The 57,671-nt window shown below is 53.6% G+C and carries 53 protein-coding genes, 1 riboswitch and 1 other annotated feature (2 of these 55 running past the window's edge); of the genes, 10 read left to right on the plus strand and 43 right to left on the minus strand.

From position 1 onward, the window contains the following. The 18 genes from D3P09_RS06220 to D3P09_RS06305 all read right to left on the minus strand — a co-directional run. A protein-coding gene (locus tag D3P09_RS06220) for a MerR family transcriptional regulator (RefSeq protein WP_120108067.1) crosses the window boundary here: on the minus strand, positions 1–630 show its 5' portion. It extends 162 nt beyond the left edge of the window; 630 of the gene's 792 nt are visible here — the first part of the coding sequence; it begins with the start codon at positions 628–630; its stop codon lies off the left edge, out of view. 183 nt (positions 631–813) lie between these two features. Continuing rightward, positions 814–1,674 (minus strand): 5'-3' exonuclease, encoded by an 861-nt coding sequence (locus D3P09_RS06225; protein ID WP_207892446.1) that lies wholly within the window; start codon positions 1,672–1,674, stop codon positions 814–816. A 108-nt stretch (positions 1,675–1,782) separates the two neighbouring features. Further along, positions 1,783–3,012 (minus strand): aminotransferase class I/II-fold pyridoxal phosphate-dependent enzyme, encoded by a 1,230-nt coding sequence (locus D3P09_RS06230; protein WP_243643919.1) that lies wholly within the window; start codon positions 3,010–3,012, stop codon positions 1,783–1,785. Next, positions 3,009–3,380 (minus strand): arsenate reductase family protein, encoded by a 372-nt coding sequence (locus tag D3P09_RS06235; protein ID WP_120108070.1) that lies wholly within the window; start codon positions 3,378–3,380, stop codon positions 3,009–3,011. The genes D3P09_RS06230 and D3P09_RS06235 overlap by 4 nt, the downstream gene beginning before the upstream one ends. A gap of 44 nt (positions 3,381–3,424) precedes the next feature. Further along, on the minus strand, positions 3,425–4,384 hold the full coding sequence (locus D3P09_RS06240) for an RluA family pseudouridine synthase (RefSeq protein ID WP_120108072.1): 960 nt from the start codon (positions 4,382–4,384) through the stop codon (positions 3,425–3,427). 7 nt (positions 4,385–4,391) lie between these two features. Further along, positions 4,392–4,994 (minus strand): cob(I)yrinic acid a,c-diamide adenosyltransferase, encoded by a 603-nt coding sequence (locus D3P09_RS06245; RefSeq protein ID WP_120108074.1) that lies wholly within the window; start codon positions 4,992–4,994, stop codon positions 4,392–4,394. Positions 4,995–5,095: 101 nt separating this feature from the next. Then, entirely contained in the window at positions 5,096–6,313 is a 1,218-nt protein-coding gene (locus tag D3P09_RS06250) for an aminotransferase class I/II-fold pyridoxal phosphate-dependent enzyme (protein WP_120108075.1), read from the minus strand. A 17-nt stretch (positions 6,314–6,330) separates the two neighbouring features. Continuing rightward, positions 6,331–6,822, minus strand: coding sequence for an Lrp/AsnC family transcriptional regulator (locus D3P09_RS06255; protein WP_120108077.1), 492 nt, complete (start codon positions 6,820–6,822; stop codon positions 6,331–6,333). A gap of 102 nt (positions 6,823–6,924) precedes the next feature. Next, the gene (locus D3P09_RS06260) at positions 6,925–7,308 is read right to left on the minus strand and encodes a spore coat protein (protein WP_120108078.1); all 384 of its coding nucleotides are present in this window, start codon (positions 7,306–7,308) and stop codon (positions 6,925–6,927) included. Between the two features lie 35 nt (positions 7,309–7,343). Then, positions 7,344–7,565 (minus strand): hypothetical protein, encoded by a 222-nt coding sequence (locus D3P09_RS06265; RefSeq protein WP_120108080.1) that lies wholly within the window; start codon positions 7,563–7,565, stop codon positions 7,344–7,346. Between the two features lie 60 nt (positions 7,566–7,625). Next, positions 7,626–8,801, minus strand: a complete 1,176-nt coding sequence (locus D3P09_RS06270) for a Ger(x)C family spore germination protein (protein ID WP_165867325.1) — start codon at positions 8,799–8,801, stop codon at positions 7,626–7,628. Then, entirely contained in the window at positions 8,798–10,270 is a 1,473-nt protein-coding gene (locus tag D3P09_RS06275; protein ID WP_165867326.1) for a spore germination protein, read from the minus strand. Before D3P09_RS06275 ends, D3P09_RS06270 begins: the two co-directional genes overlap by 4 nt. Continuing rightward, positions 10,267–11,352 (minus strand): GerAB/ArcD/ProY family transporter, encoded by a 1,086-nt coding sequence (locus D3P09_RS06280; RefSeq protein ID WP_120108084.1) that lies wholly within the window; start codon positions 11,350–11,352, stop codon positions 10,267–10,269. The genes D3P09_RS06275 and D3P09_RS06280 overlap by 4 nt, the downstream gene beginning before the upstream one ends. 99 nt (positions 11,353–11,451) lie before the next feature. Then, a complete protein-coding gene (cysK, locus tag D3P09_RS06285) occupies positions 11,452–12,369 on the minus strand; it encodes a cysteine synthase A (RefSeq protein WP_120108086.1) in 918 nt (305 codons plus the stop codon). Positions 12,370–12,395: 26 nt separating this feature from the next. Beyond that, on the minus strand, positions 12,396–13,619 hold the full coding sequence (locus tag D3P09_RS06290; protein WP_243643920.1) for an MFS transporter: 1,224 nt from the start codon (positions 13,617–13,619) through the stop codon (positions 12,396–12,398). Between the two features lie 101 nt (positions 13,620–13,720). Further along, positions 13,721–14,257 (minus strand): hypothetical protein, encoded by a 537-nt coding sequence (locus D3P09_RS06295; protein ID WP_120108088.1) that lies wholly within the window; start codon positions 14,255–14,257, stop codon positions 13,721–13,723. 112 nt (positions 14,258–14,369) lie between these two features. Continuing rightward, positions 14,370–14,792: a DUF350 domain-containing protein gene (locus D3P09_RS06300; RefSeq protein WP_116042230.1), complete on the minus strand. Its 423-nt coding sequence runs from the start codon at positions 14,790–14,792 to the stop codon at positions 14,370–14,372. Between the two features lie 12 nt (positions 14,793–14,804). Then, positions 14,805–17,168: an endonuclease MutS2 gene (locus tag D3P09_RS06305; RefSeq protein WP_120108090.1), complete on the minus strand. Its 2,364-nt coding sequence runs from the start codon at positions 17,166–17,168 to the stop codon at positions 14,805–14,807. Positions 17,169–17,356: 188 nt separating this feature from the next. Here D3P09_RS06305 and D3P09_RS06310 point away from each other — a divergent pair, with 188 nt between their 5' ends. The 3 genes from D3P09_RS06310 to D3P09_RS06320 all read left to right on the plus strand — a co-directional run bounded on the left by D3P09_RS06310 (position 17,357) and on the right by D3P09_RS06320 (position 19,193). Next, entirely contained in the window at positions 17,357–17,716 is a 360-nt protein-coding gene (locus D3P09_RS06310) for a phage holin family protein (RefSeq protein ID WP_120108092.1), read from the plus strand. Positions 17,717–17,932: 216 nt separating this feature from the next. Continuing rightward, positions 17,933–18,328, plus strand: a complete 396-nt coding sequence (locus D3P09_RS06315) for a cupredoxin domain-containing protein (RefSeq protein ID WP_120108093.1) — start codon at positions 17,933–17,935, stop codon at positions 18,326–18,328. A 184-nt stretch (positions 18,329–18,512) separates the two neighbouring features. After that, positions 18,513–19,193 (plus strand): SDR family NAD(P)-dependent oxidoreductase, encoded by a 681-nt coding sequence (locus D3P09_RS06320; protein ID WP_120108095.1) that lies wholly within the window; start codon positions 18,513–18,515, stop codon positions 19,191–19,193. An 863-nt stretch (positions 19,194–20,056) separates the two neighbouring features. Here D3P09_RS06320 and D3P09_RS06325 read toward each other — a convergent pair. From D3P09_RS06325 to D3P09_RS06350, 7 genes are all read right to left on the minus strand, one after another. Continuing rightward, the gene (locus D3P09_RS06325; protein ID WP_120108096.1) at positions 20,057–23,323 is read right to left on the minus strand and encodes a cell division protein ZapA; all 3,267 of its coding nucleotides are present in this window, start codon (positions 23,321–23,323) and stop codon (positions 20,057–20,059) included. Positions 23,324–23,467: 144 nt separating this feature from the next. Then, positions 23,468–25,909, minus strand: a complete 2,442-nt coding sequence (gene pheT, locus D3P09_RS06330) for a phenylalanine--tRNA ligase subunit beta (RefSeq protein WP_120108098.1) — start codon at positions 25,907–25,909, stop codon at positions 23,468–23,470. A gap of 26 nt (positions 25,910–25,935) precedes the next feature. After that, a complete protein-coding gene (gene pheS, locus D3P09_RS06335; protein ID WP_120108578.1) occupies positions 25,936–26,970 on the minus strand; it encodes a phenylalanine--tRNA ligase subunit alpha in 1,035 nt (344 codons plus the stop codon). A 70-nt stretch (positions 26,971–27,040) separates the two neighbouring features. Continuing rightward, positions 27,041–27,288: a binding site (T-box leader), on the minus strand. A gap of 101 nt (positions 27,289–27,389) precedes the next feature. Continuing rightward, positions 27,390–27,548, minus strand: a complete 159-nt coding sequence (locus D3P09_RS27585) for a hypothetical protein (RefSeq protein WP_165867327.1) — start codon at positions 27,546–27,548, stop codon at positions 27,390–27,392. 90 nt (positions 27,549–27,638) lie between these two features. Beyond that, positions 27,639–28,337 carry a response regulator gene (locus D3P09_RS06340; RefSeq protein ID WP_120108100.1) on the minus strand — a complete coding sequence of 233 codons (699 nt, stop codon included), beginning with the start codon at positions 28,335–28,337 and terminating at the stop codon, positions 27,639–27,641. Beyond that, positions 28,334–29,191, minus strand: a complete 858-nt coding sequence (locus D3P09_RS06345) for a sensor histidine kinase (protein WP_120108102.1) — start codon at positions 29,189–29,191, stop codon at positions 28,334–28,336. The genes D3P09_RS06340 and D3P09_RS06345 overlap by 4 nt, the downstream gene beginning before the upstream one ends. A 20-nt stretch (positions 29,192–29,211) precedes the next feature. After that, positions 29,212–30,525 (minus strand): copper resistance D family protein, encoded by a 1,314-nt coding sequence (locus tag D3P09_RS06350; protein ID WP_165867328.1) that lies wholly within the window; start codon positions 30,523–30,525, stop codon positions 29,212–29,214. A gap of 236 nt (positions 30,526–30,761) precedes the next feature. On the opposite strand from D3P09_RS06350, the gene D3P09_RS27590 reads away from it, so the two are divergent. Next, positions 30,762–30,917, plus strand: a complete 156-nt coding sequence (locus D3P09_RS27590; RefSeq protein ID WP_165867329.1) for a hypothetical protein — start codon at positions 30,762–30,764, stop codon at positions 30,915–30,917. A gap of 99 nt (positions 30,918–31,016) precedes the next feature. Here the strand turns inward: D3P09_RS27590 and D3P09_RS06355 are convergent, their stop codons facing one another. Next, positions 31,017–31,418 (minus strand): gamma-glutamylcyclotransferase family protein, encoded by a 402-nt coding sequence (locus D3P09_RS06355; protein ID WP_120108105.1) that lies wholly within the window; start codon positions 31,416–31,418, stop codon positions 31,017–31,019. Between the two features lie 145 nt (positions 31,419–31,563). Here D3P09_RS06355 and D3P09_RS06360 point away from each other — a divergent pair, with 145 nt between their 5' ends. Beyond that, the gene (locus D3P09_RS06360) at positions 31,564–32,943 is read left to right on the plus strand and encodes a Glu/Leu/Phe/Val family dehydrogenase (protein ID WP_120108107.1); all 1,380 of its coding nucleotides are present in this window, start codon (positions 31,564–31,566) and stop codon (positions 32,941–32,943) included. Between the two features lie 184 nt (positions 32,944–33,127). Next, on the plus strand, positions 33,128–33,439 hold the full coding sequence (locus D3P09_RS06365; protein ID WP_120108109.1) for a hypothetical protein: 312 nt from the start codon (positions 33,128–33,130) through the stop codon (positions 33,437–33,439). A gap of 116 nt (positions 33,440–33,555) precedes the next feature. Here the strand turns inward: D3P09_RS06365 and D3P09_RS06370 are convergent, their stop codons facing one another. Next, positions 33,556–34,512, minus strand: a complete 957-nt coding sequence (locus D3P09_RS06370) for an aldolase catalytic domain-containing protein (RefSeq protein WP_120108111.1) — start codon at positions 34,510–34,512, stop codon at positions 33,556–33,558. A 167-nt stretch (positions 34,513–34,679) separates the two neighbouring features. Then, positions 34,680–34,860: riboswitch (cyclic di-AMP (ydaO/yuaA leader) on the plus strand. Positions 34,861–34,864: 4 nt separating this feature from the next. Here D3P09_RS06370 and D3P09_RS06375 point away from each other — a divergent pair. Next, the gene (locus D3P09_RS06375; RefSeq protein ID WP_120108112.1) at positions 34,865–35,305 is read left to right on the plus strand and encodes a 5-formyltetrahydrofolate cyclo-ligase; all 441 of its coding nucleotides are present in this window, start codon (positions 34,865–34,867) and stop codon (positions 35,303–35,305) included. 1,124 nt (positions 35,306–36,429) lie between these two features. On the opposite strand, the gene D3P09_RS06380 is transcribed toward D3P09_RS06375, so the two are convergent. From D3P09_RS06380 to D3P09_RS06390, 3 genes are read right to left on the minus strand one after another with little or no spacing between them, the layout of a single operon-like run. Next, complete coding sequence (locus tag D3P09_RS06380; RefSeq protein WP_120108114.1) at positions 36,430–37,212, minus strand: ABC transporter permease; 783 nt, start codon at positions 37,210–37,212, stop codon at positions 36,430–36,432. 6 nt (positions 37,213–37,218) lie between these two features. Beyond that, a complete protein-coding gene (locus tag D3P09_RS06385; protein ID WP_120108115.1) occupies positions 37,219–38,022 on the minus strand; it encodes an ABC transporter permease in 804 nt (267 codons plus the stop codon). After that, positions 38,019–39,014, minus strand: coding sequence for an ABC transporter ATP-binding protein (locus D3P09_RS06390; protein WP_120108117.1), 996 nt, complete (start codon positions 39,012–39,014; stop codon positions 38,019–38,021). The genes D3P09_RS06385 and D3P09_RS06390 overlap by 4 nt, the downstream gene beginning before the upstream one ends. A 247-nt stretch (positions 39,015–39,261) precedes the next feature. On the opposite strand from D3P09_RS06390, the gene D3P09_RS06395 reads away from it, so the two are divergent. Continuing rightward, positions 39,262–40,488 carry an aspartate aminotransferase family protein gene (locus D3P09_RS06395; protein ID WP_243643921.1) on the plus strand — a complete coding sequence of 409 codons (1,227 nt, stop codon included), beginning with the start codon at positions 39,262–39,264 and terminating at the stop codon, positions 40,486–40,488. A gap of 81 nt (positions 40,489–40,569) precedes the next feature. Further along, positions 40,570–40,791 (plus strand): hypothetical protein, encoded by a 222-nt coding sequence (locus D3P09_RS06400; protein WP_120108119.1) that lies wholly within the window; start codon positions 40,570–40,572, stop codon positions 40,789–40,791. Positions 40,792–40,970: 179 nt separating this feature from the next. On the opposite strand, the gene D3P09_RS06405 is transcribed toward D3P09_RS06400, so the two are convergent. From D3P09_RS06405 to leuB, 13 genes are all read right to left on the minus strand, one after another. Continuing rightward, entirely contained in the window at positions 40,971–41,435 is a 465-nt protein-coding gene (locus D3P09_RS06405) for a VOC family protein (protein WP_120108120.1), read from the minus strand. Positions 41,436–41,498: 63 nt separating this feature from the next. Next, positions 41,499–43,322, minus strand: coding sequence for a PAS domain S-box protein (locus D3P09_RS06410; RefSeq protein WP_165867330.1), 1,824 nt, complete (start codon positions 43,320–43,322; stop codon positions 41,499–41,501). Between the two features lie 162 nt (positions 43,323–43,484). Continuing rightward, positions 43,485–44,732 carry a 2-oxoglutarate dehydrogenase complex dihydrolipoyllysine-residue succinyltransferase gene (gene odhB / locus D3P09_RS06415; protein ID WP_120108123.1) on the minus strand — a complete coding sequence of 416 codons (1,248 nt, stop codon included), beginning with the start codon at positions 44,730–44,732 and terminating at the stop codon, positions 43,485–43,487. A gap of 6 nt (positions 44,733–44,738) precedes the next feature. Further along, positions 44,739–47,651, minus strand: a complete 2,913-nt coding sequence (locus D3P09_RS06420) for a 2-oxoglutarate dehydrogenase E1 component (protein WP_120108125.1) — start codon at positions 47,649–47,651, stop codon at positions 44,739–44,741. Positions 47,652–47,899: 248 nt separating this feature from the next. Further along, on the minus strand, positions 47,900–48,607 hold the full coding sequence (locus tag D3P09_RS06425; RefSeq protein ID WP_120108126.1) for a DNA alkylation repair protein: 708 nt from the start codon (positions 48,605–48,607) through the stop codon (positions 47,900–47,902). Between the two features lie 24 nt (positions 48,608–48,631). After that, positions 48,632–50,152, minus strand: coding sequence for a leucyl aminopeptidase (locus tag D3P09_RS06430; RefSeq protein ID WP_120108128.1), 1,521 nt, complete (start codon positions 50,150–50,152; stop codon positions 48,632–48,634). A 70-nt stretch (positions 50,153–50,222) separates the two neighbouring features. Continuing rightward, a complete protein-coding gene (locus tag D3P09_RS06435; protein WP_120108130.1) occupies positions 50,223–51,617 on the minus strand; it encodes an ATP-binding protein in 1,395 nt (464 codons plus the stop codon). Between the two features lie 221 nt (positions 51,618–51,838). Further along, a complete protein-coding gene (locus D3P09_RS06440) occupies positions 51,839–53,416 on the minus strand; it encodes an anti-sigma factor domain-containing protein (RefSeq protein WP_120108131.1) in 1,578 nt (525 codons plus the stop codon). Beyond that, on the minus strand, positions 53,413–54,225 hold the full coding sequence (gene sigI / locus D3P09_RS06445) for an RNA polymerase sigma factor SigI (protein WP_243643922.1): 813 nt from the start codon (positions 54,223–54,225) through the stop codon (positions 53,413–53,415). The genes D3P09_RS06440 and sigI overlap by 4 nt, the downstream gene beginning before the upstream one ends. 141 nt (positions 54,226–54,366) lie before the next feature. Continuing rightward, the gene (locus tag D3P09_RS06450) at positions 54,367–54,783 is read right to left on the minus strand and encodes a hypothetical protein (protein WP_120108135.1); all 417 of its coding nucleotides are present in this window, start codon (positions 54,781–54,783) and stop codon (positions 54,367–54,369) included. Between the two features lie 350 nt (positions 54,784–55,133). Further along, positions 55,134–55,268 (minus strand): hypothetical protein, encoded by a 135-nt coding sequence (locus D3P09_RS28280; protein ID WP_279387117.1) that lies wholly within the window; start codon positions 55,266–55,268, stop codon positions 55,134–55,136. A 141-nt stretch (positions 55,269–55,409) separates the two neighbouring features. Continuing rightward, positions 55,410–55,544 carry a hypothetical protein gene (locus D3P09_RS28285; RefSeq protein ID WP_279387117.1) on the minus strand — a complete coding sequence of 45 codons (135 nt, stop codon included), beginning with the start codon at positions 55,542–55,544 and terminating at the stop codon, positions 55,410–55,412. 414 nt (positions 55,545–55,958) lie between these two features. After that, positions 55,959–57,038, minus strand: a complete 1,080-nt coding sequence (gene leuB, locus D3P09_RS06465) for a 3-isopropylmalate dehydrogenase (RefSeq protein ID WP_120108139.1) — start codon at positions 57,036–57,038, stop codon at positions 55,959–55,961. A 237-nt stretch (positions 57,039–57,275) separates the two neighbouring features. Between leuB and D3P09_RS06470 the strand changes: the two genes are divergently transcribed. Further along, positions 57,276–57,671 carry the 5' portion of a DUF1361 domain-containing protein gene (locus tag D3P09_RS06470; protein WP_243643923.1) on the plus strand. The gene runs 249 nt beyond the window's last position, so only the first 396 of its 645 coding nucleotides appear in the window; it begins with the start codon at positions 57,276–57,278; the stop codon falls past the right edge of the window.

Here is a 57,671-nt window from a genome sequence, read left to right on the forward strand (position 1 = left end):
TTGTCCCAGCATTCTCTCGAACATTGCCTTCAGAGCATGCGTGCGCTCCCGAACAAGTGAATGTTCCGGGGCGAGCCCTTGCTTGGACATAACCAGCAGATCATTAAGTCCTAGCGTCACCTCGCGTTCTGCCTCAAGCCGTTCTTCCACGCTTGCTCCATTCATAAACATCGTTTGCATGATTTCTTCCGGCAGACGCTCAGAGAACCACTGCATCTGCTCTCCCTCATGTTGAATGGAATGGATCATCATCATAATGAACCCGGGATCAATCGTATCGTTATCCTTCACGATCGCCCTTACCCGTTCAATGGTAGCCACAATACGCTGGATATGCCGCTGCTTCTGCAGCAGAAGCTCATATTGCATCTTCAGAGAAGCATGAAAATCTTTGCTGTCCTGCTCCAAATACTTGCCGATGTCATCCAAGGAATAGTCCAAATATTTTAAGGTCAAAATTTTATGGAACCGCAGCAAGTCCTCATCGTCATAAATCCGGTGTCCCTGTTCATTGTGGCGGCTTGGCCTCAGCAGCCCTTTGCGGTCATAATAGCGCAGCGTGCGTTCCGTCGTTGAAGTCAATTTCACGAGCGAACCAACGGTATAATAAGACTTGTTTATCCTTCTCAACCCCTTTCTAGTGCCAGTATATCGCCTGACGCTGCGTCAGGCGCAAGCTGTTTCTTTGCTCTAAAAAACGCAATAAAAAATGATTTCCCGCCGCCCAGAAATCATTTTTTATAGTTCAATATAGCTCTTTCATCTATGAGCATAAAAAAAGGCAACCTTCTCATAAGGTTGCCTTCGTCATATTTAACCGATCATTTTCAGCAAGGTCGACAGACGGTATTTCTCAAATACAACAGAAACCTCATCCATCGGAACCGACCAGGCGCAGTCATCGAACTGGCATTCAATCGGCACCTCAATATTAATTCTGGCGAGCGTTCTGGACAAATGCAGCATATCCAAATCGGCTTCAATCTTCGCCTTCACGCTCTTCGGCAAAATGTCGAGATTGCTGAGAATGCCGTCTATAGATTCATATTCAGCAAGCAGCTTTAAGGCCGTCTTCTCACCAATGCCCTTCACGCCAGGGTAGTTGTCGCTCGTATCCCCTGTCAGCCCCTTCATCTCAATGACTTGGAACGGCTGAATGCCCTTGTCCTCTCTGAGGAAGTCCAAATCATACACGGCATAATTGGACCTGCCTTTTTTCATGATGATGACATGAACATCCTCGTTCACGAGCTGCAGCATATCCTGATCGCCTGTAAGAATATAGACTTGTCCGACCGTGCGGAACATTCGAGCAACCGTACCGATGCAATCATCCGCCTCGTATCCCTCAAGTCCGATGTTCGGGATTTGAAGAGAAGCAACAAGCTCTTTCACCAGCGAAAATTGCGGAATCAAATCCTCAGGAGCTTCAGGACGATTGGCTTTGTAGTTGGAATACAAATCCGTTCTGAAGGTCTTGCTCCCCATGTCCCAGCAGCAAATCACATGAGATGGCTTGAATTCATTCACCGCATCAAACAAGTACTGAAAAAAACCATAAATCGCATTGGTAGGCGTTCCGTCCTCAATTCTTCTAGCGCTGTACGACTGCGCAAAGTAAGCTCTGAACAGCAGCGCCATTCCATCCACGACAAGTATTTTGTTGCGTTCCATTGCTATTATCATCCCCTGTCCCAACATCTTTCCTAATTGTAGTATGAGCTGAGGGTGCGGAGCAATGTTAATTTATGTTGTGAGCCATGCACACCGTACTCTGCCAAGCTAGGAATTAACCTCTCCCCGGATAAAGCGTCCGATTCGCGCCGCCGCTTCCAGCAGTCTGCTTTCGTCTTCCACTAGCGCAATCCGGACATAACCTTCGCCCTCTGAGCCAAAAGCCTCGCCTGGCACGACAACAACGCCTGTCGCCTTGAGCATTTCCTGGGAAATGGTTCTCGAGGTCCATGCCGCCCCCATGTCCCAAGCCATCTCCGGCAGCTGCGCCCATACGAACATTGTCGCTTTTGGCGGCTTAATGTCCCATCCTTCCGAACGCAGCGCATCCAGGAACAGATCGCGCCTGCGCTCGTACAGCTTGCCGACCTTCGGCTTGCCAGGCGCAGCTATGGCTTCTTGAAGCGCTGCGACAGCCGCTTGCTGAATCGGATAGAAGGCCCCATAATCGATATTCGCCTTCAGCTCGCGCAGCGCGCCAACCGCTTCCCGGTTGCCCGCCAAGAAACCGATTCGGCAGCCCGCCATATTAAAGCTCTTGGACATCGAATGAAATTCCACCGCTTGCTCAGCAGCGCCTGGCAGCTCAAGAATGCTCGGCGGCTCGTTGCCGTCGAAGCCCATCTCGGAATAAGCAAGATCATGAACGACCAATACATGGTGTTCCTTCGCTTTCGTAAGCACCTTCTCGAAGAACGCAAGATCGGCTACAGCGGACACCGGATTATTGGGATAATTAATGAGGATGAATTTGGCACGATCCCATTGTTCCTCAGTGATAGCGCCCAGATCGGGAAGGTAATCATTCTCCTCCCGCAGCGGCATCAAGATCGCTTCGACGCCAGCAAGCGCCAGTGAGCCTGCATAGATCGGATAACCCGGATTCGGCAGCAAGGCCGCATCCCCCGGATCGCAGATCGACATCGCCAGATGGGCAAGTCCGTCCTGCGAGCCCAGCAGCGTGACCATCTCGCTGGCGGGATCTACGGTGACGCCGAAGCGGTGTTTCATCCAGGCAGCAGCTGCTTGCTTGAAGGGCATCCCGTCCTTGGTTGCCGGATAAGCATAATTATCGATCTGGAGCGAGGCTTCCGCCAGGGCGCGCCTGACCGTCTCCGAAGGCGGCTGATCCGGGCTGCCGATGCCAAGGTCAATGATATCTGCCCCTCCTCTCGCCGCTTCCGCTTTCCATGCCGCCACCTCCGAGAAAATCGAAGAGCCGAGCGCCGAGAGCCGCTCCGAACGCCATGCCTTTACGCCGTGTTGGGCACTCATCATGAACGTCCCCATACCTGCTCGTACTGGTCTTCCTTATAGCCTACCGTGACCTGCTTGCCGTCCGTTACGATCGGACGCTTGATCAGCATCCCGTGCGAGGCGAGAAGCTCCAGCTTCTCTTCCTCAGACATGCCTGCCAGCTTGTCCTTTAGCCCTAGCTCGCGATACACTTCGCCAGACGTGTTGAACAGCTTCTTAATGTCCATGCCGCTGATCTGAAGCAGCTGCTTCAGCTCCTTGGCTGTCGGCGTATCCTCCACGATATGGCGGGTTGTGACCTCGTTTCCTTTGGCCTTCAGCGATTTGATCGCCGCTTTGCATGTGCTGCATTTCGGATATTCAATAATGGTTACTTTACGATCTGACATAACTATTCTCCATTCTCCTTCCGGTATTCATCACTTAAAGCTGCTCATTGTCCCGCTCCAAGCAGCTGCTCCAGCATCGCAAGCTCAGCTGGCAATGGCGCATGCCACTCCATCGGCACTTTTGTGATCGGATGAACGAATCCCAGAATTTCCGCATGCAGGGCGTGGCGACCGGCAGCAAGCTCCCATTCCTCCACACGACCATGCTCCGAACCATAGAATTTGTCTCCGATCAGCGGACATCCGATATGGCGCATATGTACACGTATTTGATGGGTTCGTCCCGTCTCCAGCTTCAGCCAGACTGAAGCAGCCCCCGATTCGCCTGATCCCGAATAGGAAGCAATCACCTCATAATGCGTGACGGACGGATAGCCGTCCGGCCTCACTACGCGCAGATGCGGCTGCTCATCGTCCCGGTCAATCGGCTCATCGATTGTGCCGGCAGCCGGCTCGGGCACGCCATACACGTATGCGCGGTACAGCTTTGTGACAGCCCCAGCTTGCAGCTGCTCCGACAGCTGCTGGTGCACATAGCCTGTTTTTGCAATGGCGACCAGTCCCGAGGTCTCCTCATCCAGCCGGTGAATAGGACGGAAGCGGACCCGCTCCCCTTTCTCCTTCCAATGATGCACGACTCCGTTGGCGAGCGTGTTCAAGTAGTGGCCGTGGGTCGGATGGACAATCATGCCCGCCGGCTTGTTCACGATCAGCAGATCATCGTCTTCATATACCACTTCTATCGGAATGGGCTGAGGCAGGATGTCCTCGGATTCCTCCTGCTCCATTCGCAATCGGATCATATCTCCAGCCTTAGCTATAGCCGTCGTATAGACCCGCTGCTCATTCACCGTTAGTCCGTGCTCAGTCAGCTTTACTTGCGAGAGCAGCTTGCGGGATACGCCCAGTCTGCGCTCTAATATCGTCCGAACCTGCTTGCCGTCATCCGCATCCGTAACCTCGACGACAAGCGGGGCGTAGTAGCGCCCGTTCCATTGTTCCATTGCCGCTTCAGCCTTTCTCCTCGGTTGCGCTTTTGCTCTTGGCCTTTCCCTTGCGGAATACTTCCTTGCTTCTCACATATTCCGTGTCCGGTTCGCCAAGCTTGTAGTTGGCGACGCGGGCTGCTGCGAAGAAATAGTCAGACAGACGGTTCAAGTAGATCAGCACATCCTGATTGATCGGATGCTCGCCCGATAACGTAACCACTCGCCGCTCCGCCCTGCGGCATACCGTCCTGCACACATGAAGCATGGAGGACAATGCGCTGCCCCCAGGCAATATAAACCGTGTCAGCTCCGGAGCTTCCACTATATAGCGGTCAATCCACTCCTCCATTCGGACGGACGGCTCCCCATTCATTTTGAAAGGCGCTCCTTCCTTGGCATACGCCAAATCCGAGCCGCAGTCGAACAGCTCATGCTGGATGTCAAGCAAGTAGTCTGCCATATCCTTAAGCGATTCATATCGGGCCGCTTCGGCTTGCGCCAGACCCACGAAGCTGTTGAGCTCGTCGATCGTGCCATAAGCCTCTACGCGGATATCATCCTTGCCGACTCTGCCGCCAATAAGCGACGTCTGGCCTTTGTCGCCTGTCTTCGTATATAATCTCATCCGTTCCCTCCTCAATCGTCACACAGGCGCATTGCCCGCTCGCAATCTATGATCCAAATATAGCAACAGCAGGCCGGATGGACTCCTGACCTGCTGATCGGCTAGCCTTGCTTTAATTGATGTACGAAATTGCCGATGCGATCAAGCGCTTCGGTCAATTGCGTCACGGATGTCGCATACGAGCATCTTAAGTGGCCTTCGCCGCCGAGACCGAACACATCGCCCGGCACCGCCGCGACGCCCGCTTCTTCCAGCAATCGCTGGGCGAACGTCTCACTCGACATCCCCGTGGATGCGATCGAAGGGAATGCATAGAACGCGCCTTGCGGCTCATGGCAATCCAGTCCGATCTCCCGGAAGCCCTTCACGACCAGCCTGCGGCGCTGGTTATAAGACTCGACCATCCGGTCCTTCTCCTCCAGACCGTGCTGGAGCGCCTCAAGCGCAGCATATTGCGCCATAATCGGAGCGCACATCACTGTATATTGATGAATCTTGAGCATCGCAGCGATAATCTCTTTATGCCCGCAAGCATAACCCATCCGCCAGCCCGTCATCGCGAACGCCTTGGAGAAGCCGCTGACCAGAATGGTGCGGTCCTTCATTCCCGGCATCGATGCGAAGCTGACATGCTTCTCCCCATAAGTCAGCTCGGCATAGATTTCATCCGAAATGACGATGAGGTCGTTCTCTTCCACGAGCTTTGCGATCGGCAGCCAATCCTCATAGGTCATGATGCCGCCCGTCGGATTGCTCGGATAACATAAGATAAGTACTTTGGAGCGAGGCGTAATGACCGCTTGCAGCTGCTCTGCGCGCAGCTTGAAGTTATCCGCCGCGAACGTCTCAATGCCAACCGGCACGCCGCCGCTAAGCGCCGTTATCGGTGAATAAGAAATATAGCAAGGTTCAGGTATCAGAATCTCGTCGCCCGGCGTAATGAGCGCGCGGAGCGCCAGATCGATCGCTTCGCTGCCTCCTACCGTCACGAGAATCTCGCTTGCCGGATCATATTCGACCGAAAACGAGTCATCCAGATATTGCCCGATCGCTTCCCGAAGCGCAGGCATTCCCGCATTCGACGTATACTGGGTCTTGCCGGACTCCAGCGCGTATACCGCCGCCTCCCGCACATGCCAAGGCGTAACGAAATCAGGCTCGCCGACGCCAAGCGTTATAATATCCTTGCGCGTGCTGACCAAATCAAAAAACCGGCGGATTCCCGACGGTTTGATGTCTCGAACCAGAGGAGACAAATAGTCAGCCATCGATTGACGTTGCACAGGGATGGAGGTTCCTTGCGATTTCCCCTTAATCATCACCATCACCCTTTATGTTACGGCGATACCATCAACCGATGGTCACCTTCGTTTTCCTCGAAGATGATGCCGTCCTGTTTATATTTTTTCAATATGAAAAAGGTCTTGGTCGAAAGCACCGCATCAATCGGCGACAGCTTGTTGGACACGAAAGAAGCGACTTCCTTCAGTGTCTTCCCTTCAACCTCCACCAGCAAATCATAGGCACCTGACATCAGGTAAACCGATTTCACTTCAGGGTACAGATAGATTCGCTCGGCGATGCCTTCGAATCCGCGGCCGCGCTCAGGCGTAATCTGCACTTCGATCAAGGCCGTCACTTTCTCATCGTCCACTTTGCTCCAGTTCACGACCGTCGCGTATTTGACGATAATATGCTCTTGCTCCATCGCGGCGATGGCTTCCTTCACTTCCTCTACCGGATGATCCAGCATGGTCGCGATCAGCTCCGCGTCCCTGCGGGCGTCTTCCTTCAGCAGTTCCAATACTTTCAACTGTAATTCGTTCATGCCAAAGCTCCTTCCAGCTCGCCTGCGGTTATAAAAAATATATTACACCTAATCCCCTTTTCCTGCAAAGAAAAAGTAAATAAAAAAAGACCCCGAAGGGTCTTAGCTGTAATACGGCTGCTGCTGGCCGGATTGCTGCTGCTGGGCTGGATTAAAGAACGCCCCTTGCTGCGATCCGCTCAGCGACTGCTGAAGCTGCTGCTTTGTTTTCTGGGCAGTCTGCTTGTATTGCTGAGCTTGCTTGTCCAGCTCTTGTCTAAGAGCCGGGGACGCTGTATTGTACATGTTGCTTTGCTGCATCGCCTGGAACAGTTGTCCTTGCGCCTTCAGCGTATTGTCGAGCAGCTTGGTGAACAACTGGCGGATATCCGGACAAGTAGACTCTGTCGCCGCTGTTGCGTACTCGCGCACGACACGCTTCAGATCCGACAGCACGGTCGAAGCCAGATCTTCCTCCGTCAGTATGGATTGCGATTGCTGATTCATCTTATTCCCTCCAAAACAATATAGGATCACATGCGTTATTGAGGCTGGGTTGGCGCCATCTGCTGATGGTGCTGAATCGCATGCATGAGCGAATCGTAATGCTGTTGGTGCATCTGGATCATCTGGGAGCAGCAGTTCTTGATCGCCGGTGTTGTAGCCACCGAGACGACCGCCGCGCATTGCTTCATAAGCAAGTCCTCATTGGACATCGAATCCGCGATATATTCCAGTTCCTTCGCTGTCATAGCCTGCAGCATCGTAATCCCTCCTTTTCCCTAGAATTGCTGACTTCCGTATTATGAGCTAATTCCCTTATTTTATGTGCCGCTTTCCAAGTCGAATTTCCCCGTATCTGTAAGGTCCAAATGAACTTCTACTTCTGCCAGCAAATCCTTATCGGGCTTCCACTCCTTGCCCTTGACATGCTGCTTCCAGTAGCCATGATGATAACGGTACAGATAATGCTGGAGCTGAAAAACATCCATGCCTTTGCCGACTCCGTAACGGTACGTCGATTCAATCTCTTCCTTGACTCTGGTCTGGATAGAGCTTACGATCTCGCTCTCCGTCATTTGGCCGTCCAATTCGATCACATGTCCCGTCAGACTTATCGTCAATCGAAGAGATGCCTGATCCGGCGAAGCGGACTTCATCTGGATGCGGAACTTCGATTTCGTAATGGATACCGTCGCTTCATTCGGCCCTCCACCCGCTTTTATGAACACCTTCTGGAAGGCTTCGTCCAGCCAGCGGACGCCGAGCAAATCCTTTTCCGACGCAAAACCCTGATATTGAAAATTTTTGAAGACAAACACTCCGTCTATCAACTGGGTATTCATCTTCTTTTTGCCGTGCTGCCAGTACTTCTTCGTCGTATTCAGGGCGGGCATCAGTGTCGTCATTCCAGGCTCTCTCAGCAATTGAACCGCATTTTGCATTTTGAGCGGCTTCAAAAACGTGTACTGCTTAATATGGGGATCAGGCAAATAAAGAATGCTGTTCAGCGGCGACTGGTCGAAGAAGTTTTCCGTCGTTAATACCTTCTCCAGCTCCTCGTCCGTACCGTAAAGCAGCGACGTATATCTGGACGCCCGCTGCCGGTTCAAGCCGTCTAGCACATCCGCTATTTTGCCAAGCGCGCGTTCATGGACAACAATCGCCTTCAAGTGTTCCAAATTCAGCGTCGTATAGGCGCTTCGGCTCAAATTGTAAAACGCCAGCAGCACCGAATCCCCTTTACCCTTCCCGACCCAAGTTTTTTGGTTGTGCGTCTGCGGCGACTCTGTTTTGGCTACCGCTGCAAAATTAATCATTTGGGTATAGAGGTGGTACTCGCCATTCACATAATCAACGCCTATTGCAGAAATATAGCTGACGTCCTGCAAGTTCACTTCATCCCAACAGCCGGCCAGCAGCAGGCAGGCAGCCGCCAAAGTGCCTGCTGAAACCAGCTTAAGCTTCTGCATCAATCCCTGCCGGTTGCTCTCATTCATGGCCGCTTCCTCCGGTTCGTACGCAAATCCCATGGCTTCTGAATCAGCGAAGCTACAATATCCTTGATCCGCAGCGGCGCAATCGGCTGCAAGTAAGGCTGACCGAACGACTCAAGCGAACACATATACAGCAAGAGCGCGAACATACCGGCGAAAAAACCGAACATGCCAAGAACCGATGACAGCATCAGAATAAATATTCTAAACAAGGTGACCGATCCCGCCAGCGACTGATTGACCAGCGTGAACGTAGAGACTGCGGACACAGCTGCCACGACAAGCATCGTGGGTGAAGTCATGCCGGCCCGGATGGCCGCATCGCCAATAATAAGCCCCCCTACTACGGAGACCGTTTGTCCCACGGGCCTCGGCAATCGGACGCCGGCCTCCCGGAACACTTCAAATAATGTCAGCATTAGAAACATTTCCATCGTAGCCGAGAGCGGCAGCCCGATTCGGGAGATCGTCACGGTTGCCAGAAGAGTGAAGGGCACCTGGTCCGTATTAAAGGACGACAGGGCAACCCAAAACCCGGGCAGAAACAGAGACAGCAAGAGGCCCAGAATGCGAAGCAGTCTCTCAAGCGTCACATAATAAAACGGCAGATGGGAATCCTCCGGCGATTTGATCAGGAGAAGGAGATTGCCCGGACCAATCAATGCAGCCGGAGAGCCGTCGACCAGAATTGAGAACCTCCCCTTCATCAGGGATTGCACCACGTAATCCGGCCTGCCCACGTAGTCCATCAACGGGAATAAGGCCAGCGGCTGATCGGCCAATCTCTCCTCCAACTCCCCTGCTCCATTCAATGAAGGGAGATCAAGGGAGCGAATCCGTCTCCTTACCTCGTCAATCAGTCCGGGCGGCGCCTGCCCCTCCATATGCATCAACGCGATTTCAGTCTGGGTTTCCGAGCCAATCTTGTGGTATTCAATATGCAGATTAGGGGTGCGCAGCCGCTTGCGGACTAGCGCTATATTAATGGACAGCTGCTCTACGAATCCGTCCCGCGGTCCCTTGAGAGACACTTCCATCGAGGATTCTTCAGGCGTACGGGCAGGCTGGTTCGCAATATTACATTCGTAGAAGCCTTCTTCTTCCGAGAACGCAATAATGACGCTCCCGGCGAATAGACGGGCATAGATGTGATCATGGTCACGGGCATCCAGGGAGACAAAGATCCGGCTTGGATGCTCAGCCTGCGAGATCTCCGGAGACAGAGGCGACTCCGGCGTCTCCTTCCACTTCTCCAATGTCGGAAGCAGGCCGAGGTGATACATCTGGCTGTCGATTAACCCGTCGCAGTAGAATATATAAGCCTCCCGCTTGCGGCTTCCTCCGATATGGACCGTTTGCTCCATTACATCGCTGCAAGGACGGACTCTCTCCCGGAACTGCTCAAGCGTCAGCGGGTCGCAATGATCCCGGCTATTTCCAGTCGGCTCTTCCTTTTGCAAATTGCCGCTCATTGTCTCACCTGCCGTTTCTTCACAAAGCTTATCGCATAGACCGCTATGATCAAGCTCATCGTGACTATCCCGAAATAGTGAAAGCCGAAGCCGATTACTAGCCGATATTGAATCATATGGTTCGTCCAATAGATCGCCATCCCGCATAGCAAAATGCCAATAATAGCCGGGGCCAGCCATTTATGCTTGGATTTGCTTAACGGATTAAATTCCAATATAAGAAACATGGACAACGATATGCGGATTAAAGCCCCCGAGAGCCACTGGAATATGGCGAAAAAATCGACATGCTCAAAATAACGCCCGATCGATACAAGCCGCCATTGAGAGAACGCCGGATACCTCATCTTTTCGGCTTCTCCCGGCCCGAATTCGGATATAGCGCCTGTCAAGGGACCTACAGCTAGCAAGCCAAGAAATAAAACCAGAACAATCATATGCCAGCGCTTATAGCTTTTTTTTAAGTGGTGCTGCATGAACAGAAGCATGAACAGCTCGCTAAATGCGGTCAGGCAATCGATAGACGCCCTGACAACAGGCGAGAATCCGTATTCGAGCATAGGCAGCAAATACCGGTAATCCTTGTGCGGCATATTCGTCGACATCACAAAATCGCCGAGCACGATGACCATTGGCAAGAGCAGGCAGCTCATGTAGGCTATCGTTCTTAGTCCCTTGCAAGCTGCGTACAAGCATAAAGCCAAAAATACAACTACCACTACATATGTAGGAGTGTTAGGCAAATAAGTGGTACCTGTCCAGGATGAAGTGACAATCAAGGTTTCAGAGGCAATTAGAAACATGAGGATAAGAAAATAGCCGAGTATGATCCATGCAATAACAGGATGCACGCGATCCTTCAGCCATTTATCGAATCTCTGATGACTCATCTTCTTAAGCAGATTGAAAAAAGGTATAGCCGTCCATGGCAAAATAACAAGAAAAGCAAGGATGACTGCCATCCAGGCATCCCGCTTCGCGATCGTCAGAAGGATGGGAACAATCAGCACATGGTTGACCAGGCCAACCGATAATATCAATATGGCAACAGCCGGAATTAATCCAAAGGGTTTCACATTCATGGCATTCACTTCCTCACAACCAAAAGGTTGCCCAGAAGCGAATGCCAAAATGCATATGGAGAGGTAAAATATGATAGCTAAGGGGTTGTAAAAGAGGGTTTAGAATACATCCATGCTCAAGTAGCGCTCGCCTGTATCAGGGGCAATGCACACGACGCGCTTGCCTTCACCCAGGCGCTTCGCCACCTGCATCGCCGCCCATACGGAAGCGCCGGAGGACGGGCCTACCAGAATGCCTTCCTTGCGGGCAAGATCGCGCATCGTGCTCAAAGCATCCTCATCGGAGGCTTGGATAATTTCGTCGTACACCGATGTGTTCAGAATGGCTGGCACAAATCCCGGGCTGGTGCCTACCAGCTTGTGCGGACCAGGCTGGCCGCCTGACAGAACAGGCGAGCCCATCGGCTCGACGACAGCTACATGAATGCCGGGAACGAGCGCCTTCAGCGTCTCGCCGGTTCCGGTAATCGTACCGCCAGTGCCTGCCGTTGCCACGAACGCATCCAGCCGTCCATCGCATTGATCCATAATTTCCAGAGCTGTCGTGGAACGGTGAACATCGGGATTGGCTCTGTTCTCGAATTGATTCGGAATGAAGCTGCCGGGTATGCCCGCACGAAGCTCTTCCGCCTTGCGGATCGCGCCCGGCATCCGCTCCGCTGCCGGCGTCAGCGCCACTTCCGCGCCGTAAGCCTTCAGCAGCTTGATTCGCTCCGCCGACATATTGTCCGGCATGACCAGAATCATCTTGTAGCCTCTTGCAGCGGCTGCCATGGCAAGTCCAATGCCCGTATTGCCGCTGGTAGGCTCGATTACCGTATCGCCCGGCTTGATCAGGCCCTCCCGCTCCGCTGCCTGAATCAGCGAGAATGCGGCGCGGTCCTTTACGCTGCCGCTCGGATTGAAGCGCTCCAGCTTCACGCACACATCGGCGCTTCCCGCCTGCGCCATCCGGTTCAATTGCACAATCGGCGTATGGCCGATCAACTGAGTCACATCTGTTACTGCTCTAGCCAATAGTCATCCTGCCTCCGTTCATGTTCCTATCGATCTGCGGCCGGCTGCCGCCGAGTATCCCCCTGCTGCAAAAAAGATCTCATCCACCACCAGCCCGCAATCGGGACAAGTCCAACCGCAAGCATAAGCCAGGTAATCGCCTTGGGTGAATGATTATTCGGTATAACAATCAAATAAGCGGTTAAGCCAATCAACCGTCCTGTTGTCAGCGCCATCTCACGCAATACAATATACTCTTCGCGGTGGGCGGCGCTTTCCTGATTGCGGCCGATGACATCGAATACTTTGGTCGTCATCGGAATCATATAGAGAGGAAGGAATAGCGCTGTGCCTATGCCGAACACCAGCAAAGTCGAATACGATACTCCCCAGAACAGCGGCACAATCACAACTCCGATCATCAATACTCCAGCCAGCATCGACCAGATCAGCCGCAGCTTGCCCATCCATTTGCCCGCTGCCCCGAAGCTGATCAGCGCAACCAGTGATGTAATGAGAGAGTAGAGGCCAAGCTTGCTCTCGTTGCGAGTCGCGATGTAGACGGTAAGGCCGACGAGAAACATAAAGACGCCTTCCCTGACGCCTTGCGCCGCAATCGCGGGGAACAGCCGGCGCCACGGATTTCCCTTCTCCTTCAATTGCCTCAGACCAAGCGTCCATTCATACCGGCCTTCGCCATGCCGCTTCTTAAGCCAGAAGCTAAGCACGACGCCCAGCCCGAATATGGCCAGCGACAGCATGAAGATGACACGGTACCCTCGTTCGCCTTGCATCGACGTAATAATAAAACCCGATAGCCATGGAGCCACGATACCGGCTGCCGAGCCTAGAAGTCCAGCCCAGCCGTTATAGCGGTTGCGCGTATCGGGATCCGTTACTTCGAAGTATACGACATTAAAGGCAAGCCAGAACAGGCCCATGGCAATTCCGCTCAGCAAGCCGAGCAGAACAGCCCAATCCTTGGCTCCTTCGCCAAGCAGCAGAACGACGCAATAGAATATGCCGGACAAAGCAATGCCCGCCCGCAGGCTGTGCATCTTGTTATGCTCCTTCACCCATTTGCCTGCAAGCCAGAACGTCAATCCTCCCAGCGCGTATTGGGCAAAGGTGAACCAGCCGATAATCATATACGAGCCGCTCGACTTCCATAGGTAGACGGGCACAAATGTGCCGGACAAGGCGCTTGAAAAACCGTACAGGGCTTGTACCACAAGGAGCAGAATTGCCTGCTTCTCCAATGCTTTTGCCAAAACGACACCTCCAGAACACAAAGAATCCGTGTTAAAGACATTCGTTTTGTAACATGCCCTGATGCCGGAGCACCCATGCCCGTCCAATATTGGCAGCGGTATTAAGAGTTAGCCTCCAGCCGGCTTACCATCTCTTCGCGGTCGCGCGGACTTAAGAAGGATGCGGTATGGTAACACGACGGACATACGTACAAGTGAATCGTATACGGGTTGGGCAGCACCGATATGCCGATCGCCTGTGTCTCAGTCGGCTGATAGCCGTCTCCGCCGATCTTCTGCGTGCCAGTCTCGATCATATATTCACGGCATGCCGGACATTCCGGAACTTCAAGCTGCTCATCGATTATGCGCTGAATGACGCCTTCGGCCGCCAGCAAGCTGCGGCTGCCGCCGCGGAAGCCGTTCTCGTCATTCATCCAGCTTGTATCCTGCTCGTCCTCTTCCTCTTGCCAATCCTCATCGTCGTTGTCGTCATCGTCTTTCGCTTTCCCCTCGCCGCTTGCGAGTCCGACCTGTACGGAACGATAGCCGCCCAGTTCATTCTCACAGTGCGGACAATGCGTCTCCGGACCAACTTCTTCATCCCAAATAATTTCTGAATGGCACCACTGGCACACCTGGCTTTGTTGCTCTTGCATAAGGTACATCCTCTCTAAATGTTAATCCAATAAATAATGCCTACAATAAAAAACAGAATGGATATGACGAGCAGCGTCACCCACAAATACTTCATGCCTCAAGCCTCCAGCTCTACACGATAATTGTCGCCCCGATGACATAGGACAGCGATACCGAAATAATCATGGCGATAAAACCGACGGCCCGATTATCCTTCTCGATCTCCTCGTCAATTCGGAACACGGGTGTCAAAAATTCAAATAAAAAGTAGGCGACCAGCAAAATAATGAAGCCAAAAGCGCCCCACAGCAAGGAATGATAGATGGAATCATTGGATTCGATCGAGAAGCGGAATATGTTGCAGATGCCGAAGATCTTCCCGCCGGTCGCCATTGCCACCGCCATATTCCCCTTCTTGATTTCTCCCCAGCACTTGTATTTGGTTACAAGCTCAAAGCAAGATAAAAATACGATAAGCGACAGCACTGTAACCGATACAAAGGCGAGCGTCGCCGCATACGGGTTGTCAAGCAGCTTATCGATCTCCGTTCCCATGAAACGTCCCCCCTATTTCAATTCAGCGACAGTCACGCCTATGCCGCCTTCGCCATAGCTGCCGTTGCGGAAGCTCTTCACATGCGAATGCCTGCGCAAATATTGCTGGATGCCCGTTCGCAGTACGCCCGTGCCTTTCCCATGAATAATATACACTTGCCCGAAGCCCGAAAGGAAGGACTCATCGAGAAAACGGTCTACTTCCATAATAGCCTCTTCCAGATTCTCGCCCCGGAGATCCAGCTCCATACGGACATTATCGTCTCTGGTGCGCTTCAAGCTGGCTGCCGCTTTCGGCTGCGCGGACTTCTCCGGCGCCTTCTGCTTCACAAGCTCCATGTCATCCAAAGCTACCTTCATCTTCATAATGCCAAGCTGAACGGTAGCGTCCGTACCATGTATATCGACCACTAGCCCTTTCTGATTCAGGCTGTAGACCATCACTTCATCGCCTGCTTCGATTTTTTGCGGCTTGCCTGCCGCGTTGCCCTTGCGCTTCGCGCTAGGCTGCTCCGGCATCGCATCGTCCAGCTTACGCCGCGCTTCGATGAGCTTATGCTCCTTGACGGATGCGCCTTCCTCCATGGCCAGCTTGCGCAGCTCGGCAATGATCTCCTCCGCCTCCCGCTTCGCTTTGGCGACAGCCTCGCGCGCTTCCTCCTTGGCCTTCAGCAGCAGCTTCTCCTTCTGCTCCTCGAACCGCTGGCGCTCCTCTTCATGCTTCGAGCGCAGCTTCTCCATCTGCAGGCGAAGCGACTCCGCCGTCTGGCGCTCCGATTCGGCGCTGAGCCGGTTCTCTTCCAGCGATGCAATCATATTCTCGACCCGCAGATCTTCCTCGCTTACCTCGCCTTTGGCATGGTCAATAATAGAGCGCTGAAGTCCCAGACGCTCCGCTATCGCGAAAGCGTTGCTTCGGCCCGGCACGCCAACAAGCAGCCGATAGGTCGGGCTGAGCGAGGCGATATCGAATTCCATGCTGGCGTTGATAACGCCCTTCCGGTTGTAGGCATAAGCCTTCAGCTCGCTATAGTGCGTTGTCGCCACAATCCGGCTGCCCAGCGCATGGATGTGCTCCAATATTGCGATTGCAAGCGCGGAGCCCTCTGCCGGGTCTGTGCCTGCTCCGAGCTCGTCTAGCAGCACGAGGCTCTTCGACGTCATCGCGTTCAGAATGCGAATGATATTGGTCAGATGGCTGGAGAACGTACTGAGGCTTTGCTCAATGCTCTGCTCATCGCCGATATCGGCGTAGATCGCATCGAACACGCAAAGCTGGCTGCCTTCTTCAGCAGGGACGAACAGCCCCGACATCGCCATCAGGCTGAGCAGGCCGATTGTTTTCAGGGAGACGGTCTTGCCTCCAGTATTCGGTCCCGTCACAATAATGGCGGTGAACTGATTGCCGAGCTCCACATCAAGCGGAACAACTTTGTCCCGGTCAATAAGCGGATGGCGTCCGCGCTTCAGCTTCAGGAAGCCCCGGTCGTTCATGCGCGGCTGCGTTGCCTTCATCTCATGCGCAAGACGCGCCTTCGCAAAAGCGAAGTCAAGCTGTCCCAGCAAGTCGAGATTGATCAGCAAGTCCTCTACATGCTCGGCCGCTTGCGCTGTGAGCTTCTGCAGAATCTTCTCGATCTCGCGCTGCTCCGCCGCTTTTACCTCACGAAGCCGGTTATTCATCGCTACAATCGCTTCCGGCTCGATGAACAAAGTCGCGCCGGAGCCCGACTGGTCATGGATCAAGCCGCCGAAGCTGGAGCGGTACTCTTGCTTCACCGGAATGACATACCGGTCGTTGCGCAGCGTAATAATGGCATCCTGCAGCATCTTCTGCACGGATGAGGAGCGGATCATTGCCTCCAGCTTCTCGCGAATGCGTGATTCTCCCGTTCGGAGCTCCCGGCGAATCGAGCCCAGCTCCGAGCTTGCGCTGTCCATAACTTCGGCCTGCTCATCGATGCAGGCGAATATGGCGTCCTCCAGACCCTTATGCTCGCTGATGCCCTCCGTCAGCGCATCAAGCATCGGAATAGGATGCTCCTCATGCACGATCTCGATATGCTTCTTTACCCGGCGGCCGCCGCGCGATGTGGAGGCGATATCGAGCAGCTCCTGCGGGTTCAGCGTGCCGCCGATCCGCGCACGATGAAGCGGCGCGCTGATATCGACCACGCCGCCGAACGGTGCGCTTCCTTTCAAGCGGTCTGCCGCGTAGGCTTCATCCGTCGCCTGCAGCAGCCGCTTTACGTCCTCCAGCTCCGTCACCGGCTGCAGGCGCTCCGTCGCTGCTTTCCCCAGCGATGTGCTGGCATGAGCGGATAATCTATTTATAATTTTTGGATATTCCAATGTCGTCAATATTTTGGCGTCCAACTTTTAACACTCCTCTCGCCCTTATATTATAGCCGAACCTGTATTGGGATGCACGAGTCGAGGATGGTTTAGATTAATTCGTACCATACATAATACCTGCACCCTTGGCAACAATAAGGATTGAACCCACAAGTACCATTATCGGCTATTCCAGCTACCCACACACATTTGATTAGGAGGAATTAGATATGACCTTTCTTGGACATGTGGTCCGTTTTATCGTTTCGGCGCTAGTCTTGATGGTAGTCGGCTTTATCGTGCCGCAATTCAGCGTCGGCGGATTCTGGAGCGCCTTCTTCCTGGCTCTGGTTATCGCCGCTCTAGGCTGGATCATTGAAGGCATATTCGGCAAAAAAGTTACGCCATTCGGACGCGGCATCGTCGGCTTCCTGGCCAGCGCAGCAGTCATCTGGATCGCCCAGTTCGTGGTCGGCGGCGTAACCGTGACTTGGCTCGGTGCCATTCTGGCAGCGCTGGTAATCGGGATTATCGACCTGTTTATTCCGGTCAGCACGCCGTATGAGGCTGGCAGACGGCATAACGACTAATCGGCAAGCCGCTTCACCATATGCAAGCCCCGACTGTTGCATGGCAACGGCTGGGGCTTTTTCTATATTCACAGCAATTCCCGGTTTGTTCAACACAAGTTCATCACTTTGTCATAGTGTTGTCACGACCACGGCTTTAAACGCCCAATATTTAGGTTAAAATGAAAGGGAAACTGATTATAAACCTGATACAGGCGTTGGAAGGGGAACTTTATAATGAAAAAATGGCTTGTATTCGCATCTATGCTCGCACTAGCCCTCGTTATTGCGGCTTGCGGCGCCAACTCCAATAATAGCAAGGAATCATCGGGCGCGGCGAACAATGGTGCCGGCAGCGAAGCTTCTGCCTCCGAATCCGAAGTGATCATCACCGCCAAAGACTGGGAGTTCGACCAAGAGGAATACCGCATCAAAGCTGGCGAGACAGTCGATCTGACTTTGAAATCGGCGGGCGGAATCCATGGCGTGCGTATTCTGAAAACCGATTACAACATCAGCAACAATAAGACGGTTGCTGTCACATTCGACACACCGGGCACTTATGACATGATCTGCTCCGTTCCTTGCGGCGCTGGACATGGCAAGATGAAAGCGAAGCTAATTGTAGAGTAATAAATGATGTGAAAAGCCCGCAATCTGTTCTAACGGACAGATTGCGGGCTTCTTTATATGGATCGTTATGCGCAGCATTCGCCTGCGTACAATTTCCATTCGACTGCGTCTGAGCGGGCCCTTCCAATGCCAAGCCTGCTCTGATAAGATAAGTTCACAACACCTCGCGAATGGAGGAATGCAAATGGGAGTATTGGAAGATCGTGTCGCCATTGTTACCGGGGCCGGCAGCGGCCTCGGCCGGGCATCCGCAATTGCCTTCGCTGACGCTGGGGCGAGAGTTGTCCTTCTGGGCAGAAGAGTCGACAAGCTGGAGGAGACCGCTTCGCTTCTTATGGCGAGGACCGGCAGGGCTGCCCTCGTCCTTGGCGCAGATGTCACAGACGAACAGCAGGTCGAAGACGCGGTTGGCGCTGTCCTGAAGAACTGGGAGCGCATCGATGTGCTGCTTAATAACGCTGCAGTGTTAGAGCAGGGTTCCGTACTCGAGCTGACCTCCGAGGAATGGCAAAATCAAATCGCCACCAACTTGACCGGTCCGTTCCTGCTGACCAAGTCCGTGCTGCCCGCGATGAGGAGGCAGAAATACGGCCGGATCATCAATATTACGTCCAGCCTGTCCCGCAACGGCGCGGGAGGCTTCGCTGCTTACAGCGCTGCCAAAGCTGGATTGGAGTCGCTGACTCGCACTGTTGCCGACGAAGAGCATGAGCACGGCATACTCGTCAATCTTTACAACCCCGGCACGCTGCGAACCGGGATGCACGCTACAGGCAAAGACCCGGCTACCGTCACGCCGGATATCGTAAGGCTTGCCAGCTTGTCCTTCGGCGGACCTACCGGCACTATTCACTCTTACGGATAATCGCTTTTAATATCGTAAAGGGATGCCCTAACAGACGAAATAGCGCCGCCTCACGGCGTTAACCGCGACAAAAAGGCCAAAGCTCGCTTGCAGCGCCGCCTCACGGCGTTAGACGCGACAAAAAGGCCAAAGCTCGATCTGCAACGCCGCCTCACGGCGTTAGACGCGACAAAAAGGCCAAATCTCGCTTGCAACGCCGCCTCACGGCGTTAGACGCGACAAAAAGGCCGATTCTCGCTTGCAGCGCCGCCTCACGGCGTTAGACGCGACAAAAAGGCCGATTCTCGCTTGCAGCGCCGCCTCACGGCGTTAGACGCAACAAAAAGGCCAAAGCTCGCTTGCAACATCGCCTCACGGCGTTACACGCGACAAAAAGGCTGATTCTCGCTTGCAACGTTGCCTCACGGCGTTAGACGCGACAAAAAGGGCGATTCTCGCTTGCAACGCCACCACACACCGCTAAACATCACAAAAGAACAGGAATCACATATATCGCAGTGTTGAGCATGTTGAATGCTTGAAATTCGCCATCATTGGTGAATAGTGGTGACAGCACAGCAAAACCGAAAGGTAAGGACGCCACATACAGCTAGTCGAGACTAATCTTGATCGTAAGATAATAAAAAACCGTCTCCTGTGTAAAATTGTAATACGACTAGCCATTTACAAAGGAGACGGTTTCTTTCTACTTATAAATTTGCTTATTAGTTGACACAAACCCAAAAAGGGCGGTGCAGGAATAACTCCCCAGCACCGCCCTTTCTTCATTCACGCCTCAATGAGGTAAGCTCACTCTTCGAAAGTTAGCCTCTGCTCTGTTAGCTCTGTCAGCTCTGTTAGCTCTGTTAGCTCGCTTAGCTCAGTTAGCTCTGCTCAATCAATTCAATCCATTCATTGAACTCCGTCTGAAGCTTGGAATACTCCACCTTCAGCTTGTGGTGCTCATCCTTAAGCGACTCATATTCCTTGGCGATCTGGGATGTCTGTTTCGCCGCCTCATCCCGCTCATGCTGCAGATCGGAGATTTGATCCTCCCATTGATCTTCGCTGCTTGAACCAGCCGCCGCCTCGCGAATGGCCAGCTCCATCTGCTCGCGCAAGCTCTCTTCCTTCAATTCGAACTCTTCTTTCAGTCGCTGGGTTTGCTTGATTTCTCTTTCAAGCTCATCCATTCGCGCTTGCTGCTCTTCCAATTGACGGCTTAACTGCTCTTGCTGCTCAAGCGATGTCGCCAGCTGACCGGAAGCGATCCTCTCGCGGGCTGCTGTCAGCTCCAGCTGCTGCATCAGCTCTTGCTCCTTCGCAAGCTGCTCGTCCAGCTTCTCCTGCAGCTTCTGTGCTGCCGCATTCTGATCCGCTTCCAGCTTTTCCTGCAACGCTGCTTCTGCCTTCTTATGCTGCTCTAACTGCTTCAGCAGCTCTTGCTCCGCAGCCTCCAGACGCGTGAATTCCCCAGTCTGAGCCTTCAGCGCTGCTTCCTGAGCCTCAAGCTTGGCCGACAACTCGCCAATCGCATGCTCGCGCTCCTCAAGTCTCGCTCTTAGCTCGCCTGCCAGCTTCCTCTGTTCCTCATCGCGTGCAGACAGCTCCGCGGCTTGCTCTCCCTGACTGGCAAGCTTGGCGGACCATTCCGCTTCCGCTTGCTCCTTCTCCGCGAGCTGAGCTGACAGCTCTCTGGTTGCGCTATCCTTCTCCGACAGCTTGGACGACAACTCGGCTGCCTCACGCTCCTTCTGGGACAGCTTCGCCGACAGCTCTCTGGCTGCGTTCTCCTTCTCCGACAGCTTGGACGACAATTCATCTTCAACCAGCTGCAACAGCTCAAGCTGCTCCTGAAGATCGCGAATAACAGCCTGATGCTGCTTCTCCAGCCTCTCGTTCATTTCATCCTGCTCCTGCTGCTGAAGCTCAAGCTGCTTCTTCAGTTTGCCTTCCGAAGCCTCGCGCTCCTCCAGCATGGATGCAAGCAGCTCCGCTTCGTCCCGCTCTGCTTTCAACTGCACTGACAGGTTCTGCGCTTCCTTCTCCGCCATCTCCAGCTTCGATGCCAGCTCCTGCGCTTCCTTCTCCGCCATCTCCAGCTTCGATGCCAGCTCCTGCGCTTCCTTCTCCGCCATCTCCAGCTTCGATGCCAGCTCCTGCGCTTCCCTCTCCGCCGTCTCCAGCTTCAATGCCAGATCCTGCGCTTCCCTCTCCGCCGTCTCCAGCTTCGATGCCAGCGCCTGCGCTTCCTTCTCCGCCGTCTCCAGCTTCGATGTCAGCTCCTGCGTCTCCTTCTGCGACAATTCCAGACCCGATGCCAGCTCCGCTGCTTCTTTCTCCTTCGTCTCCAGCTTGAGCGTCAGCTCCTGCGCTTCCTTCTGCGAAGACTCCAGCTTAAGTACCAGCTCCTGGACTTCCGTCTGTCCCAGCTCCAGCATAGCCGTGAACTCGTCCACTTCCTTACGCTGCTGCTCCAGCTTGGATGCAAGCTCCTGCGCTTCGCTGCGGTTAGCTGCAAGCTCCCCACGGAGCTCCGCCTCGACGGCTTGCCATGCCGTCCATTTTGCTTGCCACTCGCGCTCAGCCGCTTCGCTGCCCGCCAATTGGGCTTGCCATTCCTGCTCGGATGCGCGGTACTGCTCCAGTTGCTCAGCCAGCTCCAGCTCTCTGTAGCCCAGCTTATCAACTTGTTCCTGCAATGCCTGCTTCGCATCCTCTGCAGCCGCTACCAGCCCCCGCAGTTCTTCAAGCTGCTGCTTCTGCTCGCCTGCGCGAGCCTGGTAATCATTCGCCAGCTTCTGCTTCAGCTCTTCCTGGCTTGCAGCCCACTGCTTGCGTTCCTCCGCGAATTCATTCGCTTGATCCGCAGCCTCATCCAATTGCTCGATATACGCCTGCTGCTCCTGTTCCAATTGAGCAATGCTGGAGCGTAGTGCTTCTTCCTGCTCCATAGCTTGCGAGAGCTGCTCGTCCGCTACCGCAATCCGATTCTCATAAGCTGCCTTATCGGCCTGCACAGCTCGCTGCAATTCCGCTACTTGAGCTTGCAGCCTGCTCCGCTCCTCCAGCCAGCCGTTTCTGCGGCGCTCCAATTCTTCCTTCGCCGCCTGCTCTTGCTTCGAGAGCTCCTCCTGATGGAAGGCCAGAAGACCTTCCTTCTCTGCAGCGTGGCCTGCCGCAAGCTTCTCCTTCTCTGTGCGCTGAGATGCCGCCTGCTGCTGCTTGTCCTTCTCAAAGCTCTCCTGAAGCTGCCGCATAGCCGCCTCATGCTCCGCTGCAAGCCGTTCTCTCTCAGACTGGAGCTCTTCCAGTTGCTTCGCCTTCAGCGTCTCAAGCTCTTCTTGCAGCAGCTCCTTCTCGATCCGCTGCTCCTCCAGAAGCTTGGCGTGCTCCGACCGGCTCTCCTCCAGAAGCTTGGCGCTCTCTGATTGGAGCTCCTCGCGCAGCTTGTCCTGTTCAGCTTTATGCGAGGCTGCCAGCGTCTCGCGCTCCGCAGCAGCGGCTTCCAACAGCCCGTCGCGCTCGGCTGTCAGCTCCGCGACCGCCCGCTCCTTCTCCTGGCCCAGCTTCGCAAGCTCAGTCTCCAGCTTACCCTTAAGCTGCACAAGCTCGGTCTTCTTCTCCATCGCGAGCTCTTCCTTGATGCGCTCGACCTCTTCCTCATGCTCCCGCTTCATGCGGGACAGACGCTCTTCGCCGGCTTTGACCGCTTCGGCTGCCGATGCTTGCGCCGCAAGCTTCTGCTCCTCGGCCATCGCCATCAGCTCTTCAAGCTGCTTCTCGGCATCCGCCTTCAAGTCGCGAAGCTGCTCTTCATTCGCTTGCTTCGTTCTCTCCAGCGTCTCTTCCAGCTCTCCAGTACGCCGCTTCTCCCACTCCAGCTGCTGGCGGGTCTCGATCGCGCGGGCTTCCTCCTCCTGCAAGCGCGTATTCTCGCGGCGGAGACGGAATACGTCTTCCGTCGTCTGCATCGCGCATAGCACTGCAAGCTTCTGCATATCGAGACGCGGATTGGTCTTCGCCAGCTTCTTCATGCTGTCATCGATAGAGCTGGCTACTCTTTTCATATATTCAATATTGGAATGACCCTTAATTTTGTATTGAATGCCATATATGTCAACGGTTACAACAGTTTGTTCTCCATCCATGAAGTCGTATCCCCCTATCATCCAAATCGCGTTCTTGCTACGTCGCCTGCCTCATATCAACTTCCGGGGTCCACTCTGCCGGTATAAAAAGCCGCATCGACGTTCACTAGGAACTAATTCGATGCGGCTTTGGATGTTTCCTGCCTACTTACGCAATTCTGCTCCAAAAGATTGTTCTAAATCCTGGACGACCTGACTATGCAGGGAAGTCACTTCTTCATCTGTCAATGTGCGTTCCGCATGGCGGTAAACCAGCGACAGCGCAACGCTTTTCTTGCCTGCTCCGAGACGCTCGCCCGTATAGACGTCGAATACGCGCACGGACTCCAGCAGCTCGCCTGCCGTGCCCGACACCTTGGCTGTCAGGCTGCCTGCCGCAACCTCCGTATCGACAACAACCGCAATGTCGCGCTCGATCGCCGGATACTTCGGCAGCGTCTTGTATTCAATCTCGTAACTCGCTTCCTCATACAGCGCGCCAAGGCCAAACTCGATCAAATACGTATCGGCAAGCTCCCACTCCACTTGCAGCCCAGGATGCAGCTGTCCGACATAACCGATGACAGCCGGCCCTGCTGCAGTCTCAAGCGTAATGGAAGCCGTTCTGCCCGGATGGAAGTGGGCCGGCTTCGCCGGTGCATAGCTCACCTTATCGGTCAGGCCAAGGGTTTCTACAATCGTCTCAACAATGCCCTTCGCATCATAGAAGTCATAAGCGACTGCTTTGCTGTTCCAAGCGGAAGCCGTCCGGTTACCTGTCAGCAACGCCGCGAAGCGATGCTTCTCCTGCGGCAGCCTGGTCAGCTGCTCTTCATCTGTATGGAATACGCTGCCGATCTCGAACAGGGCGGCAGACTCGTTTTTGCGGTTGCGGTTGTAGACGGCCGTCTCAACCAATTGGGCCAGCAGCGCCGTGCGGAGCACGCTGCGCTCCTCGCTCATCGGCATCGCCAGCCGGACCGGCTTCGCCTCATCCGTCAGCGACGGGAACAGCTCCGTTCTCGCCGGGCTTGTGAATGAGTAGTTGATCACCTCATGCAAGCCGGAATCCGTCAGACGCTTGCGCAGCTCGCGGCGGATCGCCTGCGGCTTCGTCAAAGAGCCTTGAATGACATCGCCATGAATAAGCGTAGTCGGGATATTGTCATAGCCGTGCAGACGGGCTACCTCCTCGATCAGATCGACATCGCGCGTAATTTCTGCGCGGCGGGTAGGCACTTCCACTTGGAATTCATCTCCTGCGCCCAGCTCGTAAGGGAACTGAAGGCGTCCGAAGATCGTGCGCACCTCAAGGCTCGACAGCTCCGTACCCAGGTAGCCGTTGATCTTGCTCAGCGAGACGGAGATCTTCTTAGGCTCCACTGGCTGGGAATCAGATTGCACGATACCGTCAGTGACGAGGCCCTCTGCAAGCTCGGCGATAAGCGCCGCTGCACGGTTAAGCGCAGGAATAACGCGCGACGGATCCACTTCTTTCTCGAAGCGTGCGCTCGATTCCGAGCGAAGGCCAAGCTGGCGGGACGTCTTGCGCACTGTGCCGCCGTCGAAGCGCGCGGACTCCAGAATAATATTGACCGTGCTCTCCGTAACTTCGGAACTCGCACCGCCCATCACGCCGGCCAGAGCGATCGGCTCGCTGCCGTCCGTAATGACCAGCATATGCGGCTCCAGACGGCGCTCCTGGTCATCCAGCGTCAGCATCGTCTCGCCTTCCTTCGCCATGCGGACGACAATTCGTCCGCCAGCAACGCGGTCAGCATCAAATGCGTGCAGCGGCTGTCCGTATTCCAGCATGACGAAATTAGTTACGTCAACAACATTGCTGATCGGGCGAATGCCTGCCGCCATCAGGCGGTTTTGCAGCCATTGCGGGGACGGGCCGATCTTCACGTCTTTAATATAACGCGCGGAGTAATGAGGGCATTGCTCCGATGCGGTCACTTCAACACTCACATAATCAGCCGTCTGCAGGGAAGCGTCATGAACGGACTGGCTTGGCAGCTTCACTTCGCGTCCGGTCAGCGCGCCCACCTCGTAAGCTACGCCCAGCATGCTGAGGCAGTCGGAGCGGTTCGGCGTCAGGTCCAGCTCCAGCACCTCATCGTCAATGCCCAGCACGTCGCTGATCGGCGTTCCGATTGCCGTAGATGGAGGCAGCACCAGAATCCCTTCCTGCTGTTCCTTCGGCAGAAGCTTGTCATTCAGGCCAAGCTCCTTGGCGGAGCAGATCATGCCTTGCGATTCCACGCCGCGCAGCTTCGCGCGCTTGATCTTGAAGTCGCCCGGCAGCACAGCACCGATAACCGCCACAGGAACCTTTTGTCCTGCATCTACATTTTTGGCGCCGCATACGATCTGCAGCTCTTCGCCTGTGCCTACGTCTACCTTGCAGACATTCAGCTTGTCGGCATCGGGATGCTTCTCCTTCGATTTCACATAACCGACCACTACGCCGGACACGCCTTTGTTGCGGGATTCCACAACGTCGATCTCGATGCCGCCGCGCGTCATGCGCTCCGCAAGCTCCTCCGCTGTCAATCCGTCAAGCTCGATATATTCTTTCAACCATTGATAGGATACATTCATCTTCTCTCGTCCCTTCTATTCTATCGTCACATTCTGGCGAACTGGCCCAGGAATCGCAGGTCGTTGGTGTAGAAATGGCGAATATCGTCAATGCCGTATTTCAGCAGCGCGATACGCTCAATGCCCATGCCGAACGCGAAGCCTGTTACTTCCTCCGGATCATATCCGCCCTTCTCCAGAACATAAGGGTGCACCATGCCGCAGCCTAGAATTTCCAGCCAGCCTGTGCCTTTGCACATCCGGCAGCCATGTCCGCCGCATTGTACGCAAGTAACGTCCACTTCGGCACTTGGCTCTGTGAATGGGAAGAAGCTTGGACGCAGACGGATCTGCACCTGCGGGCCGAACATCTGCTGAACGAATTGCAGCAGCGTGCCTTTCAGGTCGCTCATGCGCACGCCTTTGCCGACCACAAGGCCTTCCACTTGATTGAATTGGAACGAATGCGTCGCGTCGTCATCGTCTCTGCGGTACACTTTGCCCGGGCAAATGACCTTAACCGGCGTCATGCCTTCCTTCGCTTCCATCGCCCGGATCTGTACCGGCGATGTCTGCGTGCGCATCAGAATGTCTTCGGTAATATAGAACGAGTCCTGCATATCGCGGGCAGGATGGTTTTTCGGCAGATTAAGCGCTTCGAAGTTGTAATAGTCCATCTCCACTTCCGGACCTTCCGCAACGGAATAGCCCAGGCCGATGAAGATATCCTCGATCTCTTGCGCGACCTTGTTGAGAGGATGCACCGCGCCCGTAGGCAGCGGCTTGCCCGGCAGCGTCACGTCGATCGTCTCCGCCATCAGACGGTTGTTCGTCTCCGCTTCCTGGAAAGCGGCAGCCTTCTCTTCGATGACGCTCTCGATTGCCGAGCGTACGTCGTTCGCCACTTGTCCGATGACCGGACGCTCTTCAGCGCTTAGCGCGCCCATGCCGCGCAATATTTCAGTCAATGCGCCTTTTTTGCCCAAATATTTGACTCTCAGGTCATTCAGCGCCGCAGGCGTCTCAACGCCTTGCAGCTCCTGCAGCGCCTCGACGCGCAGCTCCTCCAGTCTTGCCTTCACATTCATCGCCCCCTAGTAGTGTCGACCGGCAGACCACTGCCGGAATGCATAAAAAAAGGCCCTTCCTCCCCGAAGGGACGGAAGAACCGTGGTACCACCCTAATTCGAACGGCGCAACCAGTTCGGCGCGCTATTCCTCTAGACCCTGTAACGGCGGGACCCGTGCGTTCCTACTTGGGGCGGCATGGGGCCGGTCCGGTTCAGACGCATGCTCAGGAGCGAACTTCGGCAGCCTGGATTTCGCAAGAACGCTCTCAATCTTCGGCGTTCTCTCCCTGTACGAAAGCACTGCTTACTTTTCTCCGTCATCGCTTGTTCCTATACAAAACATTACTGTTTATTATATTCAAAGTCCGAGCCCGATGCAACCGATGTTCCCAAGTTCCTGCAAATGTCCGGTTCCCCTCATCACATCACGATTACTTGCTCTTCTTGGAGGCAATCCAAAAGGCGAATATGACAAGCGGAATCAAAATGAACCAAGGAATGCGAATCGTGCCTCCAAAGATAAACGCTAGCACGAAGAGTATGATGATCCCGACAATGATATACAGGCATCCCCGTCCGAACGTTTCCATGCGATCCTCCCCTTCCCCTGTTTGACCGTCGTCTTCTCCATACCGATTTTATAACCAAATTGAGCGATTGTAAATCCTTGGAAGGCAAGTCTACTGCCGCAACAAGCCTTGCTCCATCGCATATCTGGTCAGCTGAACCCGATTCTCCAGATGCAGCTTCTGCAAAATATTTTTTAAATGATTTTTCACCGTATGCTCGGACAGGCAAAGCGCGGCTGCGATCTCCCTATTGGATGCGCCTGTCGCGACCCGCTGCAGCACTTCCTTCTCCCGCCCCGATAACGGAGTAAGCGGGAATGAGCTGCCGGCCTGTGGCTGGGACGCTTCGCTGCCGGCTGCTCCGCCGGACGCGCCGGCCGAAAACTCCTGAAGAAGGCGGAACGCCAGCTCCTTCGACATCGGCGCCTCATCGACCGCAATCTCGCGCAAATATTGCAGCCATGCCGAAGGGTCCAGGTTTTTGAGCAAATAGCCCTGCGCCCCGCGCTTGATCGCTTCGAACAAATGCGTAATGTCGTCGGATACCGTGACCATTATAATCTTCAGCGAAGGCAGCAGCAGCTTCAGCCTGTAGGTCGCCTCCAGCCCCCCCATGCCCGGCATCCGAATATCCATCAGCACCAGATCCGGCAACAGATCGGAGGCCAGCGCGATCGCTTCCTCGCCGCTTGCCGCCTCGCCTACAGCTTCGAACAGATCGTCTCCCGACAAAATTTCGCGAATGCCCTCCCTGCCGTGGGGATGATCATCCACAATCAACACTTTGACTTTTCCCGGCCTACCGCTCATCCGCTCGCGCCTCCTCCTGTAATTTCAATACGAATGCCGCCAAGCGCGCTTGGGCCGATATTCAGCTTCCAGCCCATTGCCTTGGCCCGCTCCCGCATCATTCTGATGCCGTATTTGCCCAGCTCCTGCAGCTCCTCTTCCGTTGCTCCCTTGCCGTCATCCTCAATAACACAGCTGAACGCCGGGACCGGCACATTCAGCGCGCCGTGATGCTCGGCCTGGATGGTGACAGCCGATGCGCCGGCGTGCTTCTGCACATTCATCAGCGCCTCCCGGAGAATGGCCAGCAGCTCTACCTTCTGCCTATTCGTCAGAAGCCCGTCATACAGCTTGGAATCCACCGTCACGGCAATCCCTTGCGCTTGCTCCAGCTCCGAAGACAGCCTGTGAATGCTCTGCAGCCAGGTCGAATCAGCAGGCTGCAGAGCATTCTGCAGATTCGAGATCGACTGCCGGACGTCTTCATACACATGGCGCACCGTATGGCGGACACCCTCCATCGCCTTCGTGGCATCCGCCTCCGACTGCGCCCGATCGAGCTTGTTCAGCTTCACCGACAGCATGAACAGCGACTGCGAGATCCCGTCATGCAGCTCTCTGGCGAGCTGTTCTCTTTCTTCGAATGCGGCCTTCACCACCTGCTGGCGCTTCAGCGAATCCTGCATCGCCTCCAGCTTGGCGAATAACCGGCGGACAAGCGTCAGCGTAATAAGAAATACGAAGACAGGGGCCAGCCAGTTCCCTAATTCCATCGAGACGTACGGCAAGAGAAAGGCGTGGCGGACATATTCCCATAGCCCGATCACGACTGTCGGTATCCATAGAATAAGCCATTTCAACCATCTATAGGACAATGCGGCTCCCCCTCTTCACATTAATTGCTGGCAAAAGAAAACTCCCTCTCCAGCTTTTCGCCGGAGGCTTGCGTCACTGTGATTACAGCTGTCCAATTGCCAGGACGAGGCAGCACAACATCTTCTGCTTTATAACGGAATTCACCAAATCCCGGGAATGCGATGCCGCCTTCCGAATCGGACGCCTCAAGCGCAATACCGATAGCCGGCTTGTCCGCATAACGAAGGGACAGCGATACGGACTCAGGCTCCCCTTCCTCCTCCGGCAGCCATACCGTCAGGGATGCCTCGTTCGGCCCCGGAGCATTCGGCGATAGCTTCAGCGTATAGTGGAGCTCCTCGCCCATCTGGTGATAATTAAGCGGCTTCCCATCCGGCATCGGGCTGATAACGGTAAAAATCGCCGCAATGGCAACGATGAAAACCATCAGCAAGCCGTCCAGCTTCAGCCAGATGCTGCGCGGCAGCTCTCTCCGCCGCGCACGGTATCGCAGTGCCGCTCCGATAGCTGTGACGCCGATAACCAGCACGGTTTTGGCAAGCAGCCAGAGCCCCCAATCCGTATAGATCAAATAGAGCCAGCTTGGGATAAGCGTCCAAGTCATCAGCAGGCCGCTAACCGTCAGAATGACGATCGTCAGCCACGCCACTGCGGAGAAGCGTTCTGCGAATCGTCCCGCCTCCTTCCGGTCCGCTCTCCAGAACAAGAGCAGCAGCATAACGCCGCCCGCCCATACCGCCGCGCATACGAGATGCACGAAGTCGGACAGAACGGAGACTACGGCTTGCTCAGCGGCGGCTGCATGGCCGCCGAGGCTCTCGGTCAGAAGCAGCAGCACGGCCCAGAGAGCTTTGCCGGGATCCGGAAGCTTCAGCGCCGAGAATCCAAGCACCGATAATACGATAAGCGCCAGCCATAACTGGCCCGACGTTGTATCCGTGAACACGCGCAGCCAGAGCTCGCCGCCGCCGCCAAGCTCTCCGACGACACGCGCGGCATGGATGAAGACGTAGAGGATCACAGCCACAAGCAGAGCCTTCATAGCAGGTCCGCTCCACTTATCCAGCCAGCTTCGCTGCTCCGCCCCGCTGCCGCCCTTCGGAATCAAGAGGCGAAGCAGCATAATGCCCGCGGCGAACATGAGCGCCAAGTAATAAAAGATTCTAGCCGCATACATGACGCCAGCTTCTACTATGTCTTTCAGCGCGCCATCCGTGCCGGAAGCCCCGGCCTGTCCATGCTCATGGGCAGCGAGCCACATGCCCTGTGCCTCCGCATATGCGTGCGGGCTCTCATAGAGAAGCAGACCTGCCAGCACGGCAACCGCAAGCAAAGTGCAAGCTCCCGATCTCACCGCGATTCCAGCGATGCGAGTATGTAAATTTAATGATTTCGACGATAACGACACGCTTCCACATCCTTCTTTCCTCATTCGACTCCAGTTTACTAAACGGCAAGCAAAAGGACAATTGATCCCTTCCCATGCTTTAAACCGCCGCAAAGCGTATAAGGACGGGCTTCTTCGCTCATTCTGTTAAAAGTAGACCTGTGAAAAGGATGTGAACATTGATGACGGACAGGCACTTTCGCGTAGCCCAGTTGGACAATATGCCTGATGCGCTTGATGCGATCAAGCATTTGGAGGAGCAGTTAAGCGGCCAAAGCGGGGAAGATATTGCGCTTGTTGCATTTTCATCTGAAGAAGATCAAAGGGCAGAGCAATAACTGGAGACACATTCTTGCAGCCGTTTTCCCGGCAAAAAGGCATCCCGCCTGCGGATTTTCGCTTCCGCCGGCTCGGATGCCTTTTCTATGAGCCCATGTCTACCCGCTCTTCCGCGCCGCATAGTCCGGCCAATACCCATCCGGAATCGGCGGATAGCCCCGGTCACTGTCCCATACATACACCCAGCCCGACAGGCCATGGGATTCCAGATCGGATACCCAGATGCGGTCGTATTCGTTCTGCTCCTCTATGCCGTAGAAGTCCTCCAGCACATCCATGGCCGCCAGCCCCTGCCGGTCTACCGTAATCCACTGTCCCTGGATAACAGCCTTGAGGCTCTCCGATTCACGGTCGCGAACAGCGGCCGGATAAGAGCCGAAATCGACGAGCCTCCCCGCGATGACGCCTGGCATATAGCTCTTTACATAATTGGATACGACATGATGATTGCTTTGACCCGGCAGCAACGAACCATAAATAAAAACGCGAATGACAGACATGGAGATCCCCCTGCTTTGTGTAGATGTGAATGAACGTTCACGTTAGCTTTCCTAACATTATGCCGCATTTTATTCACATGCGCAATATATGGTACAATCAGTCAAAGCACACATCATATGCTTACTACAAGGAGGTCGTATCCCTATGGCAAGTCAGACTGGAGCCATTGTACAACAATCCCTGAACGCGTTAATGGGAGATTCTTCATTCCTTCCCCTTGTCCAAGGACAACGCCGGGAACAAGCCTTTCAATCGTTGGCGGCAATTCTGTCTACACCGAACAAAGTACATAAGGCATTCCTGCGCATTGCGCTGGAGGACGGCAATGTCGTGCGCATTCCTGCCTTCCGTATTCAACACAATGATGCGCTTGGCCCTTACAAAGGCGGCATTCGCTTCCATGAATCCGTCAATGAAGACGAGGTTACCAATCTTGCGGCGCTGATGACGCTCAAAAACGCGCTGCATGAAGTTCCGTTCGGCGGCGGCAAAGGCGGAGTCGTCATTAATCCGCGCAGCTTCTCCGAGAAAGAGCTGTACACGATCTGCAAAAAATATGTCCAGTATTTCAGCGATATACTGGGACCCGATAAAGATATTCCAGCTCCGGATATGGGCACGGGCGAGCGCGAGATGGACTGGATGATGGCGGAATACAAAAGCATCCATCCCGGTTCCCCGTACCTTGGCAGCTTCACCGGCAAAAGTCTGGTCAGCGGCGGCTCGCTCGGACGCCGGGAGGCTACGGGCAAAGGCGTCTACTTCACCTTCCGCTATATGATGCATGACTTCATCCGCGACAATATCGGCTGGCTGGCCGGCAGCTCGAACCCTTTTGCGGCAACGGCGCTTGCTTACGCGAACAAGCCGATGTCCATCGCGGTGCAAGGCTTCGGCAACGTCGGCTCCGTTACAGCGATGGAAGCTTACAAGTGCTCCGATATTCGCGGCAAAGTCGTCGCTGTCAGCGACCGCAATGTCACCTTGTATAACGAGAGCGGTCTTGATATTCCCGCTCTGGTCGAGTATGCATCGACGAACCGCGGCGATCTGCCGTCGACAGAGGATGCGCTGAGGGAAAGCGGCATAGCTGGCGAATTGCTGGACCGCGAAGCGGTGCTCTACTTGAATGTAGATGTCCTGTTCCTCGCGGCGCTTGAAGACCAAATTCACGGCAATAATGTGAATGAAGTGAAAGCCCGCATCATTGTCGAAGGGGCCAATGCTCCGATTACGGGAGAAGCGGACGAGATCTTAACTTCGCAAGGCACGATCATTGTGCCGGATATTTTGGCCAATGCAGGGGGCGTCATCGTCTCGTACTTCGAATGGCTGCAAGGCAGAGAAACGCAATTCTATTCGGAAGCGGAAGTGTACCGCCAGCTGTTCGCCAAGATGCAGAAAACGATGAACGGCATCCTGCCGGCTTACTTCGGCGATCCGCTGTCGCTCCGGCAAAATTGCTTTGTCCATGCCGTAACCAAGCTGTCCTCCGTATTATACCGTCAAGGCAAACTATACTAATTACAGGTACAGACGGTTTTCCTGCCACCCTTGCACAGCCTTCCTGCCCGGGAGATGCTGTGCAAGACTTAAGGGGAACCGGCAAGCCCATATCGATACGCCCTTCTGGGAGCCGCGCGCGGTGTGGAAGCAAGCGAGTCTGTGCCTGATGCTATACATGAAGCAACAGGAAGAGGCATGACATATGGAAACCATTGAACTATCATCAATCATTATCGGTTACGCGCAGCATTCGTCCTTCAAGGTTGCTTTCTCGAAGGCCGTGCTTGTCATCGTCACCGATCATGGAGACAAGCTGTGGTATATTGACGTAGATGGCGTCAGAGACAAGGATCTCCTCTCCTGGTTCAGCCAGAATGAGGACATTCGCGTGCAGCTTACCGCCAAGGCAGCAACAGGCGAGGAGTATCAGGGCATCGCCTACTTCCACCCCAACGAGCCCAGCTCCGCCGCCGCCATTCGCGGCGATGGCGAGCTGATCCGTACCGAAGCTTAGGCTGCAAGCGGGTGCAGCTGAGTGACTCATCCACCATAAAAAGGCGCTTGCCGTACGCGAATGATCGCGTAACCGGCAAGCGCCTTTTTGGGTAAATGTAATAGTCAGGTTCGGTATTACTTGGAGATTTCCGGAGTTGTCAGCTGATCGTAGAAGTCAACCGCTTTATCCTTGTTCTCGGAAGCGCGAAGCGCCATTGCGGATCTCGGATGCTCATCCAGAATACCCGTGATCATGTAAGGGATAATGTAGCCCCACTCTTCCTTCTCGCGAAGTGGCACCATATATTTCTCGATCATGTCGAGAACCGGACGAACGTTGTATTTCGTATTTTGCAATTCGGATACAAGCAGTTCCGTGTTGCAGTTGCCTGCCGCGCGGCCCATGCCGTATACGGATGCGTCAAGCAGCTCTACGCCTTTGTTTGCTGCAATCAGCGTGTTCGCGAACGCAAGCTGCAGGTTGTTGTGGGCATGGACGCCAAGACGTTTGTTCGGCAGATGCTGCTGGAACTTATCCACCAGGTAGCTTAAATCGTCCGGCTTCAGGCTGCCGTAGGAATCCACGATGTACACCACGTCAACCACGCTGTCATTAATTTGCTTGAATGCTTCGATGAGCTGGTTCTCCATTACGTTGGAGAGCGCCATAATGTTCAATGTCGTCTCGTATCCGCGGTCGTGGAAAATTTGCACCAGCTCAAGGGCCTTGTCTACATCTTGAATGTAGCAAGCAACGCGAATTAGATCGAGCAGGCTCTCGCTGCGCGGCAAAATATCATTCTCGTCAACACGGCCGATATCCACGAGCGCGGACAGCTTGGTGTTGCCTTTGTTCGGGATGACTTTGCGAAGGAATTCATCATCCAGGAAGCGCCATGGCCCTGCGCTGTCAGCGCCCTTCAACAGCTTCGGCGAATTCTTGTAGCCGATCTCCATGTAGTCGACGCCAGCTTCGTTCAAGCTATTATAAAGGTGCTGTACAAACTCGACGCTGAAATCCCAGTTATTGACGAGTCCGCCGTCACGAATTGTACAATCGACAATTTTGCAATGACTAGTTTTCGAATGCATGCTTGCTGCTCCTTTGATTTGAACATGAGTTCACTTTTTATCTACCATCATACTTGAAATATGGCGGGAACGCAAAGTAATTATGTCGGTTTTTGGATATTTTGGACGTTTGGCTGTCCCGATAAGATATCATTTACAAATTGATATTTTAAAGTTAAAATATTATGTAAACATCAACGCTTAATTTTTCCTATCTGGAAAAAGCGGGGGAACCAACGTAAGTGCGACGCGGGCCGACAGCCGGCTGCGGCCTTGCAAGGGGTGAGTCCGGGGATTTGTACCCCCGGTAGGGTCTACTCTCTAGCCCGAATCCGACAGCTAACCTCGTAAGCGGACAAAGGAGAGATGTCTTATGCTTTCTTTATCATTGCAAGATTCCCCATTTCCTTCAGAACAACCTCTGCAGCTCAACATTTCGCGCGTGGAAGTATTCGTCATTCCGGCGCTTGCGATCGACTCGACAGGGTATCGCGTTTGTCTCCGCATCAGCAGCGATCTTGGCTACGGCTGGAACGAGCAGTTCGTCAGCGATAGCGAGCCAAGCCTGCAACTCGACCGTTGGGGTCCGCTCTTCCGCAGCTTCATCGGCCAATTCTCGATCGTTTCCTTGACCGAACGGCTCACCGAACGTATCGCGCATACTCTTAATCCCGATAACCGGGCTTATCGTCTATTTTCCGCCGCTATTACCCAGCTGCAGAATCCGGGCTCCGGACGCCCGCTTGCTTCGGCCGAGCCTGCTGAGGAATCCGTTCTTCAACAGCGCGCCGTCGCTTATTTGTCCGTAGACTAACCGCAAGTTCGCTTGGATATGGGGAATATCCGATGCCGGCCAGCCTGCCAAGGCAGGCCGCAACCAGCATCAAGCCCGCAGCCTTCCTACCCGGAATGCCGGGCTTGTTTGCATTATGGGGAGTTTCCGGGGCTGGCGGTGCGCCATGGCGGAGCTGCAAGCCGAGTTTCTCGGCTTGCAGCTGCTACGGCGGCGGCTTTCAGCTCTCTAAGCCGAGTTTCTCGGCTTGCTGCTGCTACGGCGGCGGCTTTCGGCTTCCTAAGCCGAGTTTCTCGGCTTTCTGCTGCTACGGCGGCGGCTTTCGGCTCTCTAAGCCGAGTTTCTCGGCTTGCTGCTGCATCGGCAGCGGTTTTCGGCTCCCTAAGCCGAGTTTCTCGGCTTGCTGCGCTCCGCCCGCAGCTTTCGGCTCTCTAAGCCGAGTTTCTCGGCTTGCAGCTGCTACGGCGGCGGCTTTCGGCCCTGCAAGCCGAGAAACTCGGCTTGCACCTGCATCAGCAGCGACTTTCGCCTCTCTAAGCCGAATTTCTCGGCTTGCTGCTGCTACGGCGGCAGCTTTCGGCTCTCTAAGCCGAGTTTCTCGGCTTGCTGCTGCTACGGCGGCGGCTTTCGGCTCTCTATGCCGAGTTTCTCGGCTTGCACCTGCATCGGCGGCAGCTCTCGGCTCCCAAAGCCGAATTTCTCGGCTTGCTGCTGCTTCAGCGGAGGCTTTCGGCTCTCTATGCCGAGTTTCTCGGCTTGCTGCTGCTACGGCGGCGGCTTTCGGCTCTCTATGCCGAGTTTCTCGGCTTGCAACTACTACGGCGGTGCCTCCCTTCTAGCCCCCCCAATAGAAAAATAAAGAGGCGCCTCTACCATCGATTTCTCATGGTAAAGGCACCTCGTTTTTGCATATTTGCAACCTTTCGACTTCAACACCTCCATAACTGATTCATCGAGTCCATTATCCTGTAAAAACAAACAACCGGCTAAACTTCCACTCATGAACCTGCATGACTTAAAAGCATCTAAGCAACAAATCAAAGAGTAATAAGAGGCATACCGGCAGCTCACCCGCTACATCACTAATAGGCAGATAAAATAACTCCTTCCAACCTACGTAAAGCAGCCACCTCCCAACTCCCCCGCTAAGAACCCGTCGAGCGGTAATGGCGCACGCCGAAGCGCCAGATGAGGAGGCAAGGGATGAGGAACAGCATACCGCCGAATGTGATCAGCATGGGCAAGTACATGCTGCCTTCCCGCTTATCGAGCAGGTACATGAGCGGCAAGTAGCTGACACAGCCGAACGGGATGATGAAGGTGAAAAAACGTGTCACCCATTTCTCATAAATGTTGAGCGGATATTGCGCCATCTCGCGCCCGCCGTCTGTGAACACGTTGGCAACCTCAATCGCCTGAATGGTCCAGAAACAGAACGTCGCCGCCAATATGAATATGCCAGTAAAAATAATGGTGCCGTTAGCGATCATAAGCAGCAGCGTGAACAGCTTTGGAAAGCTCCATATTTGCGGCAAGCTCGATACCGACCAGACCAGCACGATCGCACTTTGCAGAAGTCTGCCGACTCTCGTAAACTCAAACTTCGAACCGAGCACTTGCAGCGCCGTGCTTCTGGGGCGAACCAGCAGCCGGTCAAAATCTCCCCTGCCCACCAGCGACGAAAATGCATCAAATCCCCTTGCAAAGCATTCGCTAAGCGAGAACGACATATGGATGATGGAGAAGCAAAGCGCTACCTCAAAGAAAGTCCATCCCTGCAGCTCGCCGAAACGCTGGAACATGAAGTACAAGCCCCCGAACACCATAAAGGGAATAAAAAACTGTCCGACGCTCATCAACAAAAAGGATGTCCGATACTCCATCTGGGATTTCAGATGAATGCTCAAATATTTGAAATATAATCTCATATCCGCCTACCCTCCCTGCACGACGACGGCTCGCAGCGCTTTTTTCATTAATGCTCTTCCAGCCAGCACAAGCACCGCTAGCCAAGCAATCTGAATCAGAATGCCCCATGCCGCTTCCGCAACGGGGATATGTCCGGAATAGACGCGAAACGGGAAGTCAGTCGTCCAGCGGAACGGCAGTATGTACACGATCGGCTGAAGCCACGACGGCATAAGCGGAACCGGAATAACCATGCCTGCCAGAAATTCGCCTGCAACCGCAATCATCAGAATGGAGCCAACCGGCGACATGGTCCAGAACACCGATATGTAGATCAGCATCGAGATCGCTACGACCACAAACAAACCTAACGCCAGCGCAATCAGAAACAGCACAAAAGACCCCCAAGTAGGCGGAAATCCCATCCGATAAGGCTCAGGGATAATAAAAACGATCGCCATCAGCGGAAAGCAGCGCAGCGTCGCGCTTGCAAATCGTTGAGCCAGCAGCTTGGAGTACCAATGCGGGTACAGCTCCATAGGCCTGCATAACTCATAGGCAATGTTGCCGTTAGTAATCAAATCAAACAATTCCTGATCGCGAAACCATAACATGATGAAGGACAAAAAGATTTGCTGCAGCCATACATACGTAATCAAATCATCCAGAGAAATGGGCTGATCGCCCGAGCCGTTGCTGTAGAATGCAGCGAAGATCATGATGAAGACAAAGCCGAAGAATAGCTGGGTTGCCATACCGGCGAGCGCTGCCGAGCGGTACTGCATCCCGTTAATAAAACGGAGGCGCCAAATCGAAGCATAAGCCTTCATATCTGGTGCTCCTTATAGAGCTGAACGATAATCTCGTCGATATCTTTGGCCGACACCGACAGATCGACCACCTCGACAGACTCTGACAAGCGGGTCACCATCTCCGCAAGCGTCACCTTTTCCGAGTCGAAGCTGTATACAGCCCTCTCGTCCGTCCATTCGATTAGAGTTGTCCCTTCAATCGCAACCGGTCCAGAGCGCCCCCTGTAATCGACCGTTACCGTCTTGCCTGTGCCGAACCGCTCCTTCAATTCATCCAGTGTTCCATCATAAAGAAGGGTGCCTTTTCCGATCATGAGAATCCGATTCGCCAGCGCTTCGATATCGCTCATATCGTGAGTGGTCAGGATTACCGTGACCCCTTGCTCCCGATTGAGCCGTTTGATAAAGTTGCGCACCGCCAGCTTGCTGACCGCATCCAGCCCGATCGTAGGCTCGTCCAGAAATAGCAGCTTGGGACTATGCAGCAGCGAAGCCGCAATCTCGCAGCGCATCCGCTGCCCCAGACTCAGCTGCCTGACCGGCATCTTCAGGATCGCCTCCAGATCTAGCATCTCCGTCAGCATCGCCAGATTGTCCCGGTACATCCCCTCCGGTATCGCATAGATATCTCTAAGCAGCTCGAACGAATCGATAACGGGGACATCCCACCATAGCTGCGACCGTTGTCCGAAGACGACGCCTATATGCTTGACGTATTCCGTCCGATCCTTCCATGGGTTATAGCCCATGATGGAGCATTGCCCCTCATCCGGCACCAGGATGCCGCTCATGACTTTGATCGTGGTCGACTTGCCCGCTCCGTTCGGGCCGATATAACCGACGATTTCTCCTTTTCCGATCGAGAAGCTGATATCCTTCAGCGCTTCCACGATCGTGTGCTTTCGTGCGAATAAAGCTTTGGTCGCTTCCTTGAGGCCTGCCGTCCTGGTCGCGACTTTGAATCTCTTCTCAATTCCATCCAGCCGAATCCATGCATCATTCCGATTCATGCTCTCTTTATCCTCCTGTTTGTACCTACGCTGAATCCGCTAGGGCAGAGAGCCTCTCCTGTCCCCTCTCCTTGCCCAGCCTCAAACAGCGGGATAAAGATCATACCCGATATTTCCAAAAAAGTATAGCTTTATTTTTCTAAACAACGGGCGTGCGCGAAATCATAAATCCTTCATTTGTTTATTGAATATTAATTCGTATTGATGTATATTTATACAGTATTAAGTTTTGAACGGAGGGATTTCCTTGTCCAATCTCATGCATGTTTCATCTTCGAAAAAAGACACGCACACCGTTTCTCATATACCGGCGCCTATCGAGCTTGCCAAAAAGCATGTGCTCCATACCGCTATACGGCCCGATATCGTCATGGCCCGCGGCGAAGGCATGATGCTCTATGATACCGAAGGTAATAGCTATCTGGACTTTATTGGCGGCTGGGCGGTCAATAGTCTGGGCCATTCCCCTGCTGTTCTGCAGGAGGCGCTTGCCGAGCAAGCATCCAAGCTGGTGCATGCCAGCCCCGCCTTCTTCAATGAGCCGCAAATCCAGTTCGCTGAGCTGCTGACCAGCATCAGCGGGATGGATAAGGTGTTCTTCACCAGCACGGGAGCGGAAGCCAACGAAAGCGCGGTAAAGCTTGCCCGCAAGCACGGGGCGCTGAACTTGAACGGCGCCTATGAGATCATTACGCTGACGAACAGCTTCCACGGCCGTACTCTGGCGATGATGTCTGCGACGGGCAAAGCGCAATGGAAGCCGCTCTTCGCGCCGAAGGTAGACGGCTTTGTGCATGTGCCGATTAACGACCTCGACGCTTGCTTCGCCGCGGTCACGAACCAGACATGCGCCATCATGGTGGAGCTAGTGCAAGGGGAAGGCGGCGTCCATCCCGTCAGCGAAGCTTACCTGTACGGACTGCGCAAAATATGCGATATGTACGGAATCCTGCTCATATTCGACGAGATCCAGACCGGTCTTGGCCGTACGGGCAAAATGTTCGCCTACCAGCATTACGGCATTGAGCCCGATATTATGACACTCGGCAAAGGAATCGGCGGAGGCTTCCCACTATCGGCTATGCTGACGAAAGAGCAATATGACCTGTTCCAGCATGGCGACCAAGGCGGAACTTACATCGGCCAGCCGCTGGCTATGGCCGCAGGGCTAGCAGTGCTGCGCGAGCTGATTCGCCTTGATGTGGCCGAGCAGGCGCGCAAGCAAGGCCAATACTTGAAGGATGGGCTGCAGGGCTTGTCCGCTTCCCTGCCAATTGCGAATGTGCGGGGGCTAGGACTCCTGCTTGCCTTTGATGTGCCAGACGCTCCAGCATTAGTAGAGAAGTGCAGAGAGAAAGGGCTCTTGGTCAATGCGCCAAATGCCCATACCATTCGCCTTATGCCTGCGCTGATCGTTCAGAAGTCCCATATCGATGCCATGCTGGACATCTTGAAGGAGGCTCTTGCAAGCTAGTTCATGCGAATGTTGGAAAAGCTGCCGCGCATACGCTATTGAGTATGGAATTCTGTTAGGGTGCGGCAGGAGGGCTTGAGGTTGAAGGTGCGTTTTGGAGCTCGGGAAAAAGACTCTTTTATCGTATATGTGGTGCCGGCGTGGCAGTGGAAGGAATTTATCGCCTTTGAGCTGATCGGCGGGATCGCTTTTTATCTGATTGGCAAAATCCTGACGCATTCGGAATGGTTTTCAGTAGCTGCCAACATGGCAGGCCCTCAAATGCTGAAAAATACGTATGCCGCTTTGCGTACACTGGCCTAATCGCCTAGTTGTAAGCCTCTGCGTTCACTTTAACCATATAAACGGCATTGCCATACCTGGCTCACATAAATATAAAACGCCATTCAATGGATGATAACATCATCCCGGAATGGCGTTTCCTATTTCAGCGCGTCCGTTTCATGTACTCCAATGCACGGCTCAGCGCTTGCAAACATTCGTTACGAAGGATCATTCTCCAGGAGCTCCAGCATGACCTTGAGCTCCTGGAACGTATCCATATAGGCATATCGTCCGCCCGTATATTCGCCCTTCTGGACCTGCTTCATCCCCTTGCCCTCCATGAGCGTCACTTTCTCCTTCATTCCTTCGATAATCAACGCAATATGGTGCACGCCTTCCCCATGCGCATCAAGATGCTCGCGCCATGTGCTGGGATGGCGATCCGGTTCGATCAACTCCAACTGCAGCGAGCCCATATCAAAAAAAGCCAGCTTCGCCCGCGCCTCGCTAGATTGCCCGTTGAACTCAGTCTGCGCTTGATCTGCCGTATCCGTCCAAAACCATTCCGGCTTCTCCAAGCCGAAGAAATCGGCATATGCCTGTGAGACGGCTTCAATATCATGCACCAGCAAGCCAATTTGCGTAATCGTGTTTGTTCCCAGCGTCCCTTTTTGCGTTGTCATCGTCTTTCACGCTCCTTCATCATTTTAACATTGGTTTTTCCCATCATCCGCCCCCAGCCTTCATCAAAGAACAGGCAGCGATATATCGACGGTCGTCCCTTCATCCGGCGCGCTCTGAATATGTATCGTGCCGTGATGCGCCTCAATAATGCGTGTGCTCACCATGAGGCCAAGCCCCGTTCCCTTTTCTTTGGTTGTGACAAAGGGCTCGCCAAGCCGCCTGATCAGCTCCTGGGGAATCCCCTGCCCTTCGTCCTTCACCTGTATATGTATGTATTGTCCACCCTGTATCTCTTCGGCCCTTGCCGTAATCTGTACCTTGCCGCCGCTTGGCATCGATTCAACCGCATTTTTGATCACATTGACGAATACTTGCTTCAATTGGTTCTCATTGCAGCTCGTAAGCGGGAGCTCCCCTTGCTGCTGATAGACGAGCTCTACGTTCATCAGAATGGCTTGCGTATCCAGAATCGAAACCACGCTTTGCAGAATAGCGTCCATATTGCCCGGCTGGAAGGGAGAGAGATGGGGCTTCGCCAGCGTCATAAACTCGTTGACGATCAGATTAATGCGGTCAAGCTCCCCCTCCATGATGCCAAAATACGTCGCTTCGTCCCTGTATTTGGATCGCAGAAGCTGGGTAAATCCCTTCAGCGCGGTAAGCGGATTGCGAATTTCGTGAGCCACGCCAGCCGCAAGCTGTCCGATTACCGACAGCTTCTCGGAGCGGAGTATCCGCTCCTCCGAACGCTTGCGCTCGGTCAAATCGCGAATAACGCTCAGCACGACCCTTTTGCCCATATAATTATCTATGCTGATATTAGCCGCTTCGATTTCCAGCACTCGTCCGCTGGTCAATACGATCCTGCCCTCTGCGAATGAGGTAGGCTCGTCTACGGAAATCGTCCATGACAGCTTTTCTTTCACGCTCTCGCGATCATTCTCATGAATATAATCATATAGATTTGTGCCCACTATACTGGAATCATCCGACATCCCCACCAGCTCCATCGCATGACGGTTAACATACAGCACCTTCTCGTTATGCGTAATGACAATAGGCTCCGGCATGCACATCATGATGCGCTGATACAGCTTTGCGTTTTGCAGAAGCATCTTCTCGCGCTCATGCTTCATCGTGACATCCTGTACCGTGCCTAGCAGCGCCCGCTGCCCGTCAAACGTAATCATCGAGCTGTTGCCCTCGAGATAGACCGTGCTGCCGTCCTTGTGCTTGCCTTTGATTCGAAATGGAAACTGCTTTTCACCATGATTATTGACAAAAAAATCGTGCTTCCTTAACGCTTGCATTTCTTCTTCGTCCACAAACTCTTCCAGCCTCCGGCCAATCATCTCGTCGGTTTGATAGCCAAGCATCTTCACCAAATACGGATTCAAATAGACAAATATGCCATTCTGCTCCACAAAGACACCCGCGACAACATGCTCCACCAGCGTCTTATATAAATCATCCTTCTCGTGCAAAGTCTCCTCCAACCGAATCCAATCGGACATATCGCGTATGATAAGTTGAACAGCCGGCATGCCATCGAACATAATGGGCACAGCATGGACCTCAGTCTTGACTATGCTTCCATCCAGGCGTACGAACTTCTTGAACGCAGATCGAACCGGTCGTCCTGCCTTAATAAATTGCTCGATTTTCTCCTCTAGCAGATGCGCATAATCGGGATGAATGAACGGAAATATCACTTTCCCCAACAGCTCTTCCGCTGAGGCTGCCCCAAGCATTCTTACAGCGGCATCATTTACGAATACAATCCGGCAACCGGAATGGACCAGGATGCCATCCGGCAAATAGTGAACGAGAGCATCATATCTTTCCCTGCTTTCACGCAGCAAATATTCGTTGCTTCTCTCCGTCATGTCCGCAACACTCCTTGAAGGGAATCCTCCGATATCGTCCATGGTAGTTTATGTTCCACGAACCCCCGCTTCCTTCCTGCTTCACCCTCTAAATAATGACAAAAAAGCTATTGGTTATCGTCGAACGATAACCAATAGCTTGGTTCATGGTGTCGCTATGGATTAGCCTTGAAGCAGAAGCTGCTCCGGATCTTCCAGCATTTCCTTCACGGCTACGAGGAAGCGAACAGCTTCGCTGCCGTCTACGATACGGTGGTCGTAGGAAAGCGCGATATACATCATCGGACGGTTTTCCATACGCTCGTTGTCGATGGCAACCGGACGAATTTGGATTTTGTGCATGCCCAGGATACCAACCTGAGGCGTGTTCAGGATTGGCGTGGACAGCAAGGAACCGAATACGCCGCCATTGGTGATCGTAAAGCTTCCGCCTTGCAGATCGCCGATGGAAAGCGTGTTGGCGCGTGCTTTCTGAGCCAGCTCCACGATATTTCTTTCGATCTCTGCGAAGCCCAGACGGTCCGCGTCGCGTACGACCGGAACAACCAGACCTTCCTTCGCCGATACGGCAATACCGATATCGTAGAATTTCTTCACGACGATATCTTCACCGTCGATCTCTGCGTTCAGCAGCGGGAACTGCTTCAGCGCGCCGACTACCGCCTTCGTGAAGAAGGACATGAAGCCGAGGTTCACTTCGTTCTTGTCGAAGAAGGACTGCTTGCGGCGCTTGCGCAGATCCAGGATCGCCGTCATATCCACTTCGTTGAATGTTGTCAGCATCGCTGCTGTGCGCTGTGCTTCCACCAGACGATTCGCAATCGTCGCGCGGCGGCGGGACATGCGCTTGCGCTCAACCGGCTTGCCGCCAGCTGCTGCTGCAGGCGCTGGAGCCGGAGCTGTCGGCGCAGGAGCCGCTGCAGGTGCAGGAGCTTGTCCGTTATGGGTACGTACATCTCCCGGATAGATGCGGCCGATGCCGTCTTTGCCTTGTACTTGCGTCAGATCGATGCCTTGTTCGCGTGCCAGCTTGCGTGCCGCAGGCGATGCATTCACGGATGAAGCAGTCGATACTGGTGCTGCGGCAGGAGCCGCAGCAGCTGCCGGAGCTGCAGGAGCTGGCGCTTCTGCCGCCTTCGGAGCAACAGGTGCCGGAGCTGCAGCCGGCGCGCCGGAGGACGCGCCGATCGAACCGATCGCCTCGCCTACCAGCACCACATCGCCGTCCTTCTTCGCAATGCTTGCTACAACACCGCTGCTGTCCGCACTGATTTCAATGTTGACTTTATCCGTCTCAAGTTCCAGAAGGACATCGCCTTGATTGACGTTGTCTCCTTCCTTCACGAACCATTTTGTAATCGTTCCTTCGGAAATCGATTCTCCCAGTTCAGGTACAATAATATCTGCCATTTGTTGTTACCCCCTTACCAAACTCGATTCGAATGGTTGACCATTCAAAGCGGAAGAAATAATAGCGTTTTGTTCTGCGACGTGAATTTCCTGATGGCCGGTTGCTGTACTTGCGCGATCCGGACGTCCAATGTAGCGGACCCCTACTTTGCCCGGCGCCAGCTCGCGCAGGCGAGGCTCCATGTAGGACCACGAACCTTGGTTCTTCGGCTCTTCTTGTACCCATACGATCTCTTCCAGCTTGCTGAACTGACCGATGATGCGCTCCAGCTCAGCTTGCGGCAATGGATACAGCTGCTCGACGCGGGCTACGCGAAGCCATGCGTATTCGCCTTCGCCAGCTGAGGACATTGCCTCCTCCAGATCGACCATAACTTTGCCCGTTCCGAGAAGCAGGCGTTTTACTTTGTCCTTGGCCGCTTTGGTCTCTGTCAGGCTGAATTGCGGCAGCACAGGCTTGAAGGAGCCTTCGCTGAATTCAACGCCATGCGACGCAACGCGCGGGTTGCGCAGCAAGCTCTTCGGAGCCATCAAGACGAGCGGACGCACATTGTCGCTGCCAAGCATCGCTGCTTGCTTGCGCAGCAAGTGGAAGTATTGCGCCGATGTGGTCAGATTCGCCACTGTCCAGTTATTATCTGCAGACAATTGCAGGAAGCGCTCCAGACGTGCGCTGGAATGCTCTGGACCTTGACCCTCGTAACCATGCGGCAGCAATATAGCAATACCGGATTTCTGCGACCACTTGGCGCGGCCGGCAGACATGAACTGGTCGAAAATAACCTGCGCGACGTTAGCGAAATCGCCGAACTGCGCTTCCCAGATAACGAATGATTCCGGTGCAAATACGTTGTATCCATATTCAAACGCCAGGACTGCCGTCTCCGACAGCGGGCTGTTATGAACCGCGAAGGAAGCCTTCGCTTGCGGGAACATATGCAGCGGCGTGAACTTCTGAGCAGTTGCATTGTCGTTCAGCATAATATGGCGATGAGCGAACGTGCCGCGCTCGGAATCCTGTCCGCTCAGACGGATCGGCGTGCCGTCCGCCAGAATGGTAGCGAACGCCAATGCTTCGGCATGCGCCCAGTCCAGCTTCTCGCCATCGTTCAGGCTTGTTGCTCTGCGCTGCAGAATACGCTGCAGCTTCGAATATTCCGTGAAGCCTTCCGGACGGTTCAGAAGCTCCAGATTGATCTCCTTAAGCGTCTCCATCGGCACAGCTGTGCGGACGTCCTCCGGCACAACTACGCCGTTCTCTTGCGTCACTTGAACATGCGCCTTGCCTTCATTCGCCTTCATGGCGTCATAGCCGGATTGCAGCGCGCCGAGTGTCTTCTCGCGAAGCTGTACCAGCTGCTCCTCGGTAATCGTTTTCTCCGCTTTTAGCAGATTGCCATACAGCGTCGCTACAGTCGGATGATTGCGAACCTTCGAATATACCAGCGGTTGTGTTGCTTCCGGGTCGTCCATTTCGTTATGGCCGAAGCGGCGGTAGCCGATCAGGTCGATAACGAAGCCCTTCTGGAAGCGCAGGCGGTATTCGCAAGCCAGGCGCACAGCTGCCAGACATGCCTCAGGATCGTCTGCATTCACGTGCATGATCGGCAGATCGAAGCCCTTCGCCAGGTCACTCGCGTAATAAGTCGAACGGGAATCTACGCTGTTTGTCGTAAAGCCCAGACGGTTGTTCGCGATAATATGAATGGTACCGCCATTGCGGTAGCCTTGAAGATTGTTGAAGTTCAGCGTCTCGGCTACGATGCCTTCGCCGATGAACGCCGCGTCGCCATGCACGCATACTGTAACCGCACTGTGCAGATCCTGTTCAGGGAAACCAGGCTTGCTGCGGTCTTCCTGGGCCGCGCGCGTGTAGCCCTCCACGACAGGGTTGACGAACTCCAAGTGGCTCGGGTTGTTCGCGAGCGTCACTTTGGCGCGTACGGTCTCGCCTTCCGTGAAGGCGCGGTCAGCACCCAAGTGGTATTTCACGTCGCCGGACCAGCCGTAGTTGATGCCCATGGATCCCTCGGAAGGAACCAGCTCCTTGTTAGGGGAGTGATGGAACTCGGAGAAGATCTTCTCATATGGCTTGCCAAGCACATGCGTCAGCACGTTCAGACGGCCGCGATGCGCCATTCCGATCAGAATATGCTGAGCTCCGTCATGCGCCGTTGCGCGGACGATCTCGTCCAGCACCGGTACAAGCATGTCGACGCCTTCGATGGAGAAGCGCTTCTGGCCGACAAACGTCTTATGAATGAAGCTTTCGAATTGCTCCACTTGCATGAGGCGCTCAAGCAGCGCTTCCTTCTCTCTATTAGACAGAGGAGCAGGGAAGGAACCGGATTCCGCTTGCTTGTGGAGCCAGGAACGCTCGTTCTCATCGTGGATATGTGTGAATTCATATGCTGCTGAACGGGTGTAAATTTCTCTGAGCCGCACGATGGCATCCCAACCATTGGCAATGGAATCCGGCGCGTTGTCCCAGATTAGCGATGCTGGAATGGATAGCAGATCCTCTTTCGTCAATCCGAAGGTCTCAGGGTCTAGCAGCTTCGTGTCAGCCGTTTGGCTAATGCCCAGCGGGTTGATATCCGCACCTAAATGGCCGTACCTGCGAATATTCAGCATTAGCTGATGCGCGGCAACGACCTTCTTGAGCATATTGCTGTCAAGCGGACCGCCTGCTAGCGGTGCTCCCGACTGTACGGCTCCAGTGCCGGCAGCCGGCGCAGCCGACGAAGAAGCAGCTGCTGTGGAAGGCGGCGCCCCCCATACGAGAAACAATTCGCGAACCGATGCTTCAACAGCATTCGGATCGGTCAGGAACAGTTCGTATTGCTCCTGAACATAACCAAGATTGGGACCATAGTAGCTTTTCCAAGGCGAAGAGTTGCGCTCATCATGGATGCTCATTGCAGAAAATTCCACCCTCTCTATTCATAACCATCCTATTATTTTCTATGGCGTACCATTCCATACATGGCCGCCTGCCCTTCCTTGCCGAGACATAGGAAGAGAAGCCTATACGCTGCAGGTTGTGCAGTTTCTTGGCCTCTTCATATTTTAGTACAATAACCGCTTGCCTTCCATAACCATATTGGCATCGGTTTCATGCATTTAAAGCATCAATGCCCGGTCCATGCATCATAAGGCGCGATTGATTAACAAATGCAGGTTTTTTTCTTCACGCCAACCTTGCCTCTGTTGGATATTTTGGCAATATAGTCCTCGGCCAAAGGCACCTTGCAAGCCGTATCGCCGACATCAACATGAACCTTGCCGATTGCCCTCCCTGTCTCAATGGCGTCCTCATGAAGCTCTCTGACATACGTGCCTACGGAGATGACAAAGCCATTCATCGCATAACGAGCCCTATTCTTCTCGTTATGGATGTCTGACCGAACTCTAGCGAGCAATCTGCGGATTTCTTCCATCGGAAGCTTGCTGTCGGGCGTAATGGACACATAACCGGCATAAGTGCTCCAGCCGCATGCCGCCTTCATCTCCTCTGGCGAATCGATCCACTCCAGCGCAAGCTCGCGGGCATAGGGGCTCTCCGCCGCCACACCGGCTACCGTATATTCCGCTATCATATACCAGTACGCTTCATCCGCCCATTGCCGCAGCAACTCCTTCGATACCTGCTTCGGATCAATAGACAGCCCCGCGAGATACATCGCATCGGAATTGCCGGAAGCATATAATCGTACCGCAAGCTCCCGGTCCTCCTTCACGTATTTGACGAGCTTCTTCAAATCGCCAACCTTGACGCCGAAGAGGGGCTCCATGGCGCCATGCCGGAGAAAGGTCCGTTTCGTCTGCTCGCTGCCCAGCTCCTGCAGCCGCTGCATCAGTTCCTCGTATGTCATAGAGCCCTCCTAATCCATTGTGACTTAAGCTTGCCGTCCTGCCGTCAATTCTACCAGCGTGCGCACCATGACGCCGGTGCCGCCCTTCGGCTCCCAGCCTCTGGCCGCCTCCAGCCATGCCGTGCCGCCGATATCCAGATGAACCCATGGCAGCCCTTCGGCGAAGTATCCGATGAACATGCCGCCTTTGCTCGCTCCGCCATACTGGGAGCCGCTGTTTTTCAGATCGGCTGCATCGCTCTTCAGCCCCTTCAAAAATTCAGGATAAGCCGGCAGCTGCCACACTCGCTCCCCCGCACGCTCCGAAGCCCGGAGCACATCCGTCATTAAGGCATCATTGTTCGTAACTGCTCCTGTCGCTTCATAACCAAGCGTGACCATCACAGCTCCCGTAAGGGTCGCAACGTCAACCAGCTTCGTAGCGCCGCGGCGAATCGCCGTTGTCAGGCCGTCAGCCAGCACCAGCCTGCCTTCTGCATCCGTATTGACGACTTCTACCGTATGCCCGCTCATCATCCGAATGACGTCGCCAGGCTTCAAAGCGCGATCCGAAGGCATATTCTCCGCTGTCGGCACGACTGCGAGCACATTCACTTCCGCCTTCAGCTCCGCCAATGCGCGCAGGGCGCCCAGCACGGCCGCAGCTCCTCCCATGTCGGAGATCATCTCTTCCATCCCGGCTGCCTTCTTCAAGGAAATGCCGCCCGTATCAAACGTAATGCCTTTGCCGATCAAGCCCCATACCTCGGAGGAATCCGGCGCTCCCTTATAGTGGATAACGATCATTCTTGGCGGATTGACGCTGCCTTGGCCGACGCCCAGCAGACCGCCCATGCCTTGCTCGGAAGCCGTCCATTCGTCGATGACTTCAATCTCGAGCTCGTATTGCGACGCAAGCTCCTCCGCATGGTACGCCAGACGCTCCGGCGTCAGATCATTGCCGGGCAGATTGGTCAGATCGCGGGCATACGCCACGCTAGCAGCCAGAATCTGGCCTTTGTCCGCGCCGCTCTTCCACAGCCCGCTATGCGCCTGCGCACCGTCAAAGCCCTCTTCAAATCGGTAGGTTAACTCATTCAAGCCATAGCGGGCCTGCTCTTCCTTCTTCAGCGGCTGTCTATCGTGCAAAGCCAATTGGATGCCTTCCGTCATCGCCTGCGCTGCCGCTTCCGCGCCGATTGCGCCGAGGTCCTGCTCCAATGCCGACGATGTCAGCAGAAGTTCCGCGCTCGCAGCGCGAATCTTCTTCAGCGCCTTCGCAGCCGCAGCGCCGGCGTGGCGCAAGCCGTCAGCTCCGGAGCCCGGCGCGTAGCCTACGAATACGATATAAGGCTGCTCGATCAGCCCAAGCGATGGCATGCATTCAGCCTGCTCCGGCTTCGCCTGGAACAGTCCTTTGGCATAAGCTGCGCGCAATTGCCCGTCTATTTGGGGATGAAGGATTCCGGATGTACCTTTCAATTCTTCCTCTATGATAAAACGCACCAGGGCATCAGGCGCCGCTTCCCCCGCCTGTCTATTGCCTACTTGAATAGCTGTCGTCATGATAACATCCCTCGTTTCTCAAAATATAGCAAAAAATCGGGGCAGGAAACCCCGATTCGATTCTAAACCTTTATTCGGCCAATGGCAAATATACGATAAACTCCGTTCCGCTTCCGACCTCGCTGTCAACCCGAATCGTGCCCCCGTGGTTGCGGATAATGCGATAGCTGACAGAGAGTCCAAGCCCGGTTCCCGCTTGCTTGGTTGTAAAAAAAGGATCAAAAAGCCTGTTCATTGTAGCCTTGTCCATGCCTTTGCCATTGTCTCTGATCAATATCTTCACATATTGCCCGTCGCTGCTGAGCAATATGTCGATCTTGCCTCTGCGGTCCGATTGCATTTCTTCAACGGCGTCCAGAGCGTTTTTCACGATATTCAGGATGACCTGCTTCACTTGTTTGATATCAATGGACACATAAGCTTCCGCACTGTACGTTTCAACAGAAATTTCGGTATTGCGTAGCAAGGATTCGCTTTCAGTCAGCATGACGACTTCACGGATGAGATGATCGATGGATGCGGCTTGTTTCATAGGAGCGGATGGTTTGGAGGAATTGAGAAATTCATAGATGATATCGTTGGCGCGGTCGATTTCCGTCAATATAATACGCGCATATTCTTCCTTTCCCACCTCTAGCAAGTAAGGCCGAAGCAACTGAATGAATCCTCTGATGCTCGTTAGCGGATTGCGGATTTCATGGGCGATTGCGGCTGCGATCTTGCCTAGCATGGCAAGCTTGTCGTTCTGCAGAGCGCTTTGTTCGATTTGCTTATATTCCGATACGTCCTTCACACTGAACAGGAAATCCCCGTCGAGCTGGTCGCCGTATGTAACAGTAGCAAGCAGATGCTTGCCGTCCTTATGCTGAAATTCGTAGTAACGGCTTCGTTTCATGAACATCTCCCGGTACAGCCGGAGGATGGTCCGTTTGGAGGTAATGGCAAGCTTGGGATGCAGCAGAATCTCTCTAATGTTGCAGCCGACCAGCGTTTTTCTGGGAATATCCAGCAGCTTGGCCATCTGGACGTTGATAAAAGACAGGATACCGTCACTGTCGAATAGCGCGATACCGCTGTCCATATGCTGCAGCACGTTTTCGTATTTATTTTTAACCCTCTCGAACGAACGGTCCGAATGGAGCATGAGCGCCCGCATCTCCATAAATTTCTGTGCCTCCGACGGCTCATGCAATTCTCCGTCAGCGCTGACTTCCATCTTGAATCGGCATGCCACCATCAGCTCCATAAGAAATACGAAGGACCGATGATAGAGTTGAACGGCATCTTTGGATTCCACATTGGCTGCGAGTTCTTGTATGCATTCCTCATGTACGGCTATAATCTCTTCCTGATTAAACTCCTGAAGTTGTTTGCCCAGCTCGTATGCATGATGAAGCGATGCTTCCTTACCACCCCGGATATACTCGGCAAGCGCCGGGAAATAACGCTTTCGAATGGCTTGCATCTACTACTCCTCCCCGGCAAAACTATGAATTTGGACGAATGAACTTACCACTAATCATAGGTTTACTTTACAAAGGCTGTCAATCGGAAATCCTGTCGAAAACAGGTGTCAATATAGTCGTAAAGACTCGTTTTTTGTTAGATGCAAAACAAGGCGGAGCCCTCTCCCCCTAATGACTTCAAGCTCAAATAGAAGCAAGCTGACTGCTTGCAGGCATTGAGCTAATCTCTGCTGTTATGCTGACGATCGCTGCGGGATGAGTCTTTGCGGTCATTGCCTTGGTTATGCTTCTTGTCCTGGCCGCTATCCGGATTCGAGCTTCCGCGGCTTTTGCCGTTCTGGCTGTCATCGCCGCCATGATCGTCTTTTTCGTTCCGGCTCCCCTTCTTGGAGGCGTCCTTGTCCCGATCCTTATTTTGATTTCCTTTTTGATCGGTTTTGCTATCGTTTTTGCCGTTGTTTTTACTGTTGTTTTTGCTGTTGTTATTCTTGCTGTTTTTGTCGGTTTCTCCCTTATTTTCATTCATATTTTTGTTCCAGCCCGTCCAGGGCTGGACGCTTTTCCCGTTATTGCTGCTGTTTTTGTTATCTTTATTGTTTTTGTTATCTTTATTGTTTTTGGAATCCTTGCTGCTTTTACTATCTTTTTCGATCCCGTTATTGGAATTGTACCAGCCGTTATGATTGCTGTTTCCCCACCCGCTCCAGCTCCAGCGATCGCCGTATTTGCCGTTGTTCCACTTGCCCGAAGATTTGCGGTCATCGTCATCATCGTCGCGATCATCGTCATCCCGGTCATGCCACCAGCCATGGCGATTCGGCTTGCCAGTCTCGGATGGCTTTACGGTCGGCTTAACCGCCGGTTTGGAGGACGGCTTAGCCGAAGGCTTAGGCGTCGCGGTCGAGGAAGGCTTCACTGCTGCGCCTGTACCGGACGAGCCGCCTTGCGCCTGCTGTGCCTTCTTCTCCTTGGCCAGAAGCTTCTCCAGCTTCTGCTTGGTTGCGGCCTCTCCCTTTGCTTCTACCAGGCTCTTCATGCCGCCGATCGGCTCAGACCAGGAATCGATTGACTCCTCCTTCAGCTGCCCCAGATCCACCGCATGTCCTTCATATTTCGCCATCAGATATACAGCCATCTTGCCCGATGAAATGCCGTTGGCATCTGCTTCAGCGCGAAGCGCCTCCGGCACGGCTAATGTTGTAATGGTTATCGCTTGATTGGCAGCCGCATGGTCGGCGATCCACTGCTGCAACCGCTCGTCCAGCTTGCTCGTAAGCAACGACTCGAACTCGAGGCCAGGCTGCTTCTTCCCGTTCAGCAGTACACTAGTAATCAAAATATCCTTATACGGCGCATCCAAATAATGCTCGTTGCTCGCTTGCTCCAATATCGCTGCCGCAACCGTCTCGACATCGACGCCTTTATAAGCAATCCCCTCAATAATCCGCTCGCCGTCTTCGTTCAATGCGCGCAGCTGACGCACCTTCTCGCCCCCGTCAACGCCAATCTCGACGCTCGGGTTAATATCCATCGTCAAATATGCGACTACAGGATGGGTCGAGGAGAACGCATAGGCAAGCCCAGCTATCAGCATAATGCCAAGCATGGCCGCCGCCGCGGTATAGCGCATCGAGATTCGGTTCCATTTCAAGCGCCTAGGCTCTGCTTGCTCTTCCTCGAATACAATTTCTTCGCCGATCTGAGGCGAGCCTTGTAGAGGAGCACGGAGAAACCGACCGTCGGCAGTCATCACAACAGCATGTTTGGCATGCACGCTCATTACGATTCCGCGCTTCATCTGCTCACCTCCTTGCCTGCTGTTGTATCATCAATTCGTATGTCCAAATAATCATTCATATAAGGATAAGATCCTGACATGATAACGGCTAATGCAATTATATATTTGCGGTTGCGCTCCAGCGTCTTGCGAGAGACACCGCTTTGATCCATTAATTCCTTAATTGGCATGCGCTGCGTCAATCTGAGCATCGCCATCAGAGACCCGTTTTGAGCCAGCATCGCTGCAATGCCGATCAGCATTTGCCGCGAATCGGCGTGCTTCGGCGAGTTATCAACAAGCTCGGGGAAGGTAATGCCGAACAGCTCCAGCTCCAGGCTAAGCTCTTCGATCTCCTCTCGCCTCTCGGTAATGTTTCTGTTCATCTCATGTTCGTCCAGTGCCTGCCTCGTATCAAGCACGTTGTATACGGCTCCGTCGTCGCCTTCCGAATCATATGTACTGTAAGGCACGGCTTGCAAATGCCTTTGCTCTTTTCGCACATGGTCAATAAGCCGACGTTGGATGACGGTTTTTGCAAATCCGAGGAACGATGCTCCCGCTTCGGCATCATACTGATTGATCGCTTCATTGAATGCAAGCAATGCCACGCTGAACTCATCATCTCTATTTGGATCGACATACCGTTTGCAAAATCTGCTTGTTAGCTTTGCTATATATGGATAATACTCGGCAATGAATTGATCTCTAAGCCCTTCATCGCCTTGTCGTATTTTCTCTACGTACTGCTCCGGTCCCAGCCTCTGCTCGGATGATACAGCTTGGGAGGGAACCGATTTGCGCAAAAAGCGCTTGAATAGGATCAGCAACAACCGCTCCACCTCACTACTACATCATTTCGTGACTGCCTCCGCGCTTTGCGGGGGTATCATTAAAAAAAGTTAATTTATTTTCCGTTTCAAAAAGACAGATGCCTCCGCAAGGGGAGGCATCTGAATATTTCCCGTATCCTATACCGAAGATTGGCGCTTCAGCAGACGGTTGCGCCTGCTGTTCAGCACCATTAGCCGCTTCTTGAGCTCCATCTGCCACTGCATATCGTCGATAGTTTTGGCAAAGCTGAGCAAGTCAAGCGACATATCGATCTGGCTTCGCACGACCTCAATCGGATCTTCACTCTCGTGATTAACGCAATTCTCAAGCAGCGCACGCTCGTCTCTATCGACGTAATCATCGAAATCAACTTCGGCGCTGCCGTCGCCATGCGCGTATTCAGCCAAAATTTCATATTCCTGCTGAGCTAAATAATGAACGTCGACGCGGTGGCATACCGGGCAAAATGTAATCGGCACATTATGAATATTCGTATGAAAATGCTTTAGCGTTCCTTTAGTTCCAATCATGCTGGCTCCGCAGCAAAAACTCATCTCGTCACGCTCCTTACGGTATAGACTGCGTATATGGATGACAGAAGGCGACGATGCTTGAGTCGCTTAAGATATTATGTATTCGCTGTCAGCCGTCGAAATTCCTGCATGCGGCCCTTTCATTAGGAATTCCTCATGATGCGTGGGCTAAGTTCAACATTGACGAACAAAGCTTTCAACCGTAAATTACGGACACTGCCCGTCGCCACTGCGCAAGAAACTTTCTTCCGATCTCTGTTGTAGACGGATTCTTCTGATCTTCTTAACCCTTATAGGGTAAGAACCCGTCTACAAAGGCGAACGCTGCCGCTTCTCCAGAATGTTTCTTGCTCCGCTTGCTCTTGCAGCTTTCAATGTACTTCAAAAAATTCAATAACTTCAACAATTTCAAGAGCTTCAACAATTTCAAGAGCTTCAACAATTTCAAGAGCTCTCCCGGCTTTCATATCCAGCCTGTATACCAGCTCACCGCCCGCAACCGCCACTGCACAAGAAACTTTCTTCCGATCGCTGTTGTAGACGGATTCTTCTGATCTTCTTAACCCCCACAGGGTAAGAATCCGTCTACAAAGGCGAACGCTGCCGCTTCTCCAGAATGTTTCTTGCTCCGCTTGCTCTTGCAGCTTTCAATGTACTTCAAAAAATTCAATAACTTCAACAATTTCAAGAGCTTCAACAATTTCAAGAGCTTCAACAATTTCAAGAGCTCTCCCGGCTTTCATATCCAGCCTGTATACCAGCTCACCGCCCGCAACCGCCACTGCACAAGAAACTTTCTTCCGATCGCTGTTGTAGACGGATTCTTCTGATCTTCTTACCCCTTATAGGGTAAGAACCCGTCTACAAAGGCGAACACTATCGCTTCTCCAGAAAGTTCTTGCTCCGTTTGCTCTTGCAGCTATAGATTTATAAAGATTAACAACATGACAATTACTTAAACCCAAACAGCTCACGGCATATTTGTTATTCGCAAATTGAACTTCGACCAACACTTGCAAGCGCAACTCCAAAGAAACATTATGACTACGTCTGCTCGGCAACTGTCACTCTATAAACGAAATATGCGGAGATATTGTTGCGAGAAGCAACTTTTTACCAATACAAGAGAAGATATAAGAAATGGCGGCGCCAGGATTTGACTCCTGGCGCCGCCATTATTTTTATTGGTAAAGCTATTATTTCGTCATTGCTGCAACAATCAAATCGCCCATTGCTGTTGTGCCGATTGCTTGGCTCTTGTCGACTGCAATGTCGCCAGTGCGATGGCCAGCGTCAAGGACGTTCTTAACTGCTTCTTCGATCGATTTCGCCGCATCGTGGTAGCCGAATGTCAGACGGAACATCAGCGCAACGGACAGAATCGTCGCGATAGGGTTGGAAATGCCTTGTCCCGCGATATCAGGAGCGGAGCCGTGCACCGGCTCGTACAGGCCGAAGCTGCCTTCGCCCAGGGAAGCGGAGGACAGCATGCCGATGGAGCCCGTCAGCATAGCCGCTTCGTCGCTCAGGATGTCGCCAAACATGTTCTCTGTTACGATAACGTCAAAGCTGGACGGACGGCGAAGCAATTGCATTGCACAGTTGTCGACAAGCACATGCTCCAGCTCAACCTCAGGGTATTCAACCGCAACACGGTTGACAACTTCACGCCACAGGCGGGATGTCTCAAGAACGTTCGCTTTGTCTACCGAAGCCAGACGCTTGCCGCGAGTCATCGCGATATCGAAAGCTTGGCGTACAATACGCTCAACCTCTTGAACATTGTATACGCAAGTATCGACTGCTTCTTCGCCGTTCGCGCCTTCGCGGCGGAACTTCTCGCCGAAGTAGATGCCGCCTGTCAGCTCGCGCACAACGATCAGGTCAGTGCCTTCCAGCACTTCAGGCTTCAGCGTCGACGCGTCTTTCAAGCAATCAAACACCGTTGCAGGGCGGATATTGGAGAATAGGCCCAGCGCCTTGCGGATGCCCAGAAGGCCAGTCTCTGGACGCAGCTCCTTGGAGTTGTTGTCCCACTTCGGACCGCCTACCGCGCCAAGCAGCACCGCGTCTGCCTTCTGGCACAGCTCAAGCGTCTCCTGCGGAAGCGGAGTTCCTTTCTCGTCAATCGCAATGCCGCCGAACAAAGCATGCTCAGTCTCGAATTGGTATCCGAACAATTCCTCAGTTTTTTTCAATACTTTCAACGCTTCGCCAACGACCTCAGGGCCGATGCCGTCGCCGCCAAGAACCGCAATTTTTTTAACGTCTGCCATGTTCACGAACACTCCTCTATATCATTCTCAGTCTATTATCATTTGTACCACAAAAGAGAGTCCAAGACAAAGATATAAAATCTATTAGCTTTATAGTCATTGACTATAAGTTAATTACCTGTTGCTAATCGGGGGCAGGCTCTATGCAACCCTCGCGCTCTTTATTTCGTTTAAATTGTTAAGAATATGAAGAATAGAATTGAAAAGAATACTAAGAACAAGAAGAGGATATCAGGCATGACTGTCAAATGGAATCTGAACGACCGCAATAAAGCCCGTATCTTATTCTTCGCTTATATGGCTGTGTTGTTTGCCGCGGAGAATGTCTATTCATTTATGATATTCAATTCGTTTCTCGCTTTCGCAGCGCTTGAAATCTCTTATCTCCTGCCGCTGTTCCGTCCCAAGACCAAAGGCGAGTGGCCTGCCGGTCTTTTTGTGTATCTGCTGTTTCTGCTTATGTCGCCCAACGTCTTTTATATCGTGACGGATTTGATCCATCTCAATTTTTTTCCGTTCCGCTACACGGCCGGGTTGGTCGTGCGGGAATGGTGGAATTACTTTCTGCTCGTGACAGGTGTGCTTCTGGCCATATTTTATTACATAACGATGATTCGAAGCATTCGCAGCCTG

The sequence above is a fragment of the Paenibacillus pinisoli genome, assembly GCF_003605435.1.
Taxonomy (GTDB): Bacteria; Bacillota; Bacilli; order Paenibacillales; family Paenibacillaceae; genus Pristimantibacillus; species Pristimantibacillus pinisoli.

Coding starts and splice junctions, on each gene's coding strand:
- D3P09_RS06225 (WP_207892446.1), bottom strand. CDS start 1,674: ATGGAACGCAACAAAATACTTGTCGTGGATGGAATGGCGCTGCTGTTC.
- D3P09_RS06230 (WP_243643919.1), bottom strand. CDS start 3,012: ATGATGAGTGCCCAACACGGCGTAAAGGCATGGCGTTCGGAGCGGCTC.
- D3P09_RS06235 (WP_120108070.1), bottom strand. CDS start 3,380: ATGTCAGATCGTAAAGTAACCATTATTGAATATCCGAAATGCAGCACA.
- D3P09_RS06240 (WP_120108072.1), bottom strand. CDS start 4,384: ATGGAACAATGGAACGGGCGCTACTACGCCCCGCTTGTCGTCGAGGTT.
- D3P09_RS06245 (WP_120108074.1), bottom strand. CDS start 4,994: ATGAGATTATATACGAAGACAGGCGACAAAGGCCAGACGTCGCTTATT.
- D3P09_RS06250 (WP_120108075.1), bottom strand. CDS start 6,313: ATGATTAAGGGGAAATCGCAAGGAACCTCCATCCCTGTGCAACGTCAA.
- D3P09_RS06255 (WP_120108077.1), bottom strand. CDS start 6,822: ATGAACGAATTACAGTTGAAAGTATTGGAACTGCTGAAGGAAGACGCC.
- D3P09_RS06260 (WP_120108078.1), bottom strand. CDS start 7,308: ATGAATCAGCAATCGCAATCCATACTGACGGAGGAAGATCTGGCTTCG.
- D3P09_RS06265 (WP_120108080.1), bottom strand. CDS start 7,565: ATGCTGCAGGCTATGACAGCGAAGGAACTGGAATATATCGCGGATTCG.
- D3P09_RS06270 (WP_165867325.1), bottom strand. CDS start 8,801: ATGAATGAGAGCAACCGGCAGGGATTGATGCAGAAGCTTAAGCTGGTT.
- D3P09_RS06275 (WP_165867326.1), bottom strand. CDS start 10,270: ATGAGCGGCAATTTGCAAAAGGAAGAGCCGACTGGAAATAGCCGGGAT.
- D3P09_RS06280 (WP_120108084.1), bottom strand. CDS start 11,352: ATGAATGTGAAACCCTTTGGATTAATTCCGGCTGTTGCCATATTGATA.
- D3P09_RS06295 (WP_120108088.1), bottom strand. CDS start 14,257: ATGCAAGAGCAACAAAGCCAGGTGTGCCAGTGGTGCCATTCAGAAATT.
- D3P09_RS06300 (WP_116042230.1), bottom strand. CDS start 14,792: ATGGGAACGGAGATCGATAAGCTGCTTGACAACCCGTATGCGGCGACG.
- D3P09_RS06310 (WP_120108092.1), top strand. CDS start 17,357: ATGACCTTTCTTGGACATGTGGTCCGTTTTATCGTTTCGGCGCTAGTC.
- D3P09_RS06315 (WP_120108093.1), top strand. CDS start 17,933: ATGAAAAAATGGCTTGTATTCGCATCTATGCTCGCACTAGCCCTCGTT.
- D3P09_RS06320 (WP_120108095.1), top strand. CDS start 18,513: ATGGGAGTATTGGAAGATCGTGTCGCCATTGTTACCGGGGCCGGCAGC.
- D3P09_RS06325 (WP_120108096.1), bottom strand. CDS start 23,323: ATGGATGGAGAACAAACTGTTGTAACCGTTGACATATATGGCATTCAA.
- pheT (WP_120108098.1), bottom strand. CDS start 25,909: ATGAATGTATCCTATCAATGGTTGAAAGAATATATCGAGCTTGACGGA.
- D3P09_RS27585 (WP_165867327.1), bottom strand. CDS start 27,548: ATGGAAACGTTCGGACGGGGATGCCTGTATATCATTGTCGGGATCATC.
- D3P09_RS06340 (WP_120108100.1), bottom strand. CDS start 28,337: ATGAGCGGTAGGCCGGGAAAAGTCAAAGTGTTGATTGTGGATGATCAT.
- D3P09_RS27590 (WP_165867329.1), top strand. CDS start 30,762: ATGACGGACAGGCACTTTCGCGTAGCCCAGTTGGACAATATGCCTGAT.
- D3P09_RS06355 (WP_120108105.1), bottom strand. CDS start 31,418: ATGTCTGTCATTCGCGTTTTTATTTATGGTTCGTTGCTGCCGGGTCAA.
- D3P09_RS06360 (WP_120108107.1), top strand. CDS start 31,564: ATGGCAAGTCAGACTGGAGCCATTGTACAACAATCCCTGAACGCGTTA.
- D3P09_RS06365 (WP_120108109.1), top strand. CDS start 33,128: ATGGAAACCATTGAACTATCATCAATCATTATCGGTTACGCGCAGCAT.
- D3P09_RS06370 (WP_120108111.1), bottom strand. CDS start 34,512: ATGCATTCGAAAACTAGTCATTGCAAAATTGTCGATTGTACAATTCGT.
- D3P09_RS06375 (WP_120108112.1), top strand. CDS start 34,865: ATGCTTTCTTTATCATTGCAAGATTCCCCATTTCCTTCAGAACAACCT.
- D3P09_RS06380 (WP_120108114.1), bottom strand. CDS start 37,212: ATGAGATTATATTTCAAATATTTGAGCATTCATCTGAAATCCCAGATG.
- D3P09_RS06385 (WP_120108115.1), bottom strand. CDS start 38,022: ATGAAGGCTTATGCTTCGATTTGGCGCCTCCGTTTTATTAACGGGATG.
- D3P09_RS06390 (WP_120108117.1), bottom strand. CDS start 39,014: ATGAATCGGAATGATGCATGGATTCGGCTGGATGGAATTGAGAAGAGA.
- D3P09_RS06405 (WP_120108120.1), bottom strand. CDS start 41,435: ATGACAACGCAAAAAGGGACGCTGGGAACAAACACGATTACGCAAATT.
- D3P09_RS06410 (WP_165867330.1), bottom strand. CDS start 43,322: ATGACGGAGAGAAGCAACGAATATTTGCTGCGTGAAAGCAGGGAAAGA.
- odhB (WP_120108123.1), bottom strand. CDS start 44,732: ATGGCAGATATTATTGTACCTGAACTGGGAGAATCGATTTCCGAAGGA.
- D3P09_RS06420 (WP_120108125.1), bottom strand. CDS start 47,651: ATGAGCATCCATGATGAGCGCAACTCTTCGCCTTGGAAAAGCTACTAT.
- D3P09_RS06425 (WP_120108126.1), bottom strand. CDS start 48,607: ATGACATACGAGGAACTGATGCAGCGGCTGCAGGAGCTGGGCAGCGAG.
- D3P09_RS06430 (WP_120108128.1), bottom strand. CDS start 50,152: ATGACGACAGCTATTCAAGTAGGCAATAGACAGGCGGGGGAAGCGGCG.
- D3P09_RS06435 (WP_120108130.1), bottom strand. CDS start 51,617: ATGCAAGCCATTCGAAAGCGTTATTTCCCGGCGCTTGCCGAGTATATC.
- D3P09_RS06440 (WP_120108131.1), bottom strand. CDS start 53,416: ATGAAGCGCGGAATCGTAATGAGCGTGCATGCCAAACATGCTGTTGTG.
- D3P09_RS06450 (WP_120108135.1), bottom strand. CDS start 54,783: ATGAGTTTTTGCTGCGGAGCCAGCATGATTGGAACTAAAGGAACGCTA.
- leuB (WP_120108139.1), bottom strand. CDS start 57,038: ATGGCAGACGTTAAAAAAATTGCGGTTCTTGGCGGCGACGGCATCGGC.